Source organism: Pedobacter sp. WC2423 (genome assembly GCF_040822065.1).
In the GTDB taxonomy this organism is placed as follows: Bacteria; Bacteroidota; Bacteroidia; order Sphingobacteriales; family Sphingobacteriaceae; genus Pedobacter.
Genome location: NZ_CP162005.1, coordinates 5,189,152 through 5,246,701, shown reverse-complemented (window position 1 = coordinate 5,246,701; position 57,550 = coordinate 5,189,152). Strand labels below are relative to the sequence as shown.

The 57,550-nt window shown below is 40.6% G+C and carries 56 protein-coding genes and 1 riboswitch (2 of these 57 running past the window's edge); of the genes, 24 read left to right on the top strand and 32 right to left on the bottom strand.

What is annotated here, in order from left to right:
* From AB3G38_RS21960 to AB3G38_RS21935, 6 genes are all read right to left on the bottom strand, one after another.
* On the bottom strand, positions 1-744 hold the 5' portion of the coding sequence (locus AB3G38_RS21960) for an AcvB/VirJ family lysyl-phosphatidylglycerol hydrolase (protein WP_367865846.1). It extends 18 nt beyond the left edge of the window; only the first 744 of its 762 coding nucleotides appear in the window; it begins with the start codon at positions 742-744; its stop codon lies off the left edge, out of view.
* A 121-nt stretch (positions 745-865) separates the two neighbouring features.
* Positions 866-2,068 (bottom strand): DUF763 domain-containing protein, encoded by a 1,203-nt coding sequence (locus tag AB3G38_RS21955; protein WP_367865845.1) that lies wholly within the window; start codon positions 2,066-2,068, stop codon positions 866-868.
* Between the two features lie 8 nt (positions 2,069-2,076).
* Entirely contained in the window at positions 2,077-2,691 is a 615-nt protein-coding gene (locus tag AB3G38_RS21950; RefSeq protein ID WP_367865844.1) for an HAD family hydrolase, read from the bottom strand.
* 32 nt (positions 2,692-2,723) lie between these two features.
* Positions 2,724-3,743, bottom strand: coding sequence for a cytochrome d ubiquinol oxidase subunit II (locus AB3G38_RS21945; protein ID WP_367865843.1), 1,020 nt, complete (start codon positions 3,741-3,743; stop codon positions 2,724-2,726).
* A 3-nt stretch (positions 3,744-3,746) separates the two neighbouring features.
* Positions 3,747-5,075: a cytochrome ubiquinol oxidase subunit I gene (locus AB3G38_RS21940; RefSeq protein WP_367865842.1), complete on the bottom strand. Its 1,329-nt coding sequence runs from the start codon at positions 5,073-5,075 to the stop codon at positions 3,747-3,749.
* Between the two features lie 80 nt (positions 5,076-5,155).
* Complete coding sequence (locus AB3G38_RS21935; RefSeq protein WP_367865841.1) at positions 5,156-6,424, bottom strand: NAD(P)/FAD-dependent oxidoreductase; 1,269 nt, start codon at positions 6,422-6,424, stop codon at positions 5,156-5,158.
* A 368-nt stretch (positions 6,425-6,792) separates the two neighbouring features.
* On the opposite strand from AB3G38_RS21935, the gene AB3G38_RS21930 reads away from it, so the two are divergent.
* Positions 6,793-7,302, top strand: coding sequence for a hypothetical protein (locus tag AB3G38_RS21930; RefSeq protein WP_367865840.1), 510 nt, complete (start codon positions 6,793-6,795; stop codon positions 7,300-7,302).
* A gap of 47 nt (positions 7,303-7,349) precedes the next feature.
* Here AB3G38_RS21930 and AB3G38_RS21925 read toward each other — a convergent pair whose 3' ends face one another.
* Entirely contained in the window at positions 7,350-9,977 is a 2,628-nt protein-coding gene (locus AB3G38_RS21925) for a glycogen debranching protein (protein ID WP_367865839.1), read from the bottom strand.
* A gap of 82 nt (positions 9,978-10,059) precedes the next feature.
* Positions 10,060-10,401 carry a hypothetical protein gene (locus tag AB3G38_RS21920; RefSeq protein ID WP_367865838.1) on the bottom strand — a complete coding sequence of 114 codons (342 nt, stop codon included), beginning with the start codon at positions 10,399-10,401 and terminating at the stop codon, positions 10,060-10,062.
* 100 nt (positions 10,402-10,501) lie between these two features.
* Here AB3G38_RS21920 and AB3G38_RS21915 point away from each other — a divergent pair, with 100 nt between their 5' ends.
* Complete coding sequence (locus AB3G38_RS21915; RefSeq protein WP_367865837.1) at positions 10,502-10,681, top strand: hypothetical protein; 180 nt, start codon at positions 10,502-10,504, stop codon at positions 10,679-10,681.
* A gap of 14 nt (positions 10,682-10,695) precedes the next feature.
* Here AB3G38_RS21915 and AB3G38_RS21910 read toward each other — a convergent pair whose 3' ends face one another.
* From AB3G38_RS21910 to thiS, 7 genes are all read right to left on the bottom strand, one after another.
* On the bottom strand, positions 10,696-10,887 hold the full coding sequence (locus AB3G38_RS21910) for a hypothetical protein (protein ID WP_367865836.1): 192 nt from the start codon (positions 10,885-10,887) through the stop codon (positions 10,696-10,698).
* A gap of 325 nt (positions 10,888-11,212) precedes the next feature.
* Entirely contained in the window at positions 11,213-12,328 is a 1,116-nt protein-coding gene (gene thiH / locus AB3G38_RS21905; protein WP_367865835.1) for a 2-iminoacetate synthase ThiH, read from the bottom strand.
* Positions 12,321-13,085 carry a thiazole synthase gene (locus AB3G38_RS21900; protein ID WP_367865834.1) on the bottom strand — a complete coding sequence of 255 codons (765 nt, stop codon included), beginning with the start codon at positions 13,083-13,085 and terminating at the stop codon, positions 12,321-12,323. Before AB3G38_RS21900 ends, thiH begins: the two co-directional genes overlap by 8 nt.
* Positions 13,079-13,729 (bottom strand): thiamine phosphate synthase, encoded by a 651-nt coding sequence (locus AB3G38_RS21895; protein WP_367865833.1) that lies wholly within the window; start codon positions 13,727-13,729, stop codon positions 13,079-13,081. Before AB3G38_RS21895 ends, AB3G38_RS21900 begins: the two co-directional genes overlap by 7 nt.
* 3 nt (positions 13,730-13,732) lie before the next feature.
* On the bottom strand, positions 13,733-14,326 hold the full coding sequence (locus tag AB3G38_RS21890; protein WP_367865832.1) for a thiamine phosphate synthase: 594 nt from the start codon (positions 14,324-14,326) through the stop codon (positions 13,733-13,735).
* Positions 14,327-16,210, bottom strand: a complete 1,884-nt coding sequence (thiC, locus tag AB3G38_RS21885) for a phosphomethylpyrimidine synthase ThiC (RefSeq protein WP_367865831.1) — start codon at positions 16,208-16,210, stop codon at positions 14,327-14,329.
* A gap of 41 nt (positions 16,211-16,251) precedes the next feature.
* A complete protein-coding gene (gene thiS, locus AB3G38_RS21880) occupies positions 16,252-16,455 on the bottom strand; it encodes a sulfur carrier protein ThiS (RefSeq protein ID WP_111634353.1) in 204 nt (67 codons plus the stop codon).
* 60 nt (positions 16,456-16,515) lie between these two features.
* Positions 16,516-16,603: riboswitch (TPP riboswitch) on the bottom strand.
* A 243-nt stretch (positions 16,604-16,846) separates the two neighbouring features.
* On the opposite strand from thiS, the gene AB3G38_RS21875 reads away from it, so the two are divergent.
* Genes AB3G38_RS21875 through AB3G38_RS21865 form a run of 3 tightly spaced genes read left to right on the top strand, consistent with a single transcriptional unit; the run spans position 16,847 to position 18,759 of the window.
* The gene (locus tag AB3G38_RS21875; RefSeq protein WP_367865830.1) at positions 16,847-17,497 is read left to right on the top strand and encodes a FadR/GntR family transcriptional regulator; all 651 of its coding nucleotides are present in this window, start codon (positions 16,847-16,849) and stop codon (positions 17,495-17,497) included.
* Positions 17,498-17,521: 24 nt separating this feature from the next.
* Positions 17,522-18,355 carry a sulfite exporter TauE/SafE family protein gene (locus tag AB3G38_RS21870; protein WP_367865829.1) on the top strand — a complete coding sequence of 278 codons (834 nt, stop codon included), beginning with the start codon at positions 17,522-17,524 and terminating at the stop codon, positions 18,353-18,355.
* A gap of 5 nt (positions 18,356-18,360) precedes the next feature.
* A complete protein-coding gene (locus AB3G38_RS21865) occupies positions 18,361-18,759 on the top strand; it encodes a DUF1634 domain-containing protein (RefSeq protein ID WP_367865828.1) in 399 nt (132 codons plus the stop codon).
* 52 nt (positions 18,760-18,811) lie between these two features.
* Here the strand turns inward: AB3G38_RS21865 and AB3G38_RS21860 are convergent, their stop codons facing one another.
* A complete protein-coding gene (locus AB3G38_RS21860) occupies positions 18,812-20,026 on the bottom strand; it encodes an MFS transporter (protein ID WP_367865827.1) in 1,215 nt (404 codons plus the stop codon).
* A 156-nt stretch (positions 20,027-20,182) separates the two neighbouring features.
* Between AB3G38_RS21860 and AB3G38_RS21855 the strand changes: the two genes are divergently transcribed.
* The gene (locus AB3G38_RS21855) at positions 20,183-21,055 is read left to right on the top strand and encodes a LysR substrate-binding domain-containing protein (RefSeq protein ID WP_367865826.1); all 873 of its coding nucleotides are present in this window, start codon (positions 20,183-20,185) and stop codon (positions 21,053-21,055) included.
* A 76-nt stretch (positions 21,056-21,131) separates the two neighbouring features.
* Here the strand turns inward: AB3G38_RS21855 and ribB are convergent, their stop codons facing one another.
* Both ribB and AB3G38_RS21845 read right to left on the bottom strand, forming a co-directional pair.
* Positions 21,132-21,782: a 3,4-dihydroxy-2-butanone-4-phosphate synthase gene (gene ribB / locus AB3G38_RS21850; RefSeq protein WP_367865825.1), complete on the bottom strand. Its 651-nt coding sequence runs from the start codon at positions 21,780-21,782 to the stop codon at positions 21,132-21,134.
* Positions 21,783-21,826: 44 nt separating this feature from the next.
* Positions 21,827-23,143, bottom strand: coding sequence for a sensor histidine kinase (locus AB3G38_RS21845; RefSeq protein ID WP_367865824.1), 1,317 nt, complete (start codon positions 23,141-23,143; stop codon positions 21,827-21,829).
* Positions 23,144-23,382: 239 nt separating this feature from the next.
* Between AB3G38_RS21845 and AB3G38_RS21840 the strand changes: the two genes are divergently transcribed.
* The 8 genes from AB3G38_RS21840 to AB3G38_RS21805 all read left to right on the top strand — a co-directional run bounded on the left by AB3G38_RS21840 (position 23,383) and on the right by AB3G38_RS21805 (position 31,656).
* Complete coding sequence (locus AB3G38_RS21840) at positions 23,383-25,773, top strand: heavy metal translocating P-type ATPase (RefSeq protein WP_367865823.1); 2,391 nt, start codon at positions 23,383-23,385, stop codon at positions 25,771-25,773.
* Positions 25,770-25,964, top strand: a complete 195-nt coding sequence (gene ccoS, locus AB3G38_RS21835) for a cbb3-type cytochrome oxidase assembly protein CcoS (RefSeq protein ID WP_367865822.1) — start codon at positions 25,770-25,772, stop codon at positions 25,962-25,964. Before AB3G38_RS21840 ends, ccoS begins: the two co-directional genes overlap by 4 nt.
* Before the next feature lie 68 nt (positions 25,965-26,032).
* Positions 26,033-28,144: a cytochrome-c oxidase, cbb3-type subunit I gene (gene ccoN, locus AB3G38_RS21830; RefSeq protein WP_367865821.1), complete on the top strand. Its 2,112-nt coding sequence runs from the start codon at positions 26,033-26,035 to the stop codon at positions 28,142-28,144.
* 8 nt (positions 28,145-28,152) lie between these two features.
* Positions 28,153-28,332, top strand: a complete 180-nt coding sequence (locus tag AB3G38_RS21825) for a hypothetical protein (protein ID WP_068402726.1) — start codon at positions 28,153-28,155, stop codon at positions 28,330-28,332.
* Positions 28,316-29,152, top strand: a complete 837-nt coding sequence (locus AB3G38_RS21820) for a cbb3-type cytochrome c oxidase N-terminal domain-containing protein (protein WP_367865820.1) — start codon at positions 28,316-28,318, stop codon at positions 29,150-29,152. Before AB3G38_RS21825 ends, AB3G38_RS21820 begins: the two co-directional genes overlap by 17 nt.
* Before the next feature lie 3 nt (positions 29,153-29,155).
* Complete coding sequence (gene ccoG, locus AB3G38_RS21815; RefSeq protein ID WP_367865819.1) at positions 29,156-30,553, top strand: cytochrome c oxidase accessory protein CcoG; 1,398 nt, start codon at positions 29,156-29,158, stop codon at positions 30,551-30,553.
* A gap of 3 nt (positions 30,554-30,556) precedes the next feature.
* Complete coding sequence (locus AB3G38_RS21810) at positions 30,557-30,982, top strand: FixH family protein (protein WP_367865818.1); 426 nt, start codon at positions 30,557-30,559, stop codon at positions 30,980-30,982.
* The gene (locus tag AB3G38_RS21805; RefSeq protein ID WP_367865817.1) at positions 30,979-31,656 is read left to right on the top strand and encodes a sulfite exporter TauE/SafE family protein; all 678 of its coding nucleotides are present in this window, start codon (positions 30,979-30,981) and stop codon (positions 31,654-31,656) included. Before AB3G38_RS21810 ends, AB3G38_RS21805 begins: the two co-directional genes overlap by 4 nt.
* 16 nt (positions 31,657-31,672) lie before the next feature.
* Here the strand turns inward: AB3G38_RS21805 and hemN are convergent, their stop codons facing one another.
* The 5 genes from hemN to AB3G38_RS21780 all read right to left on the bottom strand — a co-directional run bounded on the left by hemN (position 31,673) and on the right by AB3G38_RS21780 (position 36,205).
* The gene (gene hemN, locus AB3G38_RS21800) at positions 31,673-33,037 is read right to left on the bottom strand and encodes an oxygen-independent coproporphyrinogen III oxidase (protein ID WP_367865816.1); all 1,365 of its coding nucleotides are present in this window, start codon (positions 33,035-33,037) and stop codon (positions 31,673-31,675) included.
* Positions 33,027-33,485 (bottom strand): lactate dehydrogenase, encoded by a 459-nt coding sequence (locus AB3G38_RS21795; protein ID WP_367865815.1) that lies wholly within the window; start codon positions 33,483-33,485, stop codon positions 33,027-33,029. Before AB3G38_RS21795 ends, hemN begins: the two co-directional genes overlap by 11 nt.
* 83 nt (positions 33,486-33,568) lie before the next feature.
* On the bottom strand, positions 33,569-34,633 hold the full coding sequence (locus AB3G38_RS21790) for a response regulator (RefSeq protein ID WP_367865814.1): 1,065 nt from the start codon (positions 34,631-34,633) through the stop codon (positions 33,569-33,571).
* Positions 34,623-35,834, bottom strand: coding sequence for a PAS domain S-box protein (locus tag AB3G38_RS21785; protein WP_367865813.1), 1,212 nt, complete (start codon positions 35,832-35,834; stop codon positions 34,623-34,625). The genes AB3G38_RS21790 and AB3G38_RS21785 overlap by 11 nt, the downstream gene beginning before the upstream one ends.
* 44 nt (positions 35,835-35,878) lie before the next feature.
* Positions 35,879-36,205 (bottom strand): hypothetical protein, encoded by a 327-nt coding sequence (locus AB3G38_RS21780; protein WP_367865812.1) that lies wholly within the window; start codon positions 36,203-36,205, stop codon positions 35,879-35,881.
* 165 nt (positions 36,206-36,370) lie between these two features.
* On the opposite strand from AB3G38_RS21780, the gene AB3G38_RS21775 reads away from it, so the two are divergent.
* Positions 36,371-38,179, top strand: a complete 1,809-nt coding sequence (locus AB3G38_RS21775; protein ID WP_367865811.1) for a hypothetical protein — start codon at positions 36,371-36,373, stop codon at positions 38,177-38,179.
* A gap of 85 nt (positions 38,180-38,264) precedes the next feature.
* Here the strand turns inward: AB3G38_RS21775 and AB3G38_RS21770 are convergent, their stop codons facing one another.
* Positions 38,265-38,879: a DUF4142 domain-containing protein gene (locus AB3G38_RS21770; protein ID WP_367865810.1), complete on the bottom strand. Its 615-nt coding sequence runs from the start codon at positions 38,877-38,879 to the stop codon at positions 38,265-38,267.
* Between the two features lie 215 nt (positions 38,880-39,094).
* Here AB3G38_RS21770 and AB3G38_RS21765 point away from each other — a divergent pair, with 215 nt between their 5' ends.
* Positions 39,095-39,946, top strand: a complete 852-nt coding sequence (locus AB3G38_RS21765; RefSeq protein ID WP_367865809.1) for a DUF2911 domain-containing protein — start codon at positions 39,095-39,097, stop codon at positions 39,944-39,946.
* 117 nt (positions 39,947-40,063) lie between these two features.
* On the opposite strand, the gene AB3G38_RS21760 is transcribed toward AB3G38_RS21765, so the two are convergent.
* The 7 genes from AB3G38_RS21760 to AB3G38_RS21730 all read right to left on the bottom strand — a co-directional run bounded on the left by AB3G38_RS21760 (position 40,064) and on the right by AB3G38_RS21730 (position 47,607).
* A complete protein-coding gene (locus AB3G38_RS21760) occupies positions 40,064-41,776 on the bottom strand; it encodes a sodium:solute symporter (protein ID WP_367865808.1) in 1,713 nt (570 codons plus the stop codon).
* 127 nt (positions 41,777-41,903) lie between these two features.
* Positions 41,904-44,345: a PIG-L family deacetylase gene (locus AB3G38_RS21755; protein ID WP_367865807.1), complete on the bottom strand. Its 2,442-nt coding sequence runs from the start codon at positions 44,343-44,345 to the stop codon at positions 41,904-41,906.
* Between the two features lie 89 nt (positions 44,346-44,434).
* The gene (locus tag AB3G38_RS21750; protein WP_367865806.1) at positions 44,435-45,037 is read right to left on the bottom strand and encodes a hypothetical protein; all 603 of its coding nucleotides are present in this window, start codon (positions 45,035-45,037) and stop codon (positions 44,435-44,437) included.
* A 54-nt stretch (positions 45,038-45,091) separates the two neighbouring features.
* Entirely contained in the window at positions 45,092-45,529 is a 438-nt protein-coding gene (locus AB3G38_RS21745) for a DoxX family protein (RefSeq protein WP_367865805.1), read from the bottom strand.
* Between the two features lie 71 nt (positions 45,530-45,600).
* A complete protein-coding gene (locus tag AB3G38_RS21740; RefSeq protein WP_367865804.1) occupies positions 45,601-46,203 on the bottom strand; it encodes a TetR/AcrR family transcriptional regulator in 603 nt (200 codons plus the stop codon).
* A gap of 128 nt (positions 46,204-46,331) precedes the next feature.
* Complete coding sequence (locus AB3G38_RS21735; RefSeq protein WP_367865803.1) at positions 46,332-46,958, bottom strand: alpha-ketoglutarate-dependent dioxygenase AlkB; 627 nt, start codon at positions 46,956-46,958, stop codon at positions 46,332-46,334.
* Positions 46,959-47,160: 202 nt separating this feature from the next.
* Entirely contained in the window at positions 47,161-47,607 is a 447-nt protein-coding gene (locus AB3G38_RS21730) for a KTSC domain-containing protein (protein ID WP_068402759.1), read from the bottom strand.
* 399 nt (positions 47,608-48,006) lie between these two features.
* Between AB3G38_RS21730 and tatA the strand changes: the two genes are divergently transcribed.
* From tatA to AB3G38_RS21690, 8 genes are all read left to right on the top strand, one after another.
* The gene (gene tatA / locus AB3G38_RS21725; RefSeq protein WP_111634333.1) at positions 48,007-48,168 is read left to right on the top strand and encodes a twin-arginine translocase TatA/TatE family subunit; all 162 of its coding nucleotides are present in this window, start codon (positions 48,007-48,009) and stop codon (positions 48,166-48,168) included.
* Positions 48,165-48,896: a response regulator transcription factor gene (locus AB3G38_RS21720; RefSeq protein ID WP_367865802.1), complete on the top strand. Its 732-nt coding sequence runs from the start codon at positions 48,165-48,167 to the stop codon at positions 48,894-48,896. Before tatA ends, AB3G38_RS21720 begins: the two co-directional genes overlap by 4 nt.
* A gap of 8 nt (positions 48,897-48,904) precedes the next feature.
* Positions 48,905-50,269: a sensor histidine kinase gene (locus AB3G38_RS21715; protein ID WP_367865801.1), complete on the top strand. Its 1,365-nt coding sequence runs from the start codon at positions 48,905-48,907 to the stop codon at positions 50,267-50,269.
* A gap of 69 nt (positions 50,270-50,338) precedes the next feature.
* On the top strand, positions 50,339-51,628 hold the full coding sequence (locus AB3G38_RS21710; protein WP_367865800.1) for a TolC family protein: 1,290 nt from the start codon (positions 50,339-50,341) through the stop codon (positions 51,626-51,628).
* Between the two features lie 7 nt (positions 51,629-51,635).
* Positions 51,636-52,739, top strand: coding sequence for an efflux RND transporter periplasmic adaptor subunit (locus AB3G38_RS21705; protein WP_367865799.1), 1,104 nt, complete (start codon positions 51,636-51,638; stop codon positions 52,737-52,739).
* Between the two features lie 30 nt (positions 52,740-52,769).
* Positions 52,770-55,919: an efflux RND transporter permease subunit gene (locus tag AB3G38_RS21700; RefSeq protein WP_367865798.1), complete on the top strand. Its 3,150-nt coding sequence runs from the start codon at positions 52,770-52,772 to the stop codon at positions 55,917-55,919.
* Between the two features lie 205 nt (positions 55,920-56,124).
* Positions 56,125-56,370, top strand: a complete 246-nt coding sequence (locus AB3G38_RS21695) for a hypothetical protein (protein WP_367865797.1) — start codon at positions 56,125-56,127, stop codon at positions 56,368-56,370.
* Positions 56,371-56,372: 2 nt separating this feature from the next.
* On the top strand, positions 56,373-57,059 hold the full coding sequence (locus AB3G38_RS21690) for an SRPBCC family protein (RefSeq protein WP_367865796.1): 687 nt from the start codon (positions 56,373-56,375) through the stop codon (positions 57,057-57,059).
* Between the two features lie 26 nt (positions 57,060-57,085).
* Here the strand turns inward: AB3G38_RS21690 and AB3G38_RS21685 are convergent, their stop codons facing one another.
* A protein-coding gene (locus AB3G38_RS21685) for a DUF5362 family protein (RefSeq protein WP_367865795.1) crosses the window boundary here: on the bottom strand, positions 57,086-57,550 show its 3' portion. The gene runs 18 nt beyond the window's last position; only the last 465 of its 483 coding nucleotides appear in the window; its start codon lies beyond the right edge, outside the window; the stop codon is at positions 57,086-57,088.

The following is a 57,550-nucleotide window of genomic DNA, read 5'->3' as shown; positions in this document are numbered from 1 at the left end:
GTGTTCTCTAAAAAATTGATTTCTTCTTAATCCGCGTAAAGCTTTAAAAATTTCCTGATGAGAGGAAGCATCATAATGATGATCTCCCGGTAAGATCTTTAATGTAAAATTCTTTTTTTGTAATTTCTCCATTGGCTTTGGATCTTCATTCTTTCCGTAAAAACAGAAAATCGGGACGTTTACAGCTTCAATTTCGGGCTGAACCTTATATTGCCTGTCATCTCCGGCCAAATTCAGCAGGTCGGACGTATGTACCTTAAAATCTGAGGTGAAATAAGGAGACATCAGCTCCAATGCGACAACTTTGTTTTTCATTGCCTCTGGTAATCGGTTATAGATGAAAGGGACAACGTCTGCGCCAAAGGAATAACCAACCAGATAAATCACCCTGGTATTGTAGAGCGTAGAATATTTGTAAATTAATAAGGCAATATCATCTGCCGTTTGCTGGGGTGTTTTACCGTCCCAGAAATAGCTCCTGGAATTAAAGCCTATGGTATGAAATCCTTTTTGTGCAAAGCCTGTAGATAACTGATCTTCAAAGTCCAGCCATCCCCCGTCTCCGGAGAAAAGAAGAAGTAACCTTTTGGAAGATGGAATAGCACTTGGATAGTTAATTACCGGGAGATTAAAATCGTCAGTTTCAACCCCATGGTGATTTGTTGCCCTGGTTTTTACCAGGATTCCGCATCCGGAAAAAAGAAAAATGTAAATAAGGCATAAACCTCGCTGCCAGTAACTCATTGTAGCTTCAAAAATAATATAGATTCAGTTTATACGATGTATTTATGACAATAAACGTCAATTATAGTTTAATGGTTTTTCAAAATTAAACCGGACTCGTTTAAATATAGAGAAATAATGTCTAAAACAGGTTTAATTGACCTCCTTCAGGCGGTTTTGCATCACCAAAAATCGTCTTACCTCCATATTTCCAGGAGTTATTCCGTTCTTTTTCCAGAAGTTCTTCAAAATTATCATTTGGAATAAAATCTTTCTCTGCCTGCCGGGATAATTCGCCCAGTTTTTGAATGGCCTGCATTTTATCAGATTCTCCGATTTTAGCCTTGTGAACTGCTTTTGTCAAAACACTGATCGTCTGGTCATAAACTTTTAGCGGAACCGGAAAAGGATGTCCATCTTTACCTCCATGTGCGAAAGAAAAACGGGCAGGGTCTTTAAAACGGGAAGGTGTACCATAAATCACCTCACTCACTAAAGCCATAGACTGTAAAGTTCTTGGTCCCATTCCTTCCAGTAATAGTAATTCTTCAAAATCGGAAGGCTGTCTTTCATGGGTCAGCCACAACATCGCACCCAGACGTTTCAAGTCCACGTCTTTGGATTTAACTTCATGGTGGTTTGGCAAAACGAGATGTTGTATTTCAGCAATCATCCGCGAAGGATGTTCTGTAGTCATAGACAACATAGATAAACGGGCAGGCTGAGCTGCCTGAGTGACCATGTTCATAATTGTGCCCTGGTTAACTCCACAAATTGCCGTGTGCGGATCATCTACAAAAGATTTCATTTCTGCAGAATGCCAGTGATAGCGGCGGGCGGTGGAACTTCCATCCTGCATGCCTTGCTGCACCACTGTCCACAAACCATCTGTATTCACAATAAAGCTGTGCATATACAATTGAAAACCGTCCTGTATCGCTGTATTATCTACTTTCGCACTCAGTTTACTGCAACGTACCAGGTCTGTTCCATTAAGTCCGTTACGGTCACTGTAATGCAGGAGCTCCTGAGGGGTTTGACGGGAAGATTTCCCTTTTCCTCCGCAGATATAGATGCCCAGTTCTTTGGAAAGCGGATTAATTGCACTTTTCAGCGCACCCATTACCGAAGTCGTAATACCTGAGGAATGCCAGTCCATTCCCATGACCGCGCCCAGGCTTTGAAACCAAAACGGATCACTTAACCTGCGCAATACTTCGGCTGTGCCATATTCTGTAATCATAGCTTCTGTAATAGCCAGTCCAAGACGTGACATCCGCAGGGAAAGCCATTTTGGAATATGGCCATAGTGAAGTGGTAAATCTGCTGTCCCTGATCTTTTCATTTGTTTATTTACCCGAACTTAAACTGATCAATTCTTACCCAGTGCATCCCAGCGGCCTCAGCTGCATCTGTGCCGGGCTTGCCATCTTCAAATACCAGGCATTTTTTCGGATCAACACCCAATAATTCTGCTGCTTTAAGAAATGGATCTGCAAAAGGTTTACCTCTTGGTGTTTCTCCGGCGCAAACCATAGCTTCTACGTAATCACTCACGCCAACTACTTCCAGCGTACGCTGAACGGCTCTGCGATCTCCGCCAGAAACTACAGCAATACGCACTTGAGCTGCGTTCGCCTTTAAATGGTCTACGACATAGGTGATCGGCAATGCTTTATCCAGATATTCTTCGAAATAAAGTTTTGCTTTTCTGGCAGTGAATTCTGCCGGATCCATATCAGCCTGGTAACGCCTGTTCAATTCTTCTACGACATTGAGAATAGGCCAGCCTGCCAGCTCATCTATGATTGCAGGATCCATATCTACATGGTATTGTTTAGCTATGGCCAGGTAAGTCTCTGTATGTGCGGGCATATTGTCGGCTAATGTGCCATCACAATCGTATAAAAATGCCTCGTAATCTCCTTCTGTTAGCTTACTGAGTCTCGAAAAATTAGTCTCTTCCATAAAAATAATATTTAACGCCTATTTAAAACAGGCTAATGTGCTTCGGTACTTCCCTTCTTTTGCTGAAAGCTATATATCAGATAAACCAATGCGGGTATAATAAAAATACTGCCAATCAGCAGTGCATAACCTAAAGTTTCAATTGTTTTGAATTGTCCCTGGTGGGTGAGTAAGGAAAGATTATCTCCGCCTTTAAGCAGGATAATATCCGGAAAATGACTGTAAGTAGCAGCAAAAAGGATCATGGTCACCTGAAAACCAGCCAATAACCGTAATATAATCGGTTTATTCCTGTTTAATAAAACAAACGTAATCACGAGTGAAATCGTAGCCATGATCAGCGCTATAATTCCGGGAACATCACTAAATATCCAGTTTAACAGGGGAATTCCTTCTGAGTGTGCAGCTAAAAATACTAATCCGCCTGCTGCCATAACCACAAAGATGGTACGTCTTGCTTTGCGGGTGAACAATTGTCTGTCCTGCTCGCCTTCTGCTTCACCAATGATAAAGACATTGGCCAGATAAGCACAAATCGTAACTGTAAAGATGCCCACACTGACTGAAAACCAGCTTAACCAGCTAAAGACATAGGCCGAAAGGAAATCTTTAGCTTGCAGGTCGATCTGCCCTGACACGGCACTTGCAGCGATAATTCCTAAAAAGAAAGGGGTAACTACACTGGAAATAACAAATATCGGAGTATACACTTTTTGCATATCATCTTTTACGGCATCGTAATTTCTGAAAACAAAAGCTGTACCCCTGGCAATAATCCCCATCAACATACAAACCAGTGGAATATGCAGATAAATGGATACGGTTGTATAGATTTTAGGAAAACCGACAAAAAGGATAACGATCACAATGATAAGCCACATGTGATTGGCTTCCCAAACCGGGCCAATGGCTTCGTACATCTTTTTACGCATCCTCGGCCTGTTCGCCCTGGAAGTAAATAGTTCTATAATTCCGGCACCAAAATCAGCTCCTCCCAATAAGATATATAACAGAATGGCAGTCCACAGGAAAATTATTACGACGTATACCATATGCTATTGTATTTTTTTATCAGTGGAAGAATCATAAAGTTTATCGACCATCGTAATCTGCCGGAATAGCAGCAGGCTCACAATAATGGCGAGTGAAATGTAAACGGCTGTAAACAGATAAAATGAGTAAGCGATTCCGGGCATTGGGGTAACTGCATCGGCAGTGCGCATTACGCCATAAATAATCCATGGCTGACGGCCTACTTCAGTAACTGTCCACCCTGCCTCAAGGGCTAGAAATCCCATTGGGGTCGCAATCACGAATAGTTTAAGCATCCATTTACTTTCAGCCCAGTTTTTCTTTTTAATCAGCGCAATAAAATAAATGATGGCCAGGCCAAGCATAGCCATCCCCAGTCCCACCATAAGCTGAAAGGCATAATGTACAACGACAACCGGTGGCTGATCTTTTTCAGCAAACTGATCCAGTCCTTTAACTTCTGCATTAAAATCACCGGTAGCCATAAAGCTCAGTGCTTTGGGTATTTTTAAGGCATATTTAACAGTTTTAGTGGCTGTATCCGGAATTCCTCCAATGATTAATCCAGCTCCTTTTTCGGTATGAAAGTGAGCTTCCATTGCGGCTAGTTTAGCAGGCTGGCGTTTTGCAACATCCTTGGCTGAAATATCACCACTAATGGGTTGAAGACAGGCAGCCACAGTCCCGAATATAGCTGCAATCTGAAATGCTTTACGGTGAAAGTTTACATTTTTACCTTTTAAAATCATCAGGGCATGAACTCCTGCAACAGCAAAACCTGTGGATACAAAGGCTGCCACACACATGTGAAGTGCTTGTGAAAACCAGGCTTCGTTAAACATGGCTTTCATGGGGTCAATATTCAGGTATTGTCCGTTGACGAAATCAAATCCCGCAGGACTGTTCATCCAGGCATTGGCTGCAACAACAAGAATCCCGGAAAGCAATCCGCTGATCCCTACAATTACCCCGGTAAACCAGTGAAACCAGGGATGAAAACGGTTCCATCCGTACAGGTAAAATCCGAGTGCAATGGCTTCAATAAAAAACGCTGTTCCTTCCAATGAAAATGGCATCCCGAAAATAGGGCCTGCGTGTTCCATAAATTTAGGCCAGAGCAGGCCGAGTTCAAAGGACAATACAGTTCCGGAAACTGCGCCGGTGGCAAAGAAAATTGCTACTCCTTTGCTCCATGCTTTAGTGACATCGAGGTAGACTGCTTTTTTTCTTTTTAACCAAAGATAGTGGGCGGTACACATGAAAAATGGCATCACCATTCCGATACAGGAGAAAACGATATGAAAGCCCAATGAAAAGGCCATTTGGAGTCGTGCGGCTAAGAAATCATCCATGTAGCAAATGTAATAGTTATGGCTTATGAAGCCATAAATCAAAGGGCAAGAATTGCCTTATAATTGTAATATTAGCAGCTTTATAGCTTCTTGCTTGCCGGTCTGACGATCATTCGTAAAGATTGGTCTTTGGTAAAGTAAGCAATCATCCAGTTATATAAAGTTTTGATCCTGTTGCCTGAATTAATAAGGGAGATTAAATGGATAAACAGCCACATTGCCCAGGCGATAAATCCACTAAAAAACAGCTTGGGCTTCGGCAGATCGGCAACGGCTTTATTTCTTCCGATAATCGCCATCGTACCTTTATCTACATAACTGAAGGCTTTAGGAAATTGGTTTTCTTCGATCCTGATCATGTTATGACCAACGTTGTCTCCTTGCTGAAGGGCAACTTGTGCTAACTGCGGATGTCCTTGCGGAAAGCCCGGGTCTGTTAACTGAATACAGGTATCCCCTATAGCATATATGTCTTCTAATCCTTTTACTTTGTTGAATTCATCAACTTGTAATCTTTTACCTTTTCCATAAACTTCTTCTGGCATGCCTTTAAAAGTCATTGCAGTAACTCCGGCTGCCCAGATCAGATTTTTAGCTTCAATTGTACTTCCGTCAGCAAAATGAACGGTATCGTTTACAAAATCTTTCACCATCACATTCAGCTTTACTTTGACACCCATTTTGGTCAGGGTATCATATGTGTATTGCTGTGATTTCTCACTCATTGGGGCAAGTACTGATTTGAGTCCGTCGACGAGATAGATTTCGCCACTGGCACCTTTGAGCTCCGGATAGTCTTTAGCCAGGATTGTTCTTTTCATTTCAGCAAACATTCCTGATATTTCAACTCCTGTAGGGCCACCACCTGCAACGACTACAGTCAGCAGTTTTTTACGCTCTGCAGGATCTGTTGAGCGGGAAGCTTCTTCTAAGCGTTCTAATAGGGTATTCCGCATTTGCAGTGCATCAGCAACTGTTTTCATCGGGATAGCATGTTTTGCTACATTATCCATTCCGAAATAGTTGGTTTCACAACCTGTGGCAAAAACAAGGTAATCGTAATTGACAGCACCTGTAGAAAGAATGACTTGCTTCTTTTCTGGTAAAACTTGTTCCAGTTCTCCCAGTCTGAACATAAAGTTCTTCTTTCCCCGGAAAAGTTTACGGAACGGATAAGTGATATTAGAGGTTTCCAGATAACCGGTAGCTACCTGGTAAAGCAGCGGCGGAAAAAAGTTATAATTGTTTTTATCTACAAGGGTTATATCAAATGATGCATTACCTGCTAGTTTTTTAGCAAGGTTCACACCTGCAAATCCACCACCTATAATGACTACTTTCTTTGGCATATGATTGAGATTTAAAAGATCAGATCAATTCTAAACAATATGTTTACTAGCCTTAGAACAACAACAAACGTGCTATGTTTGAAGTTATTTAAATTTAGATGGTAAAATTGTTTATAGCTTTTTTTTAAGCGAAACAAGTCAAATCAACTTCTGGTAGTTTCCTACCGGAAGTTGATTTGACGCAGTTGCAGCTAAAAAAAAGAATAAACAAATTACCAGATGAATTTCATATATCTTCCCTAAACAGAATAAAATTTTGTGAAGAAAAAGTCAAATAAACTAGCAAACCAATCAGTTTAAAGATTCCTTCGCAAAGAAATTTATTACTATTACTGACGTTAAAGGTTTAAGTTTACAAAAAATTCAAAATGAGCAGCAAAGATCAACCATCAGCAAATGTTTTAACATTCCAGAAAGGTAAATATGTATTTACTGACCAGTTAGAAGAAGTACATCCTGAGGGGGCAAGCGTGCCGTTTTTGACTGCAAAGGCAATCCTGATCACTGCTGAGAAAGATTCTTTTAAAGGTGATATAGCCACTGTAAAAATCAGTGACCTGATCTTGAAACAGTCAACCTTTATCGATGATCATGGAAAGACTGTAGAAGCGCATAAGTTATATGTATGGCCGCGTAATTTAGGAAGTACCAAAGAATGGACTGCAAATAAACTTGAATTCCTGAATGAATTCGTATTGAACTTCCCTATTGAAATCATTTCTTTAGAGGAATCAAACGGGGTAACCTGGAAATATATTACTCCTGAGAATTTTAAAAAGATCCCTGAAGGTATTGAGGCCTCTTCCAGCTTCCAGGATTATGCAGCGCATCAAAGTGAATACTTCTTTTTGCGCCGTCCTTTAAATGAGCCAAAATAACGGTTCAACTCTTTTATTACCGTCTTTCTGTACAATTAGAAAAGGCTCTATAAAAGGGCCTTTTCTAATTGGTTTATCTTAATCAGTCTCAGACAGTCGAGCATAGCCTGGTTAATTTCACCATTCATATTCTCGTTCCAGTCTTCGAATGAAAGTTGGAATTCATGCGTTCCCTTAGTCAGTTTCACTGTATTTACATTACTGAAACCCCAGTTAGACCATTCTTCTTTTCCACGTTGCGGAAATACAAAAGTTCCTGCAAACTGTCCATCCACATTAAATGTTCTGATAGCGCATTTGTTCTCTGTATTGGTTGGGCCATTTCCATTGGCATACCTGAAGTCCATGGCGTAAGTACCTGCTTCAGCTATATTAATCTGAAGCGTTACTTTCCTATTCTTTGTTTTACTGATCTCAATAAAACCATTTGTGGTATATCCCTGATAAGGCAGCGTTGATTTAGCGGCTACGGTTTCCATAGGAATAACTTGTATTTCTTTAGTTTCCGTAATTAAAACAGGTTCACTTGCAAATGAGGTAACCCCATTTTTATCTGCAGCTATCACCTGGAATTCTCCACTTTCTTTTGCGGTATAGTTTAATCCCTGAGTTTTAGTGATCTTTTTCCCGTTACGGATCACCTGGTAATTTTCAGCTCCTTCTACCTTTTCCCAACTGATCAGTTTGTTATCCTTTTTCAATACAGGTGCAACGACAGAGAAATAATCTTCAGCTATTGCAACTTGACCTCTCTCTGGTTTATCATCAGCCAGCACTATATCAATTTGGTGTCTTCCTTTTAAAGCTGCAGGAACCATCGCCTTTGGCAAAGGTTTACCGTCAATTGTGATTGATTTAATCTTATTTCCGTAGCCGTTCAATTTAATATCCAGTACTGCATTGCGGTATCTAAAATTAGTCAGCGTCCGTTCACCTTTGAGTACTTCAGGAATAAACGGCTTAAAGACCAGTGCATCTGTTTGCATATCCATCCCAAATAATACTTTATAAACCAGGCTGATATTCCCCGCCAGGCTCCATAACATATTACTTGAATTGACTTGCGTACCTGCAAAATCACCAGAAGTAGCAACAAAATTCTCTTTATTGGTCAGGAACAATGCCGCAGGACGATAAATTGCACTCATGCTTTGTACAAGTGCTTCTTCATTTCCTGTTTTTGCCGCAGCGAGAGACCAGTAGGCCTGTACAAAAGGCCACACTGCATTGTTATGATAAGGTGGAATATCCGGAATCTGAGGATAGATACAGGGAATACCAAAATTAGTGACTGGTGTTTTTGCAACTATAGATTTCTGCTGCCCTGCATCTGCAATATCAAATAATACAGTGAGTGCTTCTCCCAGTGCTTCGGAGCGTGGAGACAAAAGTTTAAACTGTCTGCCATATAAGTATTGTCCGTAATATCCTTTTTCCGGTATCCATAAATATTTGTTAATCCCTTCTTTGATTTGACTGGCGATACCGGTATACTTTTTAGCTGCATCATTGTCTTTCAGCAGCACCGCCATTTCGGCAAGTACTTTATTGGTTTGATAGTGAACTGCATTCGTCCCGAGATTTTCCGAAGCATAGATATCTGCAGATTGCATCCATTTCGGATAAGTCTGATCTCTCCAGTCTAAAAATGAGGATTCACCTCTGACCATACCTGTTTGAGGGTCATAAACATTTTTCAGATCATCTTCAACAGAGTTTCTGATGATCGGATAAACTTTGGTAAGCCATGCCTGATCACCTGTAGTTTTATAGACTTCCCAGGCTGCAATTGCCCAGATCATCCGGTCAGAAGATACCGGCCATGAACCTCCCGTACCTGTATCCTGAATGACACGGTTATGCTTAACTTTTTTCAGCAAACTATTCTGAGCAACTTCAGGTTGCAGTGTAGCCATAGAAAGTATAATACTATAGCTAATATCTCTTGTCCATACCCCTGCCCATTCTTTTCCTGTTCTGAAGGTACTATCCGGCTCTACTGCATTCTCCATCTCTTCTAAGCTGAGGTTATAGAGTGCATCCATCATTGGAAAAGCTGATTTATACTGAGGGAAAGCGGAAATATCTTTTGATAACTTCCAGGAAGAGACCGTAGTTTTTTTCTCCTGCGCCTTATTCATTTCCAGCGTAACTGTATAAATACCGTCACCATCACTATCTTTTAATTCCAGTTCTTTATGATTGCTCAGGTTATCAAAATCCCAGATCAGCGGACTAATATTACCAGCTACAAAAACGCCTTTGAAGTCAGCTTTATAGATCTTTGTTCCATCATAAGTGCTGTAAAAACCTTTGGAAGCAAAAGCATCCAGTACTTCACGCATATCAAGTTTAATGGTGAATTGAGTGTCCGGCCGAAGAAATACACCTTTTGATTGCGGTTCTTTTAATTGCTGACCAAAGCGAATAACAGGAGTTTCAAATTTTCCATTAACGGCAATAATACTGATTTGATGGTTTTTCCCAGAAATCATCTCATTGTCTTTACCATTGATACTGAATTTGAATGATAAATCCGGACTAATGTCCAGATTAACCGGACTTTGATAATTAGAATGTAACGCTGCCGGAGAAAGTGCAATAGCCTGGAATGCTCCTTGTGTAACTCTATCCTTTGATAAGGTATAAGCGTCAGATTGAAATATATTGTTCATAGGCTGCGGCTATAAAAGAGAACGGGAAAATCGCAATAACAAAAAATTTATTTATTAAAACAGGGATATTCGATTTCAGCTCTTATTCTTCATCTTCCAGGATGTTTCTATCTTCCCAGCTCAAATAAGCTCTGTACCATTCTGCGCATTGTTTAAATACATCAGTCAAATCTCCTTCATTCAAAGTAAAATGCACTGCGAATATATGATTTTCGACAACCCCATAAATGTTCAGGTATTCAAACTCATAAGTTTTGGTCCCGGCTTTAAAATTAAGCCCCTCAACCTCATCCGTTGCTATAACTTCCATGATGGTGTGGGAGCCTGTATGCTGTATCACTGTGCGGCCTCCCATTTCATCTTCAAGATGCTCACTTGGCTCTAAGAAAACTATTTCAGGAAGTGTAAAGTCTATTAAATTCATGTCGCGAATTTAAGAATTTTACGTTACAAAAAGCTAATCAGACGACTCACTTAAAAAGGGATTATGAAGCTTCACCGAATTTATTCTTATAGCTTTGAATATGGATAATAAACCAATTAAAGAAGATAAAAAATTAAAACGAGATTTTTTCGACTGGTCTAAAGATCATATCAGAGGGAAAAACACCAGGAATGATGCCATAGCTATGTGGATATTTATTATTATTGTCCTGACACTGGGTATTACAATGGCGATTGTGATCAACGCATCTAAAAGATAAACAATCTTATATTACTAGAATAATTCGTAGGGGTACAAATCAAAAATCAGCAGATGAATAGAATCAAGCCCCACTTTAACACTCCCCTCTAATTCCTCGCCGGTTCTTCCTTCATCCAAAAGTGATTCCAACTCCTGAAGTAAAACTATGATTTTTCTTTTCACAAAACTCCCAAATAACTCTTCAATATCTCTCTTTAACAACATAAAGCAAGATAAAAATTCTTCTAAAAAAACTATCTGTACTCCCTCAAAACAATATTTTTTCTGAATGAGCAGGGGTTTGCAGACTTGATGCCGCAGAATGCGACATCAAGTTGGGGCGGACGAAGAAAGCAACCTGCACACTTCTGCTCTTTCTTTCTTTCTTTCTTTCTTTCTTTCTTTCTTTCTTTCTTTCTTTCTTTCTTTCTTTCCCAACCACTTCCCCCGTTTGGACATAGAAAAAAAACACCTATACTAATGTGAAGGGCATTCGTTCCGAGCCTTTTCGGCGACGGCAATGTCGCCCGAACATAGTATAGGTGTTTTTTTATTGGAGAAGCTTATCCCAATCCTTCCACACCGCCTCATACCCTTTCTCCTTCAACATTTCCTTAATCTCATCCGGCGTCCTTTCATCACAAATCTCGAACTGTTCCAGCGATTCCGGTTCCACCGCATACCCTCCTGGATTCGTCCTGGACCCTGCACTCATTGAAGTAATCCCTAAACCAATAATATGATCCCGAAATACAACCGACTCCCTGGTAGAAATAGAAAGCTCCACCTCCTCATTCAACAGCCTGTAAGCACAGATCAGCTGTACCAGCTCCCTGTCAGACATTTCAACTTTAGGCTCCAGACCTCCGCTAAACGGCCTTAACCGGGGAAAAGACAAACTATACTTTGTCTGCCAGTACTTCTTTTCCAGATATCCCAGATGTAATGCCGTAAAAAACGAATCCGTGCGCCAATCCTCTAATCCGATCAGTACTCCCAACCCCATTTTATGCACTCCCGCTTTTCCTAACCGGTCGGGCGTTTCCAGCCTATATTCAAAATTCGATTTCTTTCCTTTCGGATGATGCTTTTTATAATCATCCCGGTGATACGTCTCCTGATAAACCAATACCGTATTTAACCCCAAAGGAATCAGCATCTCATAATCCTCCGTATCCAGTGGCTGTACCTCCATTGAAATCAATGCAAAATGAGGACGTAAAAGTTCCAGTACCCCTTTGAAATATTCCGTATGCACCGTATGATTTGCCTCACCAGTAACCAGCAGCACATGATCATATCCCATTTCTTTCAGCACTGCGACCTCCTGCATAATCTCTATGGGAGACAACGTTTTGCGCCTTACCTTGTTATCCAGGCTAAATCCACAATAAGTACAAATATTATTACATTCATTAGAAAGATAAAGTGGCACATATAACTGCATCACTTTACCAAAACGCTTTAAAGTAGCCAGCCTGCTCAATTGTGCCATTTGTTCCAGATACGGAGCTGCCGCAGGAGAAATCAGCGCTTTGAAATCTTCTAAAGTCCGTTTGCTATTCCCTAAAGCACGCTCTACATCCTGTGCTGTCTTTTCGTATATACTTTGCTTAGTCTGTTCCCAGCTATAAGTATTAAAAATTGTAGTGAAATTATCAGTCATCCAGAAAAGAAGTTAAAGGGCTGCTTGACACAGCATATGAATTGACAGATCCTAATTTAGCTTCAAAAGCCATCCTTCCGGCAATGACTGCAATCTTAAACGCTTCGGCCATTTTAACCGGATCTCTGGAAACAGCAATTGCCGTATTCACCAATACTGCATCCGCGCCAATTTCCATAGCTTTTGCAGCATCCGAAGGCGCACCAATTCCAGCATCCACAATAACAGGCACATTACTCTGACTAATGATAATTTCAAGGAAATCAATAGTTTTCAACCCCTTATTACTTCCTATTGGCGAACCTAAAGGCATAACCGCAGCAGTACCGGCACTCTCTAAATGCTTGCACAATACCGGGTCAGCATGAATATACGGCAACACCATAAAACCCAATTTCGCCAGTTCTTCAGTTGCTTTTAACGTCTCAATAGGATCAGGCATTAAATATTTAGGATCAGGATGAATCTCCAGCTTAATCCAGTTGGTCTGCAAAGCTTCTCTGGCCATCTGCGCTGCAAAAACAGCTTCCTTCGCATTCCTTACACCCGAAGTATTTGGTAATAAGTTAAGCTGCGGGTAATTTAACCTGCTCAATATATCGTCTTCCTCATTCTTCAGATCAACTCTTTTTAAGGCTACAGTAACCAGTTCCGAACCAGAAGCCAGCAACGCCTGCTCCATGATTTCTGCTGAGCTGAACTTTCCCGTCCCTGTAAATAAACGGGAGGTAAATACTTTATCTGCAATAGTTAACATATCGTTTGTTTTGAATTAAGGTTTAATTTCTGATAGATCAAGCCAATATTTCCAGCCAGATCAACACCCTGTGTGAGTAAACCAGAGACTGCAATTCCATAAATCCCTGTTTGAAGAATACGCGCAATATCCTGAGTTGTAATACCACCAATGGCAATAATGGGTAATTGAATACCGGCCGCACGCACTTGTTCCATCAGCTTTTGATAACCACCAAGACCAAGTACCGGGCTTAAATTTTGCTTGGTCGTGGTAAAACGGAAAGGCCCCAGACCTATATAATCCGCACCTTCCGCTACCCTTCTGCATATATCTTCAAAAGTATTTGCCGTTCCGCCAATACACTTATCCTTTCCCAGAATAGCCCTTGCCTGCGCTACAGGCATATCATTTAAACCCAGATGTACTCCATAAGCGCCAGATTTCAAAGCCAGTTCAGGATAGTCATTTACAATTAATTTTGCACCGTACTTTTCGCATAAACGACTGGCCTGAACAGCGAGTTCAAGTACAACATCTTCCGGTTGCTCCTTAACCCGCAATTGTATCCATTGACCACCTGCCTGCAATACTTTCTCAATCGCAGTAAGGTGTGTCCCATTTTCAGGGGGCTGCGATATATAATGTAACTGATCAATTAACATATCTTATAATGATTTAATCATTTTTTCAAATTCTTTTACTGCATCGGACGGGTGATTCCAAAGAGCCCCAAGAACAACGGCACCGTCAAAATTCATCCGCTGTAATTCCTGAAACAGTGCTGCTGTAACCCCTCCGATACCAAATACCTTCAGCCCTTCGGGAACAGCAGTCAGACTAAAATTCTTATCCACTATACTTTGATAACCCACTTTAGAAATACTATTAAATACTGGCCCAAAAAAAACATAATCCAGAAAGGCAGTATCTTCTGGCGGGCCCCATTCATGAACAGAACGGCTTAAATGAAAGCCATCGGTAAAAAGTTCTATTCTTTTTTTTGCGCCAGTAAGCTTCCATAGTTTTTCGGGATAATGAAGCCTGCGGATTGAAAACCTGTTTGCCAGCTCATGATGCTGATGAATAGAAATTGACCGGTAATAATCCGGATTGATCTCCTTCATCAGCTTCATAAATCCAGCCTCCTCACTTTCCGGTTTCCTGAGATGCAACAATTGAAGCCCCGCACCAAACAAAGCATTAATCAATTCGCCCTCTCCCTGAAAATAATCCGGACGTGTGACGGCTATGAGTTCCATTTACAAATATATTTCACTTCCTTTTGCTGTGAATTCGCGCGATTTATCTTCCATACCTTTCGCCAGTGCTGCAGCTTCATCCAATCCTTGTTTAACAGCATATTCCCTTACATCCTGCGTGATTTTCATCGAGCAGAAATTCGGGCCGCACATTGAACAGAAGTGAGCGATTTTAGCCCCATCCGCAGGAAGTGTTTCATCATGAAATTCTTTGGCAGTATCCGGGTCAAGTGAAAGATTAAACTGATCTTCCCATCTGAATTCAAACCTGGCTTTACTCAAAGCATTATCCCGGTATTGCGCACCGGGATGTCCTTTTGCCAGATCTGCCGCATGTGCCGCAATTTTATAAGTGATTACTCCGTCCTTTACATCTTTCTTATTTGGTAAACCCAAATGTTCCTTTGGCGTCACATAACACAACATCGCAGTTCCGTACCAACCAATCATAGCTGCACCAATTGCTGAAGTAATATGGTCATATCCAGGTGCAATATCTGTAGTCAGGGGGCCCAAAGTATAAAATGGAGCTTCCCCGCAATGTTCCAGCTGTTTCTCCATATTTTCCTTAATCATGTGCATCGGTACGTGGCCAGGACCTTCAATAATAGTCTGTACATCATGTTTCCAGGCAATTTTTGTCAGTTCACCTAATGTCTCCAGCTCTGCAAACTGTGCAGCATCATTGGCATCAGCCAAACATCCAGGCCTTAATCCGTCACCTAATGAAAAGGCAACATCATAGGCTTTCATGATCTCACAGATTTCTTCAAAATGTGTATACAGAAAACTCTCCTGATGATGTGCTAAGCACCATTTTGCCATGATTGATCCACCTCTTGAAACTATACCCGTAATTCTTTTTGCGGTCAGCGGGATATATCTTAATAACACGCCTGCATGGATAGTAAAGTAATCAACTCCTTGCTCAGCCTGCTCAATTAATGTATCTCTAAACAGTTCCCAGGTCAGGTCTTCTGCTTTACCGTTTACTTTTTCAAGCGCCTGATAAATTGGAACTGTACCGATTGGAACTGGTGAATTCCGGATAATCCACTCTCTTGTTTCATGGATATTCTTACCAGTTGATAAATCCATAATGGTATCCGCACCCCAGCGGCATGCCCACACCGCTTTTTCAACTTCTTCCTCAATACTGGAAGTCACTGCCGAATTACCAATGTTTGCATTAATCTTAACCAGGAAATTCCGGCCGATAATCATGGGTTCAGATTCAGGGTGGTTGATATTCGATGGAATAACGGCTCTTCCACAAGCTACTTCCTGACGTACAAATTCTGGTGTAATAAATCCCTTAGGTGTATTGGCACCGAAGCTATTTCCTGCATGCTGATGGCTCATCGCTTCAGCCTGCTCCCCTTTTTCGTTATTCCAAAGTTCTATTCTTTGATTTTCTCTGATTGCGATATATTCCATTTCGGGAGTAATGATCCCTTTTCTGGCATAGTGCATCTGAGATACATTCTGTCCAGCTTTTGCACGGTATGGCTGATGCTGAAAAGAGAAACGCAATTGATCTAGTGAAGGATCTGCCAATCGCTGTGCACCATAAGCAGAGGTAATCTGATCCAGTTTTTCTACATCACCTCTATCGGTCACCCAACGTTCCCGGATTCGCGGCAAGCCCGCTTTAACATCAATATGCGCATTCGGATCTGTATAAGGCCCGCTGGTATCATAAACTGTTACGGACGGATTTTTCTCTGTCAGGCCAAAACCATTATGTATTTTGGTTTCGCTAAGGCTGATTTCACGCATGGCCACTTCAATAGCATGAAGCTCGCCTTTTACAAAAACTTTACGGGAAGCCGGGAAGGGCTCCCTGCTGATGACCTGGCCATCTGGAATTTTTTCTACTTTCATCGTTATGTGATTTTGTTAGGTTGCAAACAGAAATTAATGGATTATCCTCCTTGAGTTGCTTTGATGAGCATGACCTGATCTCCGGGTTGAAGATGGTATACAGACCAGTCAGATTTAGAGACGACTGACTGATTAACAGCCACCGCAATACCGCTTCCTGAAACCTGCAAAACTGCAGTTAAAAGTTGTATTACAGAACATGAACCTGCAATAGAATAAGTTTGATGATTTACAGTAATTTCCATTCTTTTCATTTTTAATAACGATAGGAATGACCTGTATAAGGAATGAAAAACCAGCAACATAGTTGTGGCCTTACTTTTCCCTTCGGCAGTACTAACTGCATCAGGTTCAAAGGGTATATCTCAGCACAAGGCACCCCTAAAGTTTTTTGTAAACCTATAACATTTTTAATAAGAAAAGAAATTTATTAAAAAATCCTCTTCAAAAAGCATAACTTCTCTTGTCACTTTTACATTACAAACATCAGATGTATGATGCGATTACATACCTTTGAAACATCAGATGTTTAATTCACGAAAGCGATAGGGTTAAAATACTTATTAAACCCCAGGATCAATAATTATTTTAACCCTCAAAGGCTCCATCTGACAAGAAAGATAATAGCTAACACAGATGAAAAGAATCAATTTATCAGACAAAGTAATCGCTGCCCTCAAAAGCGATATCACCTCTGGCAAACTAAAAAAAGGCACAAAAATCCCATCAGAACCTGAACTGATGGAACGTTATGAAGTTGGCCGTTCTACGATCAGGGAAGCGATAAAAACCCTTGCGATCTCCGGCATCCTTAAAGTACAGCAAGGTTCAGGTACTTTTGTCGCCTCAAAAATAAAAGAGGAAACTCTTGCGCAGCGTCTGCGCCGGGCAGACTTTGAAGAAATTAATACCGTTCGTTCCTTACTCGAAAAAGAAATTGTAAAACTTGCCTGTCTGAACAGAACTGAAGAAGATCTGGCTGCGATGCAAAATCATCTTTTGCAACGAAAAAAAGCTATCGATACCGATCAGCAGCAAAAATGCACAGACGCAGATATAGCATTCCACGTCAGCATTGCGAAAGCTTCAAAAAACAAAGTATTAATTGACCTGTATCAGAACTTCACCTCAGTAATCCGCGATTTTTTCACTAAACGCAAAGAGCAAAATATGGTCTACTTTTCCAGGAGCCAGGTATGGCATGAAGAACTGGCAACTGCGATTGTGAACAGGGATCAGGCCGCGGCAGAACAGCTCATCAAAACTTTACTAGATAACAATTACTAAAAACTATCATTAATCATACAACTCATGACAATTTTAACCTTTACCCTGATCCTGTTATTGGGGGCTTATCTTGCAGGACTTGCTGGTTCACTAACTGGTTTAGGCGGCGGGGTGGTAATTATACCCTTGCTGACCCTATTTTTTCATGTTGATATCCGCTACGCAATCGGTGCAGCACTCGTCGCTTCGATCGCCACCTCTTCCGGCTCTGCAAGTGCCTATGTGAAAGAAGGTATTACCAATATCCGCCTCGGGATGTTCCTGGAGATTGCAACGACTGCAGGCGCAGTAATGGGAGCCATTCTGGCGATTTATACTCCTGTTAACATTGTAGCGATACTATTTGGTGTTACTTTGATTTTTTCTGCGGCAATGACCTTAAGAAAGAAACATGAAGGTGCATTGGCAGAAGGGAGTAAACTTTCCTACCTGCTCAAATTAAATAGCAGTTATCCTGCAAAAGAGGGTATAGTAGACTATAAACTAAAAAACATAGGTGGCGGATTCTCTATTATGACCCTTGCCGGGATGCTTTCAGGATTATTAGGAATAGGATCTGGTGCTTTAAAAGTACTAGCGATGGACAGTGCCATGCGTGTTCCTTTCCGGGTAAGTACGACCACCAGTAATTTCATGGTTGGGGTAACTGCGGCTGCAAGCGCAGTGGTGTATCTGCAAAGAGGCTACATCGACCCTGGCATTGCCTTTCCAGTAATTATCGGTGTACTTGCGGGTGCTTTTACAGGTTCAAAGCTACTGATGAAGATCGACGTCAAATGGTTGAAGATCATCTTCAGTTTTGCGATTACCGCTATCGCCCTCAACATGATTTACAATGGTTTTAATCATAAATTCTAGGAAACATGACTAACAGTAAAGAAACTAAAAAAGTAACTGACTACGATATGCAACAGCTGATCGGTCAGGTTTTAAGATATGGTGTATTCATCTCAGGAGCGGTTGCCATCATCGGCGGAACCTGGTATCTATTCCAGCAAGGCTCGGGTCTTCCTGACTACGGCACATTTCATGGAGAAGGCGAAGGTTATACCAGCCTGACAGGGATCATTAAAGGATTAGGCGAAGGAAGTGCAAAAGAAATCATCCAGTTAGGTGTGGTTATTCTGATTGCGACCCCGATTATAAGAATTGTATTTTCACTGGTCGCCTTTGCACTGGAAAAAGATAAGCTATATGTATTAATCACGCTGATTGTGTTGTCAATTATCCTGTTCAGCACATTCGGGGGATTGAGTATTTAAGCGGGTGAGTATTCAAACCTGATGCGCGTATCGTTCTGATACGCGCATTAGATTATATAGTTTTAACTGCTGCCTGTCTGCTTTTATAATAGGCAAAGATACCGGTAGCAGTTATTCCTATTAACCCTTCGATTAATACTGCCGGTCTTGGGCCAATCAAATGAGCAACCCAGCCAATCAATAAACTACCCACAGGAATCAGTCCCTGGTAAGCCATTACGTAATAGCTGATTGCACGTCCCCGCATTTCTGGAACTGCATGTGTTTGAATATAAGTATTAATAGCTGAGGATTGCGCCATCATACCCACTCCGGATATTCCCATAAATAATAAGGCAACAGGCAATTGTGGTGCAAAAGCAAGGAATAATAAACTACCTCCCAATACAGCTCCTGCAATAGTTGTTAATTTAATCAGGGTACTGCTATCTTTTAAATTGGCCAGATAAATGGCACTGATAATTGAACCCAGCCCCGCTGCACTTTCAAACCAGCTGAAAGTTTTAGCATCTCCATCGAAAATATCTTTAGCAAAGATTGGCATCAGTGTGTTGAAAGGGATTACAAAAAGACTGCTGACCCCGATCATCATGAGCATGCTGCTCAGTTCTTTATCTCCTGTTACATACCTGAAACCTTCTTCCAGTTCCACCCAAATGCTTTTAGTTGATTTAGTAATCATCTGCACTGGTAAACGCATCATGAATAAACAGATCAGTACCGGAATATAGCTTAAGAAATTCCCCAGAAAACAAATGTCTGTACCAAAGGTACTCAGGATAATCCCTGCAACTGCAGGGCCTGCAATACGTGCAAAATTGGCCATGGAAGAGTTCAATGCAATCGCATTAGGCAAATCATTTTTATCATTTACCATCTCTACCATCAGTGACTGTCTGCAGGTTACATCAAAAGCATTGACAATCCCCTGCACCAGGCTCAATCCGATAATAAAAAGAATATTATTATATCCAAAATAGATAATGGCCGCCAGTGCTCCTGCCTGGATCATAGAGACCACCTGTGTAATCACCAGAATATGGTACCGGTTATGCCTGTCGACCAGACTACCTGCATAAGGTGATAAAATCAACGAAGGAATCAAACTTACAAAACCTACTACCCCTAGTAAAACTGCCGATCCCGTGAGCTGATAAACCAGCCAGCTGACCGCCGTCTTTTGCATCCATGTGCCTATAAGGGATATTGATTGTCCATAAAAGAAGAGTTTGAAATTACGTGATTTTAACGACCGGAAAACATTCATGATATTATTTTACAATTTTGAAGAGCCTCTCTGTATTTACTGTGATAATTCTCTCAGGAGCAGCTTCATCAGAAAGACCGATACAAATTTCGGCATAAACTATCTATTTATAAAATTGATAGTTTTAATGATATTGATTAGTTTTAACGATCGATTATGGAAATCAGACAACTTAACTATTTTATTAAAGCCGCAGAACTCCTGCACTTTACAGAGGCAGCGGCAGCCTGCTTCGTTACTCAATCCACTTTGTCTCAGCAAATCAAACAACTTGAGGAAGACCTGGGTATGCTGCTGTTTGACCGGATGGGCAAACAGGTAAAGCTAACAGAAGCCGGTAACGTATTTCTGACACATGCCCATCAAATCATGCTGGATATTAAGAAATCCCGGCAGGCCATCTTTGAACTCGCCAATATGGTGAACGGAGAACTGAAAATCGGGGTAACCTATGCCTTCAGCTCCCTGCTATTACCTGCCCTCACCCCTTTCTCCGAAAAATACCCTGGTATCATGATCCACATTGAATACGGAACAGCTGGTGAACTGGAAAATAAACTTAAAATGGCAGATCTCGATATCATCCTGGCCTTCCATGAGCAGCGCGACAGCAGTGGCTTTGAAATGCAGCCTGTATTCTCTTCCAAAATTGTCATGGGTATCTCCAAAGAAAACCCTTTGGCAAAACTGCCTAAAATCTCTTTAAAAGAACTCGGAAAACTAGACCTGATTCTTCCCAGCAAAGGCTTTAGTTCCCGGGATTTATTTGATGAAATCTTTAGAAAAAACAATATTATACCCAATACAAGAATCGAAATGAACGATGTGCATTCTCTGCTATCTATGGTTGAATCCGGGAACTGGGCAACGATTATTAATGAAAAGGCAATCAGTACATGGGAAAATATTGCTGCTGTACCGATTTCAGATAAAAAACTTTACAAACAAGCTTTCATCCTCTGGCAAAAAGGGGTATACCGTAAAAAATCAGCCATGTTATTTGTGGAAGAATTTATGAAAGTAGTGTAATCAAAGGAGTAGGCAAAGACAAGATCGCCTGAACATAGCATACTCCTTTTTTTACGTTCCAGGAACGCGCAGAAAATTATTTCAGCAGCGATAAACGGTACTGAAAAATATCTTCGATAGAAACTACAGTAGACTTATACTTATCCGCAAAAACAGAAATCTCAGCCAGCCTTGCCATCGTACCATCCTCATTAGTCAGTTCACAAAGAACCGCTACAGGTCTGAATCCCGCCAGCACCACTAAATCAATGCTTCCTTCAGTATGACCACGTCTGCCGAAAACCCCATCCTCATTCGCCCTTAAAGGGAAAACATGACCAGGTCTGGAAAGATCCCCCGGCTTGGCCTGATCAGCAATAGCCGTTCTGATTGTCTGTAAACGATCCGCTGCAGAAACCCCGGTAGTTACCCCCTCTTTAGCCTCAATAGATACCGTAAACGGTGTATGATACTTACTCGTATTCACCTGTACCATAGGCTGCAACTCTAAAGCATCAACTTGAGCAGGCTTCAAACAAAGACAAATAATACCACTGCACTCCCTGATCATTAAAGCCATATCTGATACCGTCATAGACTCCGCAGGAAAAATCAGGTCACCTTCATTCTCTCTGCTCTCATCATCTACAACCAGTACCCCTTTACCCTTTTTCAGGCAGTCCAGCGCATTTTCAACTCTTTCCTTAAACCCTTTTCCGAAACGGGACAGCTCGTAATGATCTTCCATATATTATAATTTTTTTGACCGTGCAAAGGTGAATAATTAAACTTTCAATTCAAATGCAAAGCAAACAAATCGTTCTGCGAAGAAATCTGCAGACTCACAAAAAAAGTAGTTCCTACATTCAACGTACTCTCTACCCAGATTCTCCCCTCCTGTAACTCAATAAACTCCTTACACAAAACTAATCCTAACCCGACACCCTTCTCCTGGTTCGTCCCGTAAGTACTTTGTGAATTCAACGAAAAAATACGGTCAAAATCAATCTTATCAATTCCGATTCCCGTATCCTGTATCTTAATCCAGCACTCTTTACCATGCACCTCAGAAGAAATCGTAATTTGTCCGCCCGGCGGCGTAAATTTAATTGCATTATTCAGCAAATTGCGCACAATCAGCTCCAGCATATCATTATCCGCAATCACATGCAAATTCGGCAGAAGCTTATTGTTCAAAATCAAGCCCTTCTCCTCCGCCAAACTTGTCTGTAAAAGTAACGTTGTTTCCAGCGCCCACTCCAGGTTCAGTACAAGCAATTTCACACTCGCCCCCTCCATCTGCGTTTTACTCCACGAAAGTAAATTAATTAACATCTGCCCCGTATACTTCGTTTCCCTCAGCAAACTCAAATTTATATTTCGTTTCTCCTCTTCTTCAATCTCAAACTCCATAGAAATCTCCAGGAAACTCTGGATAGAATTCAGCGGCGACCTGAGATCATGCGCCAGGATAGAGAACAACTTATTTTTCGACTGATTAGCAATCTCCAGCTGTTCAGCCCGTTTTTCTGCCAGTAACCTCTCCCGGTTATAACTCTTGATAATACTCGTCAGAATGAAATAAATGATAATTAAAGTAAAGAAATATACATAACCAAAATCCAGATGTCTGCTCTGATTATCCTCGTAATTAACAGGTACCGACTCCGGATATCGATATTGAAAAAAAATAAGGCTAACCGCCACCATAATATTGACAGTCATCCATGCAAAGCGCTGGCCTTTAGGAACAATACTGATCACTAAAAAGAAGAAAAGCAAGTAAATTATTAGCCCCGGACCATTAATGCCGGAGTTCTTCAGAAAAAAAACAATAAACAGCAAGTTACCAAGGACACAAAAAATGGTGACTGCAAGATTAAGCTTGTACCTGAATTTTGATAAATAGTAAACCAAGCCAACAAAGAACACAGCAGGCACCAGCAAGATTGATAAAGTGTATAAACCTATCAGATAATTAAAAATGATGCTGCAAATAAAAAGCAGACCAGTAAAAATGCAGGCAGTATGAAATATGATTGCTTCCAGCGTATGGGTCTCAGGACTCCCCATAAGTTGTGACCATAACTGCATTTTATCTGTTTTCATCAATAGTAAAATTGTTTCTCGGTTGTGATGAAGCTATCATTTACTCAATTCATGATATATTCTGCTGCAAATTACAGTCTCTCCTATAATAAGAGTCTGGGGTGAGCAATAGTTTTTAATTTCACGAAATAAAATATAAAGTTATGGAAATAAAAGTGACATGCGTCACTTTTTAAGGTTTCTGCAATCATTTTACTATTGAGATTATGACCCCATTTTTGGAGGAAAGAATTTTCAGTATGAAAGAAACAAATACCTTAACCGTGGAAACGCATTGTTTTCACTGTGGTGATCAACTTCCAGAAAAGCCGTACGCAGCAGATGATAAGCAATTTTGCTGCCTGGGCTGTAAAGGCGTTTATCAAATTCTTTCTAACCACAATCTTTCCAGCTATTATCTCTATAATGACGTACCTGGGAGCCCTCAGAAGCAGAAAACCTTACATTTCGACTATTTAGATGAACCCGGAATTGCTGCTGAACTGGTAGATTATACCGATGCAAAAGTTACTGTAATTACATTTTTTATTCCGGTAATCCATTGCAGTTCCTGCATCTGGCTGCTCGAACATTTACATAAAATCAATCCTGCGATTGCACAGTCACGCGTAGATTTTCTAAAAAAGCAAGTCGGTATTACTTTCAGAAACCAGGAAATCTCACTCCGCAAAGTTGTAGAAAATTTAAGTGCAATTGGCTATGAACCCCTGATTAGCTTACAGGATATGATCAAAAAACAGCAAACTGATCATTCCGAACGTAATCTTTTGACTAAAATTGCAGTAGCAGGATTCTGTTTTGGCAATGTAATGTTATTGAGCTTTCCAGACTATTTTGGTTTAAATAGCCTGGAACAAGACTTCAAAAACTTCTTCGGCTGGATCAACCTTGCCTTCGCCATTCCTGTACTGCTCTATAGTGCCAGAGATTATTTTATCTCAGCCTGGACAAATCTCCGAAATGGCGTTCTAAACCTCGATTTCCCATTAGCGCTGGGTATAGCGGTCATGTTTATCCGTTCTGCTTATGAAATCATTACCCAAACCGGCGCCGGCTTTGTAGACACCTTATGCTCACTCGTATTTTTCCTGCTGATTGGTAAGTGGATGCAGAAACGCACCTATCACTATCTCTCTTTTGAACGCGATTTCCGCTCTTATTTCCCTGTTGCAGTGACACAGTTAAAGGATGGCAAAGAAAAGCCTCTCCCTTTAAATGAGTTGAAAACCGGTGACCGCATTCTGATCCGCAGCAACGAAATTATTCCTGCCGATGCTATCTTATTAAAAGGAGAGGCCAAACTTGATTTCAGTTTTGTAACCGGAGAATCTATTCCGGTAGAAAAAGTTTTAGGAGAGATCGTTTACGCAGGAGGAAGACAGCTTCATGGCGCAATTGAATTAGAAGTAGTTAAACCTGTTTCTCAAAGCTATTTAACCAAATTATGGAACAATGAAGCCTTTTCCGGCGAAAGAGATCCGATCAAGACTTTCAGTGATACTGCCAGCCGGCACTTTAGCATTGTCCTGGTAGCTATAGCCCTTTCAGCAGGCCTGTACTGGGTAAATACCGATATCAATAAAGCCGTGGCTGCATTTACAGCAGTGCTGATTATTGCCTGTCCCTGTGCATTGGCATTAAGCTCCCCTTTTACTTTGGCCGCAGTACTCAGCATTTTTGATAAAAACAAATTCTATTTAAAAAACACATCAGTCATAGAAGAACTTGCCCGGGTCAATACGATCGTCTTTGATAAAACCGGAACAATTACCAACCCTGAGGCCAAAGGTTTTGAGTTTAATGGGAAGCTTGATCAGTATGAGCGCCAGTTAGTTTTTGATCTGGCCAGAAATTCAGGACATCCCTTAAGCCGTGAACTTGTAAAATGGCTGGCTGAAACTCCATTATTTCAAGTAGAAAATTATATGGAAAAAGTGGGCCGCGGCATCAGTGGCTGTGTAGATGGCCATGAGGTAAAACTAGGCAGTGCCGCCTATCTGGGACTGAAAGCAGAAGATCAGGGCAGCGTAGTTCATATCCTGATTGAAAAACATTATTGCGGCTATTTCCGCTCTGCCCAGCAATGGAGAACAGGATTTAAACCCCTGGCTTTAAAATTAAGCCAGACCGCCGACCTTCATTTATTATCGGGAGATCAGGATCACGACCGGAACTCGCTGACTCCATTTTTTCCAAGAGTACAACAATTACATTTCCAGCAAAGCCCGCAGCAAAAACTGGATTATATTCTTCAGCTGCAACAAAACAACGCTAAAGTTATGATGCTGGGTGATGGTTTAAATGATGCCGGAGCTTTAAAGCAAAGTAATTTAGGTGTAGCGGTCACAGACGATATCAATAACTTTTCACCAGGCTGCGATGCCATCCTGGATGGTGCTGCTTTTCAAAAAATCCCGCAGTTCATCAAACAGGCAAAAGATGCAGTAAAGGTCATCCATATGAGTTTCGGTATTTCTCTGCTTTATAATGCGGTGGGTTTATTATTTGCGGTACAAGGATTACTCTCTCCTTTAATGGCCGCGATACTCATGCCGATGAGCACAATCACTATTATTTTATTCACCAGTTTAACTGCCCGGTTTTACGCCCGTAAAAACAAATTATTATGAACATGATCTATATGCTGATTGGTTTCAGTATCCTATTGGCATTGCTATTTCTGCTCGCCTTTTTCTGGGCCAGTAAATCCGGTCAGCATGATGATCTTTTTACACCTGGTGTAAGAGTACTTTTTGAAGAAGAAGAACCTCAGGGAACCAGGAACGAAGAAAAAAGTGACGAAGATCATTCCGGGAGATAACTTCTGTCACTCCACAGGATACCACCAGAAACTATTTTTACCCCCATAAACAACTACAAGTTTTTCTCATGACCGAAAAATTCCACTACGACAACAAAATCGTCAGAAACTTCGCATTAGCCACCATCATCTGGGGTATAGTGGGAATGACGATTGGACTTCTGATTGCCATGCAGCTGTTCAAGCCTGCCATGAACATGGGTTCCCAATACACAACTTTCGGCCGCATCAGGCCATTACATACCAATGCGGTAATTTTTGCATTTGTAGGTAATGCCATTTTCATGGGTATTTACTATTCCCTGCAACGACTTCTCAAAGCCAGGATGTACAGCGATATCCTCAGCAAGATACATTTCTGGGGCTGGCAGCTGATCATTATTGCGACAGTAATTACCCTTCCTTTAGGACTAACCACTTCACATGAATATGCAGAAATGGAATGGCCGATCGATATTGCCATTACCATCATCTGGGTAGTGTTTGGTTACAATATGTTCGGTACCATTATTAAAAGACGGGAGAAACACATGTATGTGGCAATCTGGTTTTATATTGCAACTTTTGTTACGGTCGCGGTACTTCATATTGTTAACTCTATCCAGTTACCAGTCTCTGCTTTTAAAAGTTACTATGTTTACGCAGGTGTACAAGATGCACTGGTACAGTGGTGGTATGGGCATAATGCGGTTGCGTTCTTCCTGACCACTCCTTACCTGGGTATGATGTATTACTTTCTGCCTAAAATGGCAAATCGTCCTGTCTATTCTTATAAATTAAGTATCCTGCATTTCTGGTCACTTATTTTCATTTATATCTGGGCAGGCCCTCACCATTTATTATATACTTCTCTGCCTTCCTGGGCACAGTCTTTAGGAGTAGCTTTCTCGGTAATGCTGATTGCTCCAAGCTGGGGTGGTATGATTAACGGGCTGCTGACTTTACGTGGCGCATGGGACAAAGTAAGAGAAGATCCAAAACTGAAATTTATGGTTGTAGGTTTAACAGCCTACGGTATGGCGACTTTTGAGGGGCCTATGCTTGCCTTTAAACAGATTAATGCAATTGCACACTATACCGACTGGATAGTAGCCCACGTACACGTTGGTGCTTTAGGCTGGAATGGATTTTTGACCTTCGCTATTTTATACTGGTTGATTCCAAGGATTTACAATACCACTTTATACTCGGTCAAACTAGCTTCTTTCCACTTCTGGATTGGTACACTGGGAATTATTTTTTACGCTGTTCCTTTATACTTTGCCGGATTTACGCAGGGACTGATGTGGAAAGAGTTTACACCAGAAGGTTTGTTGAAATATCCTAACTTCCTGGAAACTGTACTGCAGATTATACCCATGTACGTGATGAGAGCCATTGGTGGTGCCTTATACCTCACAGGTGTGATCGTGATGACCTATAACCTGGTCAAAACAATGAAAGCTGGTCAGCTGGTAGCGAATGAAGCTGCCGAAGCACAGCCTTTACCTCCGGTTTATGTGGCGCAGGGCGATGACAAGAAATTACACCGCATGCTGGAACGCAAACCAATGATCTTTATGGTGCTTTCTCTGATTGTGATTTTGATTGGCGGAATGATTGAGATGATGCCAACTTTTACCATTAAATCTAACATTCCGACGATAGCAAGTGTAAAACCATATACGCCACTGGAATTACAAGGACGTGATGTTTATATCAGAGAGGGTTGTGTGAACTGTCACTCTCAGATGATCCGTCCGTTCCGCTCTGAAACTGAACGTTACGGGGAATACAGTAAAGCAGGAGAGTTCGTTTATGATCATCCGTTTTTATGGGGTTCAAAACGTACAGGACCAGATTTGCAGCGTGAAGGTGGTAAATATGGTAACGCATGGCATTATAATCACCTGTACGATCCGCAAACGATGTCTCCTGGTAGTATTATGCCTCCATACGAATGGCTGGCTGAGCAAAAACTGGATACGACTACAACACGTGTAAAAATCAATGCGATGCGGACTTTAGGCGTCCCTTATGAAAAAGGTTATGAGCACCAGGCCAATGCCGATTTAGAGCAGCAGGCCAAAGCAATAGCTGCCGATTTACAACAGAACAATATTAAGGTAAAAAGTGATAAGGAGATCATCGCGATCATCGCTTACCTGCAACGCCTTGGAACTGATATTAAAGCCAAATAAAGCAAAACATGTTTAAGCAATTTTTAGATAAGGTTGATGGAAACCAAGGGTATCTGCTCAGCTCACTCGGCATCTTCATGCTATTTTTCTTACTGGTCGGCGTGTTATTGCTGACCATGAAAAAAGACGATATAAAATATATGAGCGAACTCCCTATAAAAGACGATCAGGATGAAAGAGGTAATTAACAGCAACTGGTCTACTGGAAGTACATCTGCTGATATTGTGATTGGTTTAATGCTTATCACTGCAGTTATGATCCTTTGCGTAGCCATATTAATGCTCAAAGTGATTAAGTTTTATGTGAAGGAATCTGTCAATCCGACTCCTTTTGCAACGCCAGAGGAAAAAGAAAAAAGGAGACTGGAGCAACAAGCATTACAAGCGATCAAGGATAAAAAACCTTCTATCTGGACTAAGCTGATGCAGCTGAAACCACTGGAAGAGGAGAAAAACCTGGTCATGGAACATAAGTTTGACGGGATCGCAGAATTGAATAACCCTACGCCTGCCTGGTTTATGATCTTGTTTTATGGAACGATCATTTTCGCAATTGGTTATCTGCTAACTTATGACGTACTGGGTTTCGGCAAATCACAGGAAGAAGAATATATCGCAGAAATAGAGCAGGCAGCAGAGTCGAAAGTTGCTTTCCTGGCTAACCCGGCAAATGTGAAGAATGCAGTCAATGAAAATAATATGGAACAAAGCAAGGATGAAGCCGTCATTAAAAATGGCGCGTCATTGTTTGCCAACCGCTGTACGCCTTGCCATGGAGAACATGCAGAAGGTTTGGTTGGCCCCAACCTGACCGATGAATATTGGTTACATGGCGGAAAAGCAAAAGATGTTTTCAAAACGATCAAGTACGGTGTTCCGGAAAAAGGAATGATTGCCTGGGAAAAATCACTCAGTGCGCAACAGATATCGGACTTAACGAATTACGTTTTGTCGCTCAAAGGAACAAAACCTGCGGGAGCGAAAGCCCCACAAGGAAACAAAGAATAAGCTATGTCACAAAGTCCTGCACATTTCAGAGATCAGCCTGGTACAATTACCGATGATGGGAAAAAGAGAAAGTGGATCTATCCTAAAATTATCAAAGGAAAGGTTTATCAGTACCGTGCTGCGGTCAGTTACTTTTTTCTGACGCTGCTGTTTTCTGCTCCGTTTCTAAAATTAAATGGAGAACAGCTGATTTTACTGAATGTACTGGAAAGGAAGTTTGTCTTCTTTGGAATAATTTTCTGGCCACAGGATTTTTATCTCTTTGTACTGGCCTTATTGATATTCATCATAGGTGTGGTGTTGTTTACGGTAGTTTTTGGCAGGGTCTTCTGCGGATGGGCCTGCCCACAAACTATCTTCCTGGAAATGGTTTTCCGAAAAATTGAAAACTGGATAGAGGGTGATCACCTGAGACAAAGGAAACTGGACGAAGGGCCGTTGAACTTTGACAAATTCTGGAAGAAAACGACTAAACATGGCGTCTTTCTGGCGATCTCTTTTCTGATTGCCAATATTTTTCTTTCTTACCTGATCAGCACAGAGGTGTTGTGGAAAATAATAACGGAACCTGTCTCGCTGCATATCTCCGGATTTATTGCGATCTGTATATTTACGATGGCTTTTTATCTCGTTTTTTCAAGAATGAGGGAACTGGTTTGTACGGTAGCTTGCCCTTATGGCCGTCTGCAAGGGGTATTGTTAGACAATCAGAGTATTATTGTCGCTTATGATTATCAACGTGGTGAGCCCCGTGGAAAAAGGGTTAAAGAGGTAGAACAGCCAGAGGGAGATTGCATCGACTGTAAGTTATGTGTACAGGTTTGCCCTACGGGCATAGATATCAGGAATGGTACCCAAATGGAATGTGTGAACTGTACGGCCTGTATTGATGCCTGTGATATGGTGATGGAGAAAATTGATCGTCCGCTGCGTTTAATAGGGTTTAAGTCTGAAGATGAGATTGCAACTAAAAAACCTTTTCACCTTAATAAACGCATTTATGGTTATGCCGGAGTTTTATTTATGCTGATGGCCGTGCTGGCTTATTTACTGATCAGCCGCAGCGATGTGGAAACGACGATCCTCAGAGCAAGCGGAACATTATATCAGCTTCGGGAAAAAGATAAAACGGTCAGTAACCTGTACAATTCAGAGCTGATGAATAAAACGACCCGTCCAATAAAATTTGAGATTGTTCCCGATAACAAGGAAGCTAAATTACAATATATCCAAAAGGAGAATGTGGTCAAACCAGGAGAAACTATCAAGCTTACTTTTTTTGTAATCTTTCCGCAAAAATCTATTCAGAAATATAAAACAGCTATCGGTTTTAAAGTGATGTCTGCACATCAGGTTGCCGGACAGTTTAAGACCACATTTATTGCACCTGCTAACGAATAAATTATGAATTGGGGAATAAAAGTATTGCTCGGCATGGGCACTTTCATGAGTTTCATCATCGTACTGGTTGTCATCATGTTTAATAGTAAAACGGATGCGCTGGTAGACAATGATTATTATGAGAAAGGGATTAATTATGACAAGGTCTATAAGCTGAAAGAACAAGTAAATATTGATCATGCGAAACCAGAAATAGTGGTGAGCAGAGAAACAATCAGCCTGGTTTTTAAGGAACAGGCCAAAGGGAATTTACGCCTGATGCGTACTTCGGACAAAAGACTGGACAGGGCAATGCCTTTTGAAACAGACCAGAACAGAAAGGTATTGATTCCTGCACAACATTTACCAAAAGGATCATGGCGGTTAATCGTGGAATGGGAAAGTCAGTCTGAAAAATATCTCATCGAACAGGAAATTAATATCAAATGAGTGATCAGTATTTAGCATTTCTGATAGGTTTGATGGGCAGCGTACATTGTTTAGGTATGTGCGGCCCACTGGCTTTTGCAGTCCCCACCTTAAAAAAAGGCTGGGGATTCCTCGTGCTGGATAAATTAAGTTATCAGGGCGGAAGAATTATCTCCTATTGTATTTTAGGAGCCGTAATCGGACTGATTGGCCGCCAGATCTGGCTGGCAGGTGCGCAGCAATATATCAGTATTTTAAGCGGTATATTGATTTTGATTGCCGCAGCTTCAAGGCTATTTAATTTCTCTGCCGGAAGGATGAATGGGAAGTTGCTTCAGCCCTTTAACCAGTTATTTGGTTATGCAGTAAAGCATAAAGCGAATCACCTGATCATTGGCATCGTAAATGGTTTTCTGCCTTGTGGTTTAGTCTACCTGGCTTTGACCGGGGCATTAAATACAGGGGGTGTGAATACAGCTGTTGAATATATGTTCTGGTATGGAATGGGGACTGTTCCTTTGATGTTTATCGCCGGAATAAGTGCTGGTTTTACTTCGGCACTTTTCAGAAGAAAGCTGAATCAAATGATTCCTTACTTGATGGTTATGCTGGGCATCTGGTTTATCCTCCGGGGAATGGAATTGAATATCCCCTATTTGAGCCCGGCCGGAGCCGGAACTGCTATCTGTAACTGATCCGGATTTAATAGTATTACCCTGCCATACTAAATAACTGGGTCTGTGGCTGATTAGCATAAAGCCTTGAATCCAGTGCCATACAGATATTCCTTAAGAATCTTTTACCCAATACGGTTACTTTTAACTCAGTACCGCTGATCATCACCAGACCATCATCAGCAATTAACGCCATCCTTTCCAGGCCTTTACTGAAACCTGCACTCTGTTCCCCTGATTTAGCCCATGAGGTCTCCCCTTTGCACATCAGGTTTAAAATATGTCTTCTGATCACCAGGTCTTCCTGATCCAGGATATGGCCTTTAAAAACAGGTATTTTCCCTTCATTAACCAAGCTTATATAATCTTCTACCTTTTTCACATTCTGCGCAAAAGCAGTCCAGCTATCACTGATAGAAGAAACGCCTAATCCGATCATCAGTTTACTATACTGATGAGTGTAGCCCATAAAATTACGGTGTAGCTTCCCTTCTTTTTCAGCCTGATACAGGCTATCGGTCGCCAGGGTAAAGTGATCCATTCCGATCTCCACATAGCCACCTGCTTTCAGCATTTCGCGTCCTAATTCATATAATTCCTGTTTTAATTCAGCCGCAGGAAGATCCATTTCTGTATATCTGCGCTGTCCGGGTCTTACCCAGGGTACATGTGCATAACTGTAAAAAGCGATTCTGTCCGGACGTAAGGTCAATACCGAAGAAATAGTATCAGATAACCCTTCCATATTTTGTAAAGGAAGACCGTAAATCAAATCATAATTGATAGAATGGTAACCTGCATCCCTGGCTTGCTGTGTAACTAAAGCGACCTCTTCAACGCTTTGTATTCTGTTAATTGCAAGCTGCACTTTAGGATCAAAATCCTGAATACCTAAACTCAAACGCCCAAAACCCAATTGATAAAGTATATCTAAATGTGCCTGGGTTGTATTGCCTGGATGCCCTTCAAAACTGAATTCTGCATCTTCATGGATAACCGACTGATTAAGGATTCCGTCAATCAGCAGTTCCAGGTTTTCAGGACTAAAGAATGTAGGTGTTCCTCCTCCTAAATGCAATTCCCGGATCACAGGTTTACTATCAAATAATTTCTGATATAACTTCCATTCTTTCAGGACGGTTTCGATATAAGGATTTTCCACTTTGTGGTTGCGTGTAATACGGGTATTACATCCGCAATAGGTACACAAACTTTCACAAAAAGGCAAATGGATATATACGCTGATTCCATCCTGTTGATTACTGTGTGTGAATGACTTGCGCACTGCATAAGCCCATTTTTCCTGATCAAATCCTTCGGTGTCCCAATAAGGAACGGTAGGATAACTGGTATAACGGGGCGCGGCAACATGGTATTTTGCAATCAGTGTTTTAATGCTCATGATCCGGTGTTTTAGGGTGAACCTGATCACAGGCTTTTGAACAAACACAAGCAGCGCCTAAACAACGGTTCTGCTGCCATTTATCAAGGTTTAAGATAGTCTCTCTGGCTAAAGCAAGGGAGAGCTCATCAGTGGTATCTGCCATTAAAGAAACTGCCGGTACATTTGCAATTTTAATATTGCGCAGGGCAGCCGTTTCCTGGTTGATATGCTGGGTAGAGGTAGACCGGGTTGCGATATACTTTACGCCCAGATCAGCCAGGCTATTGATTACGGCTTCAGAAACCACATCATCTGTGAAAACAATAACAGCTTCTTTTCCTGCTGCATAGCTCACTGTATCCGGGCTTAGTGAATTGGATATTAACGTAATATCGTGTTTCTTGTGGTTGGCTATTGCCAGTGGCTCTTTTTCAAAAGATTTAATACTATAGGCTACTACTCTCATTCGGATCGATTTGTTAATGAGCAAAATTAACCCGAAAACAAGTGGCAGAGAATGAGGTTAGTCAGCCATAAATATGATCTGGATCAGTTTTTCATCTGCTGAAGTTTTGTCTGATCGAGGATTCCGATCTGACTGCCTTTTCTTTCTATAATGCCTTCATCTTTGAAATCACTTAGAATACGGCTGACCGTTTCAGTAGCCATTCCTGCCATTGCCGCAAGGTTATCTCTGGAGATCTTAAGGTTAATCTGGCCTTCTTGTTTTTCTAGTTTACACAGGCGCAATAATACCTCTGCCATCCTTTTACGAACAGAATGATAGGCTAATTGCAGCAACTGTTCTTCTTTATCCAGCAGGTTATTGGAAAGAATGTGAATAAACTGTCTGCCAACGTCAGGATAGCGGTTCAGCAGCTCTTCGAGCATTTCTTTTGGAAGCTGGCATATCGTTGTATCTTCCAAAGCTTCAGCAGTCTCGGCATAAGGTTCATTTAAAAGCAAAGCAGGGATACCGAAATATTCATCAGCACCATACATTCCTGTTAAAAGTTCTCTTCCGTCTTCAGTAAGTTTAATGGTTTTCACCTTTCCACTCAAAACCAGGTAGATCCCTGAAACGGTATCTCCTTCGTAATAAATAATCTGCTTCTTTTTAATGGTGCGGACTTTACGGTCCTGCATCAGTTTATCAAGTTCTTTCACTCCCTGGCTGGAGGAAACCAGTGTATTTAATTTATCAATTGACTTGCTGTAATAAAGTTCTTGTTTTTCTCTTTTGCTAAACCTGCTTTCTATTGCATTCAGCAGTTCTACATCATCGAAAGGTTTCACCAGGTAATCATCTGCCCCCATTTCCATCCCTTTACGCATATCCATTCTTTCGGCTTTTGCGGTTAAGAAAATAAACGGAGTAGCTGCGGTTTCCGGACTTTTATTCAGGAGATAAAGTACACCGTAACCGTCCAGTTCAGGCATCATAATATCGCAAAGAATCAGGTCTGGTAAATGACTATGCGCCATTTCTACTCCTGTTTTTCCATTATCTGCCTGGAAAACCTCGTAATCGGCCAATTCTAGTATTTCCGCTGTGCTTTCTCTGATATCATCATTGTCTTCAATAATTAATATCTTTTGTTTCTTATTTTCCATCCTGCTTGAATTCTGCCTGTTTATTGAAAGATAGGGTGAATTTAGTTCCTTCGTTAATTTTACTTTCAAATTGTACCTCACCATTCATCAAGCCCACATACCGCAGTACAATATTAAGGCCCAGGCCTGTACCCGGAATATTCCCTGTATTATGTGCTCTGAAAAATGGCTGGAATAAATGTCTTTGATCGGTATCGGGAATACCAATACCGTTGTCTTTCAAGGTAACCAGGTACTGATGTTCATTGATTTCAGTGTTAAACTCAATAAAAGTATTTTCCCCGGAATATTTGATTGCATTATTGATCAGATTGATCATGCAATTTTTCAACAGGTTCTGATCGAGTAAAACCATACTCTCCAGTCCTGTATGCTGATAAATAATATGCTGGTCCTGTTTGGCAATCATCTGCATCTCTTCGGTAATTTCTTCTGATAATTTAACCAGATCAAAGGGCTGAAATGCAGGCTCTACTCTTCCGGCTTCCAGTTTTTCCAGAGAGAGGAAATCGTTGAGGATTGTAGTCAGGTTACCGACTGCATTCTTTATTTTATGTACGTGTTTCTCAATATTTGCATTCTGAAATGGCTGTGCGTACTTTTCAATAAGAGAAGCAGAAAGCTGTACTGAACTTAGTGGAGTACGGAATTCATGGGATGCCATCGAGACAAACCTGCTTTTCATCTGGTTCAGCTCTTTTTCTTTTTCAAGCGACAAACTGACCTCTTCTTTAGCTTCTCTTAAAGCAGTTACTGTTTTTTTCAATGATTTAGTCCGCTCCTCTACCAGGTTTTCCAGTTCGGCCGCATAATCCTGTAAGCGTTCTTCTGCTTCTTTTTCTTTGGACAGATCATGGATGAATCCAGTATATATTTTACGGTTTTCATATTGAACTTCACTCACGGCAAGTCTGAAAGGAAAGGTAGTACCATCTTTCCGCAATCCTTTAACTTCTCTCCCTTTGCCAATGATATGTTTTTCACCCGTATTATGGTAATTGGCCAGGTAGCCATCATGCCTGGCTTTGTCCGGTTCAGGCATGAGTTTAGAGATGTTCTGTCCGATTACTTCGTCAATGGTATAGCCAAAAAGTTTAAGTGCCGCAGGGTTAAGGCTTTCTATTTTCCCTCTCTCATCAATGGTAATAATTCCATCAATAGCTGTTTCAATAATCGCCTCTAATAACCTTGCTTTTTCCATAATCGATTTTTACAAATATAGAAAATCTATTAACAGGCCAGTATTCAGAGGCCAGCAACTGTAATTAAAAGGATCGCTGCATGGATCAACAGGCTCAGGTAAAATACACCGATGGTTACCCTGGTACTTGCACTACTCATATTTGCCACAATGTTTGCAAAGAAGATCAGCATGCTGACTGCTAAACATGGGATCACATAACCGTCCAGAGAATAAACCAGTACAAAAGTTAATGGAACAAGGATCGTAGCATGTAAAACAATTGAGACTAAAAACCAGCCTAAGTGATTAGGTTTCTGGCTATCAGCAAAGTTTAGATATTTAGACCACAGACTGATGGATGGGGCGGTATTTAAGGTTAAAGTTGCCATAATATGTTGTTTTTCTTACTACAAATATCTGCGCATCTGCCGGGTCTATCTATGATTTCTGTCATGCTGGGTACAGGTATAAATCATAAAAAATAATGATACATGTCATATTTTATACCCGGATTTCTCCGCTATTTTGCCGTCCTACAGATAAAATAGAATTGCATGAACCACACTTTTCATATACCCGTTTTAGGATTAGGTTACTCCATTGACACTCCTTTAAAAGTAGCTAAATATGGTATTTCTTCAGTCCTTTCTATCGTTGACGATGAATTGACAGAGCGAATGAGAAAGTTTCATTCCGAAGCAAATAAACTTGATTATGTCCTGATCAAAAAAGAAGAAGAAGACGGGCGTGCAAGAAGGGTTACGGCCTACCTTGATTTGATTGGCAAATTGGTTGAACAGCAGTTTGAAACCTTAAGAGCTGAACCTTTTAACGAAGGTGCAACTATACATACTTATTTTGAACTTCTTCCGGAGAATTCTATACTAAAAAGTCAGTATCTGGAAATGCTTCAACTGGAAGAAGGTCTGGTGAAAGTAAGTTTACAAGCTCACCTGCGGCAGCAAATGAAAGCCGGAAATATTGATGTAAATATCATGTCTAAGGTGGATAAAGCTAATTATACAGTTAACCAGGAAAATCTGGGCAACGATTATACAGACGCACTGGCAGCGATGCGTGGTTTTGGAAACAGTACTTTATCTTCTGCTGTGGTCATTTCGGCGGGACTAAATCCAAGGCTCTATACTTATATGGAGAATTGCATCGATTTTTACCCGGATGCAAACGGCAGAATTAAAAAGAAGATCATCCTGAAGGTTAGTGATTTCAGGTCAGCGCTTATACAAGCGAAAATGCTGGCCAAAAAAGGATTATGGGTAACGGAATTCAGAGTAGAATCCGGATTGAATTGCGGCGGTCATGCTTTTGCGACCGAAGGTTTACTGCTGGGCCCAATATTAGAAGAATTTAAACAAAAGCGGAATGAGCTGCGCGAAGAGTTAACGGCCATTTATCAGGCAGCCTTATTGACCAGAGGGATTTCACTGGCCGGAACTCCGGTATTAAAATTTACTGCTCAGGGAGGAATTGGTACGGCAGGAGAAAATGATTTCCTGCTTAATTATTATCAATTGGATGCTACAGGCTGGGGAAGCCCGTTTCTACTGGTTCCGGAAGCGACTAATGTTGATGCGCAGACTTTGGAGGCTTTAGCGAATGCACAGCAGGATGATTTCTATGTTAGCAATTCTTCACCGCTGGGGGTATTGTTCAACAATTTCAAAAACAGTACTATTGAAGAGCAGCGTTTACAACGGATAGCCAAAGGAAGACCGGGCAGTCCATGTACCAAAAAATTCCTTTCTACAAATACTGAATTTACTGAATTACCTATTTGTACTGCTTCCAGAGAATATCAGCGACTGAAGATTAAACAGTTAGAAGCGACAGAACCGGATCCTGTACTTTTTACAGAGAAATTTGAAGCGATCACAGAAAAAATATGTTTGTGTGAAGGATTGTGTGCTTCTGCTTATTTGAAAAATGACCTGTTAAAGCCAAGGGAGAATAAAGCAGTGAGTATTTGTCCGGGTCCTAATCTTGCTTATTTTTCTAAACAATATACATTGAAAGAAATGATCAGTCATATTTACGGAAGGGAAGCCATTACTTTTAAGTTTAACCGTCCGAATTTATTTATCAATGAGTTGCATTTATATGTTGATTATCTAAAGAAAGATCTGACTGCGCAACTGCATGATCTGAATGCGAAAAAGACTAAATATTTTGAGAAGTTCAGAGCAGAGTTATTTAAAGGAATTAATTATTACAGGGAGCTGATTCCAGAGCTAAAGCTTCAGACAGATATAGCTACACAAGAATTGCATCAGCAGCTACAGAAGGCAGAAGAAAAGTTAAAATTAATTACACAGGTACTTGACCCTGTCAGCGTTCAGGGCTAAGAATAAAGGGCATTTTGTTACAACAAAATGCCCTTTTAATTTTGGCTGTCTCCATCCTGCGAACGCAAAGATTTAAACAAAGTAATTATTTCATCTTCGCCTGAATAGCTTTTGCTTTTTCATAATGGCCGGTAATAATTGGCAGCATCTTTTTAGCAAAATCACTTACTTCTTTTGAAGTGGAAACTGCAGCACCTTTAAATAAGGTAATGGTTTTATCATGATCGGTTACCATCATATCAATATAGTGATGATCAAAGGCAGTGCCTGTCATTGTTTTCATCATATCCATATGTGCTTTATCTTCTGCTGGAAATGCTGAAGGCAAAATAATCTTATCTTTTTCTGCTATTGCTTTAAGTTCTGCATTTGCTTTAGCATGGTCTTTAACCATTTCTTCTGCAAAAGCTTTCACCTCAGGATTGGTTGATTTTTGAGCAATCTTACCTAAATCAACTTCCATCATTCCGCCAAGAGCAGCTTTTTCCATAAAGGTTGCTACATCTCCGTCAACTTTGGATTGATTGGTTGGATCTGAAGGTGTGGCACCACTCATTTTTGAGTCCATTTTCGAACTGTCTGATTTGCTGGAATCCATGGCAGTAGAATCTCCTTTATTGCCACGGTTCTCCGGACTTGTACAAGCCTGAATAGAACAGGCACCAATAACTAACAAGCCAAATAAACTTAATCGGTTCATAATCGTATTATTAAAATAAGTTTTGTTTATCCAATTAACAATTATAACTGGAAAAGGTTTCTATTATAAATCAAAACATAACTGTAATTTCGCATAAACAAAACTTATGCTAATGAACCCGACATGATTAAAATAATTATTAAACCCGCAGGGCAATAATTATTTTAATCATCAAAGGCTCCATCTAACAGAAAAAAAACAAATACATAAATAAGATGAACACAATACTCAAAACAACACTTTTAGTTGCACTGGCTATCAGCTTAAATGCAGACCTGAAAGCACAGGGAATCAGTATTCCCCAACCAAGTTCCGGCCAGACCTTAATACAGGATTTCGGCCTTGGAAAAATAACAGTTAAATATTCCCGCCCAAATACTAAAGGGCGTAAAGTATTCGGAGAACTTGAACCTTATGGATCAGTTTGGCGTACTGGTGCAAACGGCGCAACAACAATTACTTTCACTGATAACGTGACTTTAGAAGGTCAGGCAGTACCTGCGGGTGATTATGCTTTATTTACTATTCCGGGTAAAACTGAATGGACAGTAATTCTAAACAAAAACACCAAACAATGGGGCGCTTATGACTATAAAGAATCAGAAGATTTTTTAAGGTTCAAAGTTAAACCAGGCACTGCAAGAGATAGAGCAGAAACATTTACGATCGGTTTTACTGATGTGTTGCCAACAAAAGCTGTGATGCAATTAGCCTGGGAAAATGTTGTAGTACCTATCCATATGACGACAGATATTGATGCCAAAGTAATGGCAAGTATTGACGAGGCGATGAAAGGTGATAAGAAACCATACTTCCAGTCAGCTATTTACTATCTGGAAAATGGAAAAGACCTGAACAAAGCAATGGAATGGATGAATGCAGCGGATACAGCTGATGGTGGCAAAAGTCCATGGGTAAAACTTTGGAAAGGCCGTGTTCAACTTAAAATGGGCGATAAGAAAGGTGCAGCGGAAAGTGCAGCAGCTGGTATTAAAATAGCAACCGAAATTAAAAACCCTGAATACATACGTTTAAACACTGCTTTATTGGCTGACGCGAAGAAATAGTCTTAAAAACACTTCCTTTAAAAAGGGTATCTTAATTCAAATTAAGATACCTTTTTTTTGTTTGTTCACTCCTACAGGTTTAACGACAATGGACAAACTGAGCAAAGGTTCTATATTTTATGCAGACTTCCTCTTCACTAGTTTCCAATTTTTCCTGATGACCAGCTGAAACAATAAAGAGAACAATACCACCAGCAAACAGCCAATCACATTCAGCCATAAATAAGCAACTACTTTCTGATAACCACAAATGCAAACCACAGCTTCAGTTGCAATAGCAGCGTAAAATACAGCTCTGCCATTGACATGTTTTAAATAGAAAGCCACTAAGAATACCCCAAGGATAGTCCCATAAATATAAGAACCCAGGATATTGACAGCTTCAATCAGATTCCCTATTTTACTGGCATATAAAGCCATTGCAATACAAACCAGCCCCCAGATAACGGTTGACCATCTTGATGCTTTCAAGTAATTTTCTTCGGTCGCATTCTTATTGATTAATCTTTTATAGATATCAATTACACTGGTAGAAGCCAGTGAATTCAGCGCACTTGCAGTAGACCCCATAGAAGCCAGAAAAATAATTGCAATAAGCAGACCTATCAGACCCTTAGGCAGATATTTGGTCACAAAGCTTAGAAAGATATAATTGTTATCATTAACATCGGCACCGGGATCATTTTGCAGCATCAGGTCTGTGACCTGCTTACGCACAACTTTGGTTTGTTCATCCGCCTTCTTCAATGCAATTCTTTGCTGATCAATTACAGGTTTATTCTGCTGATCTAAAGCAGCATCCAATTTATTAACCTCTGTCTGTTTCTCTTCAAAGGCTTTTTCATAATCCTTTTTCAGCTGATTCAACTGTGGATTATATTTGCTTTTCTCCAGTTTATTCAGCTCAAAACTATTAAAGAATACTGGCGGCTTATTATACTGATAAAAAGTAAAAACCAATACCCCGATCAAAAGTATCAGAAACTGCATGGGTATTTTCACCATTCCGTTCATGAGTAACCCAAGCCGGCTTTCACTCACCGATGCACCAGTTAAATACCGGCCCACCTGGCTTTGATCCGTTCCAAAGTAAGATAGCTGAAGGAAAAAACCACCTATTAATCCACTCCAGACCGTATAAGGATTATTCCAGTCAAACTTAAAATCAATTGCATTGGTTCTGCCCATCTTTCCGGCGATACTGATAGCTTTACCAAATCCGATGTTTCCAGGAAGTAAATGAACAACCATAATTCCGGCAGCAAATAAGCCGCAGAAGATAATACTCATTTGCAGCATTTGTGTATAGGAAACAGCTTTTGTACCTCCATAAACAGTATAGGCGACTACAATACCACCAATGACTAAAGTAGTATAGGTCGTATTGATATCCAGAATAGTAGACAGGATAATAGAAGGTGCATAGATGGTAATCCCTGTAGACAGCCCTCTTTGTATTAAAAAAAGAAAAGCAGTCAATGCCCTGGTATTTAAATCAAAACGCTGTTCCAGATATTCGTAAGCTGTATAAACTTTTAGCCGGTGAAATATCGGGACAAAGGTTACACATAATACAATCATGGCCAGCGGCAAACCAAAGTAAAATTGTACAAAGCTCATTCCCGAAGAATAAGCCAGTCCCGGAGCAGACAAAAAGGTAATTGCACTCGCCTGGGTAGCCATCACCGACAGGCATACACTGTACCATGGCAGTGACCGGTTCCCCAATAAATATCCATCAATGTCTTTTGCACCCCTGCTCTTGTAAACGCCATAAGCGACAATTGCAATCAGTGTACAACATAAAACTGCCCAGTCAATATAACTCATTCAAAATATCGGGTAAATAGGTAAAAGCACAGGATCAGGAAAACCAGCCAGCCTGCCAGCAAACAGTAAAATTGTTTCCAGCTTTTCACAAAAGGTGGCAGTTCAGTGCTGCGTTTTTCAGTTTTCATTACTGTGCTGTATTTTTTGAAATCAGGTTCACAAATAATCTGTATGCCCCGGGAACACCGGCGGGCAACTCTCTGAAAAAGGCCAGTGAAGTATAAACAAATTTACCTTTTCCATAATCAGTGACGAGCAATGAACCATTGCTTGCTTGTTCTCCGGTATCATTCATCTGTAAAACCGGGGTATAATGTGCATCAATACCGGTGGCAAAATATAAGCCGCGTTCCTGAATCCAGCCGTCAAAATCTTTCGCTGTAATTTGATTAGGGAAGTTTAATACCGGATGAGCTGGTTGCAAAAAAGTAACTTTTGCATCTTCTTCGGTGACCCTGTCACGGCTAAGCTGGAAAGGATAAGGCCCCAGCTCTGTAATTTTCAGCGGCGCATTCACATTGTACTGAACCAGTAAAACACCACCATCTTTAACATAACGCATTAGCTTTGGCTGCATGAGTGCTATTTTCTCATTGATGTTATATAAACGTACACCAGTAATAATCGCATCATAACCAGAAAGGTTACCGTTCATGACCTGGCTTTCAGTAAGCATGGTAACCTGGTAGCCAATTTGTGTGAGTGATTCCGGAATTAAATCTCCGGCCCCTGCGATATAACCTATCCTTTTACCGGCAAATTTCAAATCAACTCTTTCCACACGGGCTTCTGCTACAGGAAATAATGTCTGTACCGGGATATGATCATATCCGATCACCTTCAGCCCCTTTTGATAGGTTTCTCCATCTACCTTTACGGATAAAGAGAGCTGCCCATCAGACACCTGACCAGCAGGTGTAACCGTGAATTCAACATTTTGCTCCTCTGCTTTTCCATGAATTTCAAAATCAACCTTTTCCGGAGTAATCTTCCATCCCGAAGGAACAGCTGGCTGAAGAACACCTTTGGCATTTGCTTCAAAACTCTTTAGCTGTACAGTAATTGTTTTAGGAGAATTATTGGTAAAGACAAAAGAATGTTCGGCCAGCGTAGCAGTAACAGGAGGTGCAACCACTAAAGGCTGATAGAGTTCTCCTTTTACCGGATCTGTATGTTTGTAAACCAGTGGCCGCGTAACTTCAATGAATTGATTACCAAATAGTACTTTGAAAACCCCGGCAGCAGGAACTACGGCTTCTGGTAAACTCAGATTTTTCAGAGAATCAATGATATAACTACCTATAGGATGTTTTTTCTCCAGCCAGTAAGGCTGCGTCAAGCCGATTTGACGCGCTGAGATTTTAAATTCTCTCGTTAGCATATGGTCGGGTATCAATTCTGCTGTATAATGCGGATTTAATTCCTGTAAAGAGATCGTGATCGGGGAATACTTTCTTACTCTTGATATGGCATTGATAGTTACAGGGATTGAATCATTAATCGCATAAGATGGCTCTGGAACCGTAGTTTCTATCCAGATACCAGCACAGGCTAAAATCAGTTCATCCAGCTGTTTATGTTTAAAAGGCAGATCTCTGACTTCTTCTTTCAACTGCAATAACGCATTGATAGATTTTGAAGGATCAGCAGCATCATAGTCACCAATTAGTCTGTTGAGTATTTGCTGCGCTTTTTCTGTCCCTTTATTTCTGTCGAGATCCAGGTTTACCCCATCAAACAGATCCGTTTTGGCTGCCTGCCCACCTACCGGGCTGAAAAATTCAATAGCTGAACCACGCTGTTTTGCAGATCCGAAACCTTGACTTTTATGATTAGAACGGCTTTCGGCTGCAATTTCACCATAACCTTTTCCCAATAAAGGATTATAAACGCCAACATCGATTTTCAGCTGATCATCGGCTGTAGTATTAGTAGACCCAAAATTAAAGGTATTCCATAAAATACGTTTTGTCTGCCAGACTTTAACTTGTTTTAACTGTTCAGGAAAACGTTTAGGATCTGCGGCAGCAATGAAAGCTTCTCTGGCAAGAATTGCAGAAGCTGCATGATGTCCATGACCTGCACGCGCATCTTCCGGGAAACGCGTAATAATCACATCTGGCTGAAACTTGCGAATCACCCAGACCACATCCGAAAGGATCTGTTCTTTATTCCATATTTTAAAGCTTTCTGCTGAATTTTTAGAGAAACCGAAGTCGTTTGCCCGGGTAAAAAACTGTTCTGCACCGTCCATCCGTCTTGCGGCCAGGAGTTCCTGTGTACGAATCAATCCTAATAATTCTCCTTGTTCGGTGCCAATCAGATTTTGTCCGCCATCACCCCTGGTCAATGACAAGTAACCTGTCCGTACTTTTCTCTCTTTAGCGAGATAAGCCAATAGCCGGGTATTTTCATCATCAGGGTGCGCAGCAATATATAATACACTTCCAGTAACGTTTAAACTGGCTAATCCCTGCCTGATTTCCGCAGCATTCAATTCAACTTGCTGGGCTTTCCCAAAAAATGGGGCATAGGATAGTAAACAAAGAAAAAACAGACGATTCCGCATAACAGGGTTAGATCAATTGTCGAAAATAATTAAAATAACCCTGTCTATTGGTTTATTTGAAAATAAATATTGGTAACAATGTTGTCAAATTATAGCAGGATTTTACTGCTCACTTCTTTATCAATGCTGATAAAACCAGGATATTTCACTAAAACCCCTCCTACCATAATACCAGGTCTGATTTTAAGTGTCACCAATCCTTTTCTTTCTGAACCGCCACTGGCACCGCCACGCAAAAATTCTGAGATTTCAGACATCACTTTCTGGTTAGAAATAAACTGATAAACATTCACGTTCAAATCTACAGGTACAACTACAGACTGACCTGCGGGAATACTTACCTGCTGATTCACAAAACCGTTAGCCAGTTCCTGTTTATTAATCAGCACTTTATATTCAAACTGATTGATTGCAGCAAGATTACCTGATGGATTGGAAATTTCCATATTTAATCTTGCACGGAAAGGTACATCTCTTCTAAGCAGTCCAAATGCCAACCCTGGCAAGCTCGCCAGATTGATATCCTGACCATTCATTATTTTTTTTACATCTGCCCCGGCCACTGAAAGGTTCTCAGCCGAAACGATTTTGTATCTACAATTTTCAAGTGCTTTGATTTGCTGTGCCTGTTTATTCACGCCACATCCCATCACTGTCATTACCGTCAGGCAAATCAATACTATCTTCTTCATATATATTTATTTAATATTCTACTAATAACGGTTTAAACGGGAATTATTGTCCAGCTAGTAACCTCTTCTTGATCTGGCAGACTTCTGGCTGATCAGGCTGTCTATGCTCAATCTTCCGCCACCGGCAAATAATAATACAATGTAAGTCAGCAGATAATGAATAGCCAGTTCTTTTTCACTCAGTCCTTCATTACCATGGGCAACAAAAATAGCGATCAGCATAGTGACCATTAATGGCAAAACAGCTAAGCGTACGGCCAGTCCCAGAAGAATCAATACAGAGCAGATTACTTCTGCAAAAACAGCTAAAGCTAAAGTTGCAGTATCACCAAGGCCAATAGGGTCCATAAATTTAATTTCACCACCAGCAAGCAGCATTTCCAGTTTAGGTACTCCGTGAGAAAGCATCAGGCCCGCGATACTAATCCTTAAGATCAGTAAAACAATATCAAGTCCTCTGTGATTGTAATTGGTGTTAAATAGTCTGATCATCGGTCTGTATGAGTTTAATTTAAGCGTAAACTTAATATTTTTCTATGAATCAACAACAATCCTGCCGCTTCTTATAGTGCCAGAGATCTACAGAACCCGCTAATTGCATCTTTTAAAATCATCTTTTTAAAAGATGCGGTTTTACCACTGTTTTCAATCATCTGGATAGAAACAAGGCCATGCAGGATTGACCAGTAGCCATGGTATTTCAGGAAATAATCTGCTTCTTCATTCTTGTTCTGGATTAAAGCCTCCCGTATAGTAGAAACCAGAATACTGGTCATTTCTTTGATTTCTGTAATCTGATTGACCATTTCACAAGCTGGAATGCCCAGACCAAACATCAATTGATAGTATTCTTTATTTTCAAAAGCAAAATCCCAATAGGCAATCGCCATCACTTCGAGCTGATCTGCGGGTAAAGTCACCGAATTTTTCGCTTCTTGTAAAGCTAAAGCCAATTTCTGATAGCCTTCTTTGGAGAATTCAAGCAATATGGCTTCCTTATTTTCAAAGTGATTGTAGATAACCGGAATACTATATTCTATCGCGTCAGCGATCTTCCGGATAGAAAGTGATTGCCAGCCATCAGTTACAACCATATGCCATGCGGCTCCCAGAATTCCAGTACGGATTTCTTCTTTATGACGCATTTTGCGTTCCACGATTCCCATTTAATCTACCTAAGTTAACACTGTTAGCAAATATAAGCCTATTATCATATCATTCAGAAAGGACAGGGAATTTTGACTTAGCTGCAACAATCATATACTGATGACTATAGTCAATTGTCAGGAATAGATCAGAGCTCGTCAGAAAATCGATTTTTTAACATCAGCCTGAAAGTCAGATTAATCCTCGCCCCTACAACGAGCGTCGTTTTCGGTAAACGTTGTTCCCAAAACTCCTGTGTCTGGTTTTTCACGAGCAGGACACTGCCATGCTCCAGTTCTAAAGAGACTACAGGTACTTTTGCCTTATAATCTCTGAATTGAAAAATTCTTGTTGCCCCAAAACTTACCCTGACAATCACAGGGTATTCACCTAATGCATGCGCATTATCCCGGTGCCAGGCCATATAATCTTTCCCATCCCGATAATAATTCAGTAAACATTCATTGAATGAAGTCTCAAATTTCGCCTCGAGTTTCGCTTTAATATTCAACAATGGTACGGTCCAGTAGCTGGCTTTCAGTATTAATCCCCGATCATGATATTCCGCATGTTCATCGCCAAAAAAAGCCGTCAAATGAGGCTGCACTCTCTTTTTACCAAATTTGATAACGGATTCCTGTATCCAGGAAACATCACTCTTCAAATGATCAAAATAAGTATCACTTTCTTGTACAGTAAAGAAATCAGGGAATAGCACTGCCTCTCCATGTGATGGAAGGATGTTTTGGTGATCTGCGTCAATCAGTTGTTGCATACGATACGAATTGAGATACTTTGCAGGATCAGATAGCGTCTTTTATACTAAACAATTATACAGCTGATATTGTTGGGGAATACTAAAAATTATCGGCCAGTATGTTCTTTATAGGAGGCTACAAAAAGCACGCTGACCGACGGGTATAGCTTATCCTGTAAAAACAGGATAAGTGAATTTATTCATTAAATCAGAACAGAGATTAAGCTGTTTCTAATTTTACTATATTTCTGTAAGGAAAAGAATTGAAGATATGACGACGTGCAAATCTTCCTGGAGAATCTGCATTTACCAATTTCACATAAATTGCTTTTGGAACTTCAAAATACTCATATCCGCTTCCGTCAAGGAAATGAACTGTAAGTACCAGGCCAGCCCAGTTATAATCAGCAATACCACATGAAGTGATTGTACTTGTATATTCTTCAATTGAGCCAGCAAGTGTTTCAGGAGCAATGCTAACCAGGAAATGATAGGCTTCAATAATTTCTTTACTTTTTGTTTCAGCAGCTAATTTAGCTTCATCACTTTCTTGAAATTTATCAGGATGATATTCCTTCATTAAATTTCTGTAAATGGTTTTAAGCTCTTTCAGCTCGGCATCTTTTTGAACACCTAACAATTTTCTGTAATCGACAATCTTCTTCATAATATATTTAATGCAATTATTGTTCGCATTTAACAGGCTGAAATTCAGGATCAACCCATAATAATGACTAACAATTTTGCAAAGGTACAATTTTATATGGGAAAGAAAGATTAAGCTTTGATTATCATTAAATTAATAATCAAATTACTACACAGTGTGTAGCAATTTGATTAAAGGCGCCAAATAAAATTGTTATGAGCTTCAGTTAAAACTCTCCACAAGTGCAGAATTTCATACCCCCCTTAATCACTCAACATTTTAACCCCATTTTAATCCGGTTTTAACAAGACTTTAATTATCCCATTTTACTTTTGTTCAAACAAAACACACCATAAGCCTGTCCGGCCCATATTTATAAAACCCGGACAGACTTTAAATCACATCACTAACCAAAAGAATATGCTTCAGCACCCTATTTTAGCCGCATTGGGCACACCAGAAATCCTAGTTATCCTGGTTGTTGTGTTACTCCTTTTTGGAGGTAAAAAAATCCCTGAACTGATGAAAGGCCTGGGTCAGGGTGTTAAAGAGTTTAAAGATGGTCAAAAAGGGAATGAATGAGTTTGGATTTAGATAGTTACCTTTGTGGCTCAACCAACCCCGAGCAGCAAATGTTTAATATCGGATTAGCAGAAGATGATGTGAAAATAGCCAGCCTGGTTAAAACCGGACTGGAAGAGCATAATTATAATGTTACTACTATCCCTGATGGCATAATGGCCCTTTATACTTTTCAGGAAGAGCAATTCGATCTGCTGATTCTCGATGTCATGATGCCGGGCATGAACGGTATTGAAGTTTGCCGTCAGATCAGACAAACCAATAAAGATGTTCCGATCCTGATGTTAACCGCATTAGGTTCCATTGATGATAAAGTACTGGGACTTAATTCCGGTGCTGACGATTACCTGGTCAAGCCCTTCCACTTCAAAGAATTGCTGGCCCGTATTGAGGCGATGCTCAGAAGACAGCAAACTGTACAAAGCCAGCTTAAACACACCCTTGGTTTTGAAGATATCCTGATGGATACTTATTCCAAAACTGTTCAGCGCGCAGGTAAAGATATTACACTTACTGCGAAAGAATTCACGCTGCTTGAACTCTTCCTTAAAAACCCAAACCGCCTTTTATCCAGACAATATATCGCAGAGAATGCCTGGGATATTAGTTTTGATACCGGCACCAATGTGATTGATGTTTATGTAAACTTCCTGCGCAATAAGATCGAAAAAGGATTTGACAAGAAAATAATCCATACGAAAATCGGTATGGGCTATATCATGAAATAAACAATTCCATGAAGATCAAAGACCGTCTGGCTTTATATTTCACGCTGATCAGCACAGTTACACTACTATGTGTATTATCAGTTACCTATTTCACCTTCAAAAAGGTGATGGAGTCAGAATTTTTTGACCGCCTGACTGACCGGACTATGGTAACAGCCAAGCTTTACCTGGAAGCAGATGAAATTTCGGACGATGCTTTAAATAAAGTAAGAACACAATATCTGGAAAAACTGAACGGAGAAGTCATCCGTATTTACAATGAGCGTAACAGTGCCACTTTTATTGGTGATGACCAGCAATTCTGGAGCAGTCAGACTATTGACAGAGTAAGAGAATTAGGGAAAGTCCGTTTCAAAGAAGGAGAAAGACAGGTCGTTGGAATTTTCTATAAGGATAATCAGGGTGATTTTGTGATCCTTGCCTCTGCAGTAGATCAAAGTACAACGCTAAGAATCCATAAATTATTAAAAGTAATGATTGGCGTGTTCATCATTATCTTTCTTGGCTTGCTGCTTTCGGGCAGATGGATCGCCAAAAGAATATTAGCCCCGCTTGATGTATTCATTGGCCAGGTCAAATTAATCAAGTCGAATAACCTCCATTTCAGGGTAGCAGAAGGAACCAATAAAGATGAGATCACTTTACTGGCACAGAATTTCAACAACCTGATGGAGCATCTGGAACACTCTTTTATCCTGCAAAAGACATTTGTTGCCAACGCCTCTCACGAACTGCGTACCCCGGTTACCCGGATGATTATCGGAGCTGAAATTGCGCTTTCTAAAGACCGCCAGAAACAAGATTATGAAAAAGCACTGCACTCGGTACTGGAAGATGCTGAAAAATTAGAAAATATCATTACCGCTCTTTTTAATCTCGCACAGGCCGATCTGGAATATAGTTCTTCACTCGCCGAGAAAATCCGTATAGATGAACTGATCTGGCAATTGCAAGCAGAATGGAACAAGCGTAAAGGCCCAAACAAACTGCTGGTGGAAATGACAAATCTCCCGATGACAGACGATAGCCCTTTAATCCTTACGGCAAATTCTACCTTACTACAAATCGCACTCGACAATATCATCAGCAATGCATTCAAATTTTCAGATGACCAGCAAGTTAGCTGCCATCTGGATATCTCACCTGCCGGAATGACTTTGACTATCAGTGATCACGGTGCAGGCATAGCTCAAGATAAATTGAAAGAAATCTTCAAACCCTTTTACAGTTCTTCCCATAAAGTAGAACATGCAGGCAATGGAATGGGCTTATATATGGCACACAAAATCATCACACTTTTTAACGGAAAAATCACAGTAACGTCATCTAATGCTACTGGAACCACTTTCTGCATTGAATTTCATTCATTTTAATCAGTTTTTAATATCCCTTTAATTCACCTTTAATTTCATGAAATTAGATTTGTTTAAATATTTAAGCAAATGACCTCTAACTTCCTGAAAAATCAACTGTTAATCTTCGGCTTCGCCCTGCTAGGCTTCTCCGGAAATGCTGCAGCTCAGGCAACTGACACGCTCAAAATCAGTTTGCCCGAAGCAGAAAAGCTGTTTATACAGAACAATTATCAATTAATCGCCCAAAACTATCAGACAGATCAGGCCAGGGCAGAAATTATTACGGCCAAACTATTTGACAACCCGGAACTCAATGTAGAGACCCAGTTATATAACTCTAAAACTAAAAGATTCTTCGAAACTTCTAAAACAAACGGAGAATATCAGGCCTCTATTTCTCAACTGGTTAAACTTGCCGGAAAAAGGAATAAAAACATTCAGCTTGCTAAATCAGGCGTAAAATTAGCAGAATATCAATATTTCGATCTGATGCGCACACTAAGATTTAACCTGCGTTCTAATTTCTATAAAACTTATTTCGCGCAGCAATCTGCAAAGCTTTATCAACAACAAATCAGCTCTTTGCAAAAACTGCTTTCTGCATCAGAACAGCAATTGAAAATGGGAAATATCGCAATGAAAGATATTATCAGGATCAAATCACTGGTTTACAGCTTACAAACAGAATACAATAACCTGGAAAACAGTATTGAGGATATGGAAACAGACCTTAAACTGATGACCAACCTGAAACCAGATACAAATCTTCAACTGGTGATGGATCCTTCAGAAGAACAGGGCTATCAATTAGATAAAGCAGTTTATACCAACCTGCTGGATTCTGCCCGTACTAACCGTGCAGATTTGAAAATGACACAAACCGGAATTGATTACGCACAAAAAGCACTCAGCGTACAAAAAGCGAATGCTGTACCCGACGTACAATTCTCTTTAACCTATGATTTGCAAGGAAGTTACCCGAACAATTATACCGGATTAGGTATGCATATCCCACTTCCTTTATTTAACAGAAACCAGGGAGAGATTAAAAAAGCGAAAATTGCTATTGATGCTGGAAAAAACCAATTAAATCAGCAAGAATCTGCTTTACAAAATGAAGTTTTCAACAGCTATAAATCAGCTTTAAGAACGGAGAGCCTGTATAAAGGTTTCGATAAGAACTTTAGCACTGACTTTGATAAACTGATCGGCGAAGTGATTAAAAACTTCAAAAGCAGAAACCTGAGCCTGCTGGAATTCATGGACTTCTATGATTCCTATAAAGAAAGCACCCTGCAAATGAATGACCTGAAATATCAGCGAATGAATGCCAAGGAAGAAATCAATTATGTAACCGGTACTACAATTTTCAAATAATACAAACATGCAAACCCAAACCAAACAACTCAGCAGGCTGACTATTGGCGTAATTACCGCTTTCATATTTTTACAAAGCTGTACAGAACACGTTAAAGAACCGCCCAAAGATGAAAAATTCGCCCTTACTGATTCCCTGATCAACAGACTATTGATCGATACAGTTAGAAATCCGAATAGTGAAACCGACTTAAGCTTCTCTGCCAAGATAGCTCCGAATGAAGAAACGACAGCGAAAATATTTCCGATGGTGAGTGGAAATGTCCGTTCAGTTCCAGTTAAACTAGGTGACCGCGTAACTAAAGGACAAGTATTAGCCACTATGGGAAGTCCGGAAATGGCCGGATACGATAAAGAGGCGATCAGCTCTTCTGCCGAGTTGAGAAATGCAGCAAGAAGCATGAAACTTGCTGAAGACCTCTATAAAAGTGGCTTATCATCTGCCAGAGATCTGGAAGAAGCTAAAAATAATTACCTGGTTAAACAGGCAGAAGAGAAACGCAGTAAAGCAGTACTGAACCTGAATGGCGGAAGTGTCAATGGAACTTATACTTTGAAATCACCAATTTCCGGTTTTGTGATTGAGAAAAATGTGAATAGCAATATGCAGCTCAGACCTGACAATAGTCAGAGTTTGTTTACCGTAGCTGATTTATCTACTGTATGGGCACTGATTAATATCTATGAATCAGATATTGCCAGTATTAAAGAAGGTGATGAGGTAAAAATCGCCATCCTCTCCTACCCTGAAAAAGTTTTTACAGGTAAAATTGATAAAATTTATAATATCCTGGATGAAGACAGTAAAGTGATGCATGCCAGAGTAAGTATTCCGAATCCTGGTTATTTATTAAAACCAGGTATGATGGGAACGGTACAAATCGCCTCAAAATCTGATGTGAACTTGCCATCTATCAATGCGAACAACATCATTTTTGACGAGAATAAAAATTATGTCCTGGTACTGGATAAGGTAAAAAAAGTACGTATACAACAAGTAGAGATAGGGAGAAAATCGGGAGATAAGGCCTATATCAGTAAAGGACTACAACCAGGCGACCGTATTGTTGCCTCCAAACAGGTATTCCTTTATGAAAGCCTTAAAGACTAATTTTCTTACACCAGATAAAAATTCACTATAATGAATAAATTCATTAAGACGATCATAGGTTTTTCCCTAAAAAATAAGATCTTCATTTTCTTTGCTACCCTGGTGATGATCGTAGCTGGTTACCTGAGCTTTAAGCACACCACCATCGAGGCTTTTCCAGATGTAACCAATACGAATGTTACGATTATTACACAATGGCCGGGCCGTAGTGCCGAGGAGGTAGAAAAGTTTGTAACCAGACCGCTTGAAATAGCAATGAACCCGACCGAAAAAAGAACCAGTATCCGTTCTTCTTCGCTATTTGGTTTATCTATCGTTAAAATAACATTTGAAGACGATGTAGATTATGCCTTTGCAAGAGTTCAGGTTAACAATCACATTGCCGAAGCAGATATCCCGGCAGGTGTAAATCCTGAAGTTGAACCTCCTTACGGGCCAACGGGTGAGATTTTCCGTTATACTTTAAAAAGCGACAAGAAATCAATCCGGGAATTAAAAACATTGCAGGATTGGGTAGTAGAGAGAGAATTGCTTTCTGTACCAGGCATCGCCGATGTGGTGAGTTTTGGTGGAGAGGTTAAAACCTACCAGATTACTGTTGATCCACAAAAATCTATACAATATGGAGTAACTGCAGCTGAACTTTTCGAGGCGGTATCCAAAAGTAATATCAACGTGGGTGGTGATGTAATCAACCAGGGCGGTCAGGCTTATGTAGTTCGTGGAATTGGCGTACTCAATAATATTGATGAGATCAACAATGTGATTGTAGACAATGTAAACGGGACACCAGTTTATGTAAAAACCATTGCCGACGTCACAGAGAGTGCTTTACCAAGATTGGGGCAGGTTGGCAGGGACAATGACCCTGATGTGGTAGAAGGGATTGTAGTGATGCGTAAAGGCGAAAACCCGAGCGAGGTATTAACCCGGTTAAAAGAGAAGATTAAAGATATCAATGATAATATCCTGCCGCCGGATGTGAAGATCAATACTTTCTATGACAGAGAGAACCTGGTAAATTTCGCAATCCATACGGTAATGCACAATATGATGGAGGGGATTATCTTCGTTACTGTTATTGTGTTCTTATTCATGGCAGACTGGCGGACTACGCTGATTGTGTCTATCATCATTCCACTGGCTTTACTATTTGCCTTTATTTGTTTGAAATTAAAGGGAATGTCTGCCAACTTACTGTCGATGGGGGCGATTGACTTCGGTATTATTATAGACGGGGCCGTGGTGATGGTCGAGGGAATTTTTGTTGCCCTGGATCACCGTGCGCAGGCTGCCGGAATGCAAAAATTCAATGGCCTGAGTAAACTCGGGATCATTAAAAGAGCTTGTTTAGAGAATGGTAAAGGTATATTCTTTGCCAAACTAATTATCATTACAGGGTTACTACCTATTTTTACCTTTGAGAAAGTTGAGGGGAAAATGTTCTCCCCATTGGCATGGACGTTAAGTTTTGCTTTACTGGGTGCATTGATCCTCACTTTTACTCTGGTACCTGCACTGGCAAGTGTCCTGTTAAACAAAAATGTAAAAGAGAAACACAACTTCTTTCTGCGTGCCATTACCAATGGAACAATCCGGTTTTACAATGCTTGTTTCAAAGCGAGAAAACTGGTATTCGGCATCTCACTGGTGATCCTGGTCCTGGGCTTATTCAGTTTCAAATTCCTGGGTACAGAGTTTCTGCCATCGCTTGATGAGGGCTCTATTTATGTGCGTGCAAGTGCACCGCTGAGTATCTCATTAGATGAAACTAAAAAACTATCTAATGAGATCCGCAAGATCTTCCTTCATTTTGATGAGGTCAAACAAGTAGTCTCTCAAACCGGAAGACCTAATGATGGTACTGATGCGACAGGTTTTTACAATATGGAATTCCTGGTTGACATTTATCCGAAGGATGAATGGAAGCGCAAAGAGAGTAAAGAGCAGCTGATTCAGCGCATGCAAGAGCGGTTAAAAGGTTATCCGGGGATTAGTCTTAACTTCTCTCAGCCAATCTCTGACAACGTAGAAGAAGCAGTATCCGGCGTAAAAGGATCGATTGTAGTCAAAATGTTCGGGAATGACTTTGGTTTCATCGAGAAACAGGAAGAAAAGATCGAAAACATCCTGAAAACAGTTAAAGGCATTGAAGATTTAGGGATTTTAAGAAACTTAGGACAACCTGAATTACAAATCAACCTGAATCAGACAAAAATGGCCTTATATGGAATAAGGGCAGAAGATGCAAATGCTGTTATTGAAATGGCGATTGGCGGAAAAGCAGCGACCCAGATCTATGAAGGTGAACGTAAGTTTGAGCTGAGGATCAGGTATCCTGATTCTTTCAGACAAAATGAGGAATCTATTGGTAACCTGAGAATACAAAGCCTTTCGGGCGCAAAAGTACCACTGAGTGAAATTTCCACGATTAAAAAAGTAACCGGCCCAAGTATTATATACCGTGATAAACACCAGCGGTATGGGGCGATTAAATTCTCGATCAGGGGAAGAGATATGGGAAGCACTATTGCAGAAGCACAAGCGAAAGTAAATTCAGTAATTAAATTACCTAAAGAATATAAACTGCAATGGGCTGGAGATTTTGAAAATCAGCAGCGTGCAACAGCGAGGTTGTCTCAGGCAGTTCCAATCAGTTTATTGCTGATCTTCTTTATCCTGTTTGTTTTATTCGGAAATATTAAAGATTCATTGCTGGTACTGAACAATGTTCCTTTTGCCATGGTCGGCGGTGTTTTAGCGCTGCTGGCATCCGGTGTCAATTTTAACATCTCGGCCGGTATTGGTTTTATAGCCTTATTCGGGATCTGTGTACAGAACGGGGTAATTTTACTGACCAAGTTCAAGTCAAACATAGCAGAACTGAAGTACCACCCTACCTGGTCATTTCCAGATGCTTTGAAGGATGGTATTGCGACCAGGCTGCGTCCGGTAATTATGACCGCTATGATGGCTGCAATTGGACTTATGCCTGCTGCACTGTCAACAGGAATTGGTTCTGAGGCTTCAAAACCTCTGGCGATTGTTGTAATTGGAGGTTTAATTACAAATACCTTATTCAGTTTATTTGTGTACCCGATTGTATTTTATTGGGCTTATCATAAAAAAGCCAGACACCTGACAGACACCAGGGATACGGCAGGAGTAGCGCATCATTAAGGATGCGCAATCCTAAAAACTTTTTTTTCAGTTGGTTAGGGTTGTGTTTGCATTGAGCCAGAGAATTGGCAGATTTTTGAAGCTCAATTGTGCAAACACTTTAAAGGGGTACCGCGAAAGCGGCTACCCCTTTTTAACTTTTATCCATCTTTTGTGAAACAGTCCCGCAGTTGAGGTGTTAAGTAATCAGACTAAGCATCAAACTATGGCAGATTTAGAATTACACAATCCGGAATTTGAAATTACAGCAGCGCTGAATGGCGCAAATCAAACCATCCAGGTACAGCCCGATGAAACGAGCGATGGCGTTGAATATTTTATCTGTAAATCGGAAGGCGAACAGCTCACACAGATCAGAAAGGATGAAGATGGTCAATGGGAGCAGCTTTGGGGTGACCTGAGCCAGGACGATATTGACAGTATTGGACATCAAATTGAAAATAAATCATAACTATGGAAGCGCCAAAGACACATCTAAAGTTACGTTCAGGTAAATTCTCTATTGAAAAACATCAATATTCAAATGTAGGTTTAACAGAACGTTTTGTTTCTGTATTTGCCGGGGCTATCTTATTAAACAAAAGCCTGAGCAATCCTTTCAGACCAAGATTCTTATATGGTGCCTACCTTACCTACAGAGGATTCAGCGGACATTGTCTGTTCTATGAGCAATTAGGTATCGATGCCAGAAAACCACAAGCAATCAATGTGCGTGGTGAATTTGTGATCGACAGACCTGCTGCCGAAGTATACAGTTACTGGAGAAATCTGAAAAACCTGCCAGGAAGTTTAAATTACCTGATGGACGTGAAGATGATCGATGAACATTTATCGCTCTGGAAGAGTAAGGTACTGGGAAATTTAATCCCGGTTGACTGGAAGGCAGAAATCGTAAAAGATGAACCCGGACATCTGATCGGCTGGAAATCAACTGCTGATTCTGTACTGCGTCATGTGGGAAGAGTAGAGTTTGAAGAAACTCCGGATGGACTGGGTACTGTCCTTAAGATTGTTATTTCTTATCACCCGCCCGCAGGAGGGCTTGGAATAGGTGTTGCCAGGTTATTAAATCCTTATTTAGAGCACTTGCTCACCAAGGAGATTAAAACTTTCAAACACCAGGTAGAATTACCTGTATAATATTATACAGGTAATTTTATAAATGATTAAGCTGGTGCTTGTCCTGCAAAAGCAACTACCATGATAATCATCAGGATATACATTGCGATCAGTACAATAGTCATTACTCCCCAGAATTTAAAGAATGATTTTAACTTGCTCATGGCTTCACCTAAGCTTGGCTGATCAGCAAATAAAACAGCTTTATTAGCTGAAGTAGAGAATTTATAAAGTAAAAAGCTAGGGTAAAACTGTAAAAGTCCGATTAGCAAATAAAAGACAGTCAGTACCGCTGGCCCTAATTTCAGCAAAGGGTTGCCTGGCATGGCTGAGCTTAAAGTCGAATAAATTGCTCCTACGCTAAACGCAGACATCACAAACATAGCTGCGAATACAAAGCCTACAATTGATAGAAATCTCGTCCACTTCGCCGCCTGATAGATATAACTGCGTATATCCTCGGTAATCCATAATGCATCAACCTCCGCATCCTCCTGCAATTCTGGTTCTAT

What these genes read in the sequence shown, in the direction of transcription:
- AB3G38_RS21840 (WP_367865823.1), top strand. Translation starts at nt 23,383, where the DNA reads ATGAAAGAAACAAATACCTTAACCGTGGAAACGCATTGTTTTCACTGT.
- AB3G38_RS21775 (WP_367865811.1), top strand. Translation starts at nt 36,371, where the DNA reads ATGAACCACACTTTTCATATACCCGTTTTAGGATTAGGTTACTCCATT.
- AB3G38_RS21695 (WP_367865797.1), top strand. Translation starts at nt 56,125, where the DNA reads ATGGCAGATTTAGAATTACACAATCCGGAATTTGAAATTACAGCAGCG.
- AB3G38_RS21720 (WP_367865802.1), top strand. Translation starts at nt 48,165, where the DNA reads ATGAGTTTGGATTTAGATAGTTACCTTTGTGGCTCAACCAACCCCGAG.
- AB3G38_RS21690 (WP_367865796.1), top strand. Translation starts at nt 56,373, where the DNA reads ATGGAAGCGCCAAAGACACATCTAAAGTTACGTTCAGGTAAATTCTCT.
- AB3G38_RS21755 (WP_367865807.1), bottom strand. Translation starts at nt 44,345, where the DNA reads ATGCGGAATCGTCTGTTTTTTCTTTGTTTACTATCCTATGCCCCATTT.
- AB3G38_RS21865 (WP_367865828.1), top strand. Translation starts at nt 18,361, where the DNA reads ATGACTAACAGTAAAGAAACTAAAAAAGTAACTGACTACGATATGCAA.
- AB3G38_RS21810 (WP_367865818.1), top strand. Translation starts at nt 30,557, where the DNA reads ATGAATTGGGGAATAAAAGTATTGCTCGGCATGGGCACTTTCATGAGT.
- AB3G38_RS21870 (WP_367865829.1), top strand. Translation starts at nt 17,522, where the DNA reads ATGACAATTTTAACCTTTACCCTGATCCTGTTATTGGGGGCTTATCTT.
- AB3G38_RS21820 (WP_367865820.1), top strand. Translation starts at nt 28,316, where the DNA reads ATGAAAGAGGTAATTAACAGCAACTGGTCTACTGGAAGTACATCTGCT.
- AB3G38_RS21795 (WP_367865815.1), bottom strand. Translation starts at nt 33,485, where the DNA reads ATGAGAGTAGTAGCCTATAGTATTAAATCTTTTGAAAAAGAGCCACTG.
- AB3G38_RS21945 (WP_367865843.1), bottom strand. Translation starts at nt 3,743, where the DNA reads ATGGTATACGTCGTAATAATTTTCCTGTGGACTGCCATTCTGTTATAT.
- ccoG (WP_367865819.1), top strand. Translation starts at nt 29,156, where the DNA reads ATGTCACAAAGTCCTGCACATTTCAGAGATCAGCCTGGTACAATTACC.
- AB3G38_RS21900 (WP_367865834.1), bottom strand. Translation starts at nt 13,085, where the DNA reads ATGTTAACTATTGCAGATAAAGTATTTACCTCCCGTTTATTTACAGGG.
- AB3G38_RS21860 (WP_367865827.1), bottom strand. Translation starts at nt 20,026, where the DNA reads ATGAATGTTTTCCGGTCGTTAAAATCACGTAATTTCAAACTCTTCTTT.
- thiC (WP_367865831.1), bottom strand. Translation starts at nt 16,210, where the DNA reads ATGAAAGTAGAAAAAATTCCAGATGGCCAGGTCATCAGCAGGGAGCCC.
- ccoN (WP_367865821.1), top strand. Translation starts at nt 26,033, where the DNA reads ATGACCGAAAAATTCCACTACGACAACAAAATCGTCAGAAACTTCGCA.
- ccoS (WP_367865822.1), top strand. Translation starts at nt 25,770, where the DNA reads ATGAACATGATCTATATGCTGATTGGTTTCAGTATCCTATTGGCATTG.
- AB3G38_RS21805 (WP_367865817.1), top strand. Translation starts at nt 30,979, where the DNA reads ATGAGTGATCAGTATTTAGCATTTCTGATAGGTTTGATGGGCAGCGTA.
- AB3G38_RS21760 (WP_367865808.1), bottom strand. Translation starts at nt 41,776, where the DNA reads ATGAGTTATATTGACTGGGCAGTTTTATGTTGTACACTGATTGCAATT.
- AB3G38_RS21855 (WP_367865826.1), top strand. Translation starts at nt 20,183, where the DNA reads ATGGAAATCAGACAACTTAACTATTTTATTAAAGCCGCAGAACTCCTG.
- AB3G38_RS21940 (WP_367865842.1), bottom strand. Translation starts at nt 5,075, where the DNA reads ATGGATGATTTCTTAGCCGCACGACTCCAAATGGCCTTTTCATTGGGC.
- AB3G38_RS21915 (WP_367865837.1), top strand. Translation starts at nt 10,502, where the DNA reads ATGGATAATAAACCAATTAAAGAAGATAAAAAATTAAAACGAGATTTT.
- thiH (WP_367865835.1), bottom strand. Translation starts at nt 12,328, where the DNA reads ATGACTGATAATTTCACTACAATTTTTAATACTTATAGCTGGGAACAG.
- AB3G38_RS21750 (WP_367865806.1), bottom strand. Translation starts at nt 45,037, where the DNA reads ATGAAGAAGATAGTATTGATTTGCCTGACGGTAATGACAGTGATGGGA.
- AB3G38_RS21925 (WP_367865839.1), bottom strand. Translation starts at nt 9,977, where the DNA reads ATGAACAATATATTTCAATCTGACGCTTATACCTTATCAAAGGATAGA.
- AB3G38_RS21715 (WP_367865801.1), top strand. Translation starts at nt 48,905, where the DNA reads ATGAAGATCAAAGACCGTCTGGCTTTATATTTCACGCTGATCAGCACA.
- AB3G38_RS21700 (WP_367865798.1), top strand. Translation starts at nt 52,770, where the DNA reads ATGAATAAATTCATTAAGACGATCATAGGTTTTTCCCTAAAAAATAAG.
- hemN (WP_367865816.1), bottom strand. Translation starts at nt 33,037, where the DNA reads ATGAGCATTAAAACACTGATTGCAAAATACCATGTTGCCGCGCCCCGT.
- AB3G38_RS21780 (WP_367865812.1), bottom strand. Translation starts at nt 36,205, where the DNA reads ATGGCAACTTTAACCTTAAATACCGCCCCATCCATCAGTCTGTGGTCT.
- AB3G38_RS21710 (WP_367865800.1), top strand. Translation starts at nt 50,339, where the DNA reads ATGACCTCTAACTTCCTGAAAAATCAACTGTTAATCTTCGGCTTCGCC.
- AB3G38_RS21920 (WP_367865838.1), bottom strand. Translation starts at nt 10,401, where the DNA reads ATGAATTTAATAGACTTTACACTTCCTGAAATAGTTTTCTTAGAGCCA.
- AB3G38_RS21745 (WP_367865805.1), bottom strand. Translation starts at nt 45,529, where the DNA reads ATGATCAGACTATTTAACACCAATTACAATCACAGAGGACTTGATATT.
- AB3G38_RS21785 (WP_367865813.1), bottom strand. Translation starts at nt 35,834, where the DNA reads ATGGAAAAAGCAAGGTTATTAGAGGCGATTATTGAAACAGCTATTGAT.
- AB3G38_RS21875 (WP_367865830.1), top strand. Translation starts at nt 16,847, where the DNA reads ATGAAAAGAATCAATTTATCAGACAAAGTAATCGCTGCCCTCAAAAGC.
- AB3G38_RS21765 (WP_367865809.1), top strand. Translation starts at nt 39,095, where the DNA reads ATGAACACAATACTCAAAACAACACTTTTAGTTGCACTGGCTATCAGC.
- AB3G38_RS21730 (WP_068402759.1), bottom strand. Translation starts at nt 47,607, where the DNA reads ATGAAGAAGATTGTCGATTACAGAAAATTGTTAGGTGTTCAAAAAGAT.
- AB3G38_RS21770 (WP_367865810.1), bottom strand. Translation starts at nt 38,879, where the DNA reads ATGAACCGATTAAGTTTATTTGGCTTGTTAGTTATTGGTGCCTGTTCT.
- AB3G38_RS21910 (WP_367865836.1), bottom strand. Translation starts at nt 10,887, where the DNA reads ATGTTGTTAAAGAGAGATATTGAAGAGTTATTTGGGAGTTTTGTGAAA.
- AB3G38_RS21740 (WP_367865804.1), bottom strand. Translation starts at nt 46,203, where the DNA reads ATGGGAATCGTGGAACGCAAAATGCGTCATAAAGAAGAAATCCGTACT.
- tatA (WP_111634333.1), top strand. Translation starts at nt 48,007, where the DNA reads ATGCTTCAGCACCCTATTTTAGCCGCATTGGGCACACCAGAAATCCTA.
- AB3G38_RS21890 (WP_367865832.1), bottom strand. Translation starts at nt 14,326, where the DNA reads ATGGAACTCATAGCCGTCACACGTCCGGATTATTTTCAGGGAGAGGGC.
- AB3G38_RS21935 (WP_367865841.1), bottom strand. Translation starts at nt 6,424, where the DNA reads ATGCCAAAGAAAGTAGTCATTATAGGTGGTGGATTTGCAGGTGTGAAC.
- ribB (WP_367865825.1), bottom strand. Translation starts at nt 21,782, where the DNA reads ATGGAAGATCATTACGAGCTGTCCCGTTTCGGAAAAGGGTTTAAGGAA.
- AB3G38_RS21895 (WP_367865833.1), bottom strand. Translation starts at nt 13,729, where the DNA reads ATGTTAATTGATCAGTTACATTATATATCGCAGCCCCCTGAAAATGGG.
- AB3G38_RS21705 (WP_367865799.1), top strand. Translation starts at nt 51,636, where the DNA reads ATGCAAACCCAAACCAAACAACTCAGCAGGCTGACTATTGGCGTAATT.
- AB3G38_RS21825 (WP_068402726.1), top strand. Translation starts at nt 28,153, where the DNA reads ATGTTTAAGCAATTTTTAGATAAGGTTGATGGAAACCAAGGGTATCTG.
- AB3G38_RS21845 (WP_367865824.1), bottom strand. Translation starts at nt 23,143, where the DNA reads ATGAAAACAGATAAAATGCAGTTATGGTCACAACTTATGGGGAGTCCT.
- AB3G38_RS21930 (WP_367865840.1), top strand. Translation starts at nt 6,793, where the DNA reads ATGAGCAGCAAAGATCAACCATCAGCAAATGTTTTAACATTCCAGAAA.
- AB3G38_RS21955 (WP_367865845.1), bottom strand. Translation starts at nt 2,068, where the DNA reads ATGAAAAGATCAGGGACAGCAGATTTACCACTTCACTATGGCCATATT.
- thiS (WP_111634353.1), bottom strand. Translation starts at nt 16,455, where the DNA reads ATGGAAATTACTGTAAATCATCAAACTTATTCTATTGCAGGTTCATGT.
- AB3G38_RS21950 (WP_367865844.1), bottom strand. Translation starts at nt 2,691, where the DNA reads ATGGAAGAGACTAATTTTTCGAGACTCAGTAAGCTAACAGAAGGAGAT.
- AB3G38_RS21790 (WP_367865814.1), bottom strand. Translation starts at nt 34,633, where the DNA reads ATGGAAAATAAGAAACAAAAGATATTAATTATTGAAGACAATGATGAT.
- AB3G38_RS21735 (WP_367865803.1), bottom strand. Translation starts at nt 46,958, where the DNA reads ATGCAACAACTGATTGACGCAGATCACCAAAACATCCTTCCATCACAT.